This window comes from Mycobacterium szulgai (assembly GCF_002116635.1).
Lineage (GTDB): Bacteria > Actinomycetota > Actinomycetes > Mycobacteriales > Mycobacteriaceae > Mycobacterium > Mycobacterium szulgai.
In genome coordinates this window covers 1-57671 of the sequence record NZ_LQPW01000165.1, presented here as the reverse complement: position 1 = coordinate 57671, position 57671 = coordinate 1, and the positions used below count along the sequence as shown (strand labels likewise).

Annotated in this window: 49 protein-coding genes, 1 pseudogene and 1 riboswitch (1 of these 51 running past the window's edge); of the genes and pseudogenes, 26 read left to right on the top strand and 24 right to left on the bottom strand. The window is 65.7% G+C overall.

The genetic code is table 11. The features are described 5' to 3' along the window. The 3 genes from AWC27_RS25125 to AWC27_RS25115 all read left to right on the top strand — a co-directional run. A protein-coding gene (locus AWC27_RS25125) for a F420-dependent hydroxymycolic acid dehydrogenase (RefSeq protein WP_085672962.1) crosses the window boundary here: on the top strand, positions 1 to 97 show its 3' end. It extends 974 nt beyond the left edge of the window; the window shows 97 of its 1071 coding nt (coding positions 975-1071); its start codon lies off the left edge, out of view; it ends in the stop codon at positions 95 to 97. 107 nt (positions 98 to 204) lie between these two features. Beyond that, entirely contained in the window at positions 205 to 906 is a 702-nt protein-coding gene (locus AWC27_RS25120) for a GAF and ANTAR domain-containing protein (protein WP_085672961.1), read from the top strand. Between the two features lie 82 nt (positions 907 to 988). After that, entirely contained in the window at positions 989 to 2284 is a 1296-nt protein-coding gene (locus tag AWC27_RS25115) for an acyl-CoA dehydrogenase family protein (RefSeq protein ID WP_085672960.1), read from the top strand. An 87-nt stretch (positions 2285 to 2371) separates the two neighbouring features. On the opposite strand, the gene AWC27_RS25110 is transcribed toward AWC27_RS25115, so the two are convergent. Beyond that, entirely contained in the window at positions 2372 to 2827 is a 456-nt protein-coding gene (locus AWC27_RS25110) for a MaoC family dehydratase (protein WP_083113678.1), read from the bottom strand. Positions 2828 to 2982: 155 nt separating this feature from the next. Between AWC27_RS25110 and AWC27_RS25105 the strand changes: the two genes are divergently transcribed. The 5 genes from AWC27_RS25105 to ag85C all read left to right on the top strand — a co-directional run bounded on the left by AWC27_RS25105 (position 2983) and on the right by ag85C (position 6865). Further along, positions 2983 to 3480: a metallophosphoesterase family protein gene (locus AWC27_RS25105; RefSeq protein ID WP_085672959.1), complete on the top strand. Its 498-nt coding sequence runs from the start codon at positions 2983 to 2985 to the stop codon at positions 3478 to 3480. A 58-nt stretch (positions 3481 to 3538) separates the two neighbouring features. After that, complete coding sequence (locus AWC27_RS25100) at positions 3539 to 4000, top strand: MarR family winged helix-turn-helix transcriptional regulator (protein ID WP_085672958.1); 462 nt, start codon at positions 3539 to 3541, stop codon at positions 3998 to 4000. Positions 4001 to 4008: 8 nt separating this feature from the next. Further along, entirely contained in the window at positions 4009 to 4815 is an 807-nt protein-coding gene (locus tag AWC27_RS25095) for an ATP-binding cassette domain-containing protein (RefSeq protein WP_085673185.1), read from the top strand. Further along, entirely contained in the window at positions 4805 to 5632 is an 828-nt protein-coding gene (locus AWC27_RS25090) for an ABC transporter permease (RefSeq protein ID WP_085672957.1), read from the top strand. Before AWC27_RS25095 ends, AWC27_RS25090 begins: the two co-directional genes overlap by 11 nt. A 159-nt stretch (positions 5633 to 5791) precedes the next feature. Continuing rightward, positions 5792 to 6865, top strand: a complete 1074-nt coding sequence (gene ag85C / locus AWC27_RS25085) for a diacylglycerol acyltransferase/mycolyltransferase Ag85C (RefSeq protein ID WP_085672956.1) — start codon at positions 5792 to 5794, stop codon at positions 6863 to 6865. Between the two features lie 68 nt (positions 6866 to 6933). Here the strand turns inward: ag85C and AWC27_RS25080 are convergent, their stop codons facing one another. The 5 genes from AWC27_RS25080 to AWC27_RS25060 all read right to left on the bottom strand — a co-directional run bounded on the left by AWC27_RS25080 (position 6934) and on the right by AWC27_RS25060 (position 12526). Further along, positions 6934 to 7614, bottom strand: a complete 681-nt coding sequence (locus AWC27_RS25080; RefSeq protein WP_085672955.1) for a YoaK family protein — start codon at positions 7612 to 7614, stop codon at positions 6934 to 6936. Between the two features lie 37 nt (positions 7615 to 7651). Beyond that, positions 7652 to 8998, bottom strand: coding sequence for a maltokinase N-terminal cap-like domain-containing protein (locus AWC27_RS25075; RefSeq protein WP_085672954.1), 1347 nt, complete (start codon positions 8996 to 8998; stop codon positions 7652 to 7654). Further along, a complete protein-coding gene (treS, locus tag AWC27_RS25070; RefSeq protein WP_139837208.1) occupies positions 8995 to 10782 on the bottom strand; it encodes a maltose alpha-D-glucosyltransferase in 1788 nt (595 codons plus the stop codon). The genes AWC27_RS25075 and treS overlap by 4 nt, the downstream gene beginning before the upstream one ends. 129 nt (positions 10783 to 10911) lie before the next feature. After that, positions 10912 to 11976: a S1C family serine protease gene (locus tag AWC27_RS25065; RefSeq protein WP_085672953.1), complete on the bottom strand. Its 1065-nt coding sequence runs from the start codon at positions 11974 to 11976 to the stop codon at positions 10912 to 10914. A gap of 94 nt (positions 11977 to 12070) precedes the next feature. After that, on the bottom strand, positions 12071 to 12526 hold the full coding sequence (locus tag AWC27_RS25060; protein ID WP_085672952.1) for a nuclear transport factor 2 family protein: 456 nt from the start codon (positions 12524 to 12526) through the stop codon (positions 12071 to 12073). 17 nt (positions 12527 to 12543) lie between these two features. Here AWC27_RS25060 and AWC27_RS25055 point away from each other — a divergent pair, with 17 nt between their 5' ends. The 3 genes from AWC27_RS25055 to AWC27_RS25045 all read left to right on the top strand — a co-directional run bounded on the left by AWC27_RS25055 (position 12544) and on the right by AWC27_RS25045 (position 15677). After that, on the top strand, positions 12544 to 12960 hold the full coding sequence (locus AWC27_RS25055; protein WP_085672951.1) for a TIGR03668 family PPOX class F420-dependent oxidoreductase: 417 nt from the start codon (positions 12544 to 12546) through the stop codon (positions 12958 to 12960). Between the two features lie 89 nt (positions 12961 to 13049). Then, positions 13050 to 15206: an elongation factor G-like protein EF-G2 gene (locus tag AWC27_RS25050; protein WP_085672950.1), complete on the top strand. Its 2157-nt coding sequence runs from the start codon at positions 13050 to 13052 to the stop codon at positions 15204 to 15206. Positions 15207 to 15212: 6 nt separating this feature from the next. Continuing rightward, on the top strand, positions 15213 to 15677 hold the full coding sequence (locus AWC27_RS25045; protein ID WP_085672949.1) for a DUF2231 domain-containing protein: 465 nt from the start codon (positions 15213 to 15215) through the stop codon (positions 15675 to 15677). Between the two features lie 3 nt (positions 15678 to 15680). On the opposite strand, the gene AWC27_RS25040 is transcribed toward AWC27_RS25045, so the two are convergent. Next, positions 15681 to 17276 carry a FadD7 family fatty acid--CoA ligase gene (locus AWC27_RS25040; protein WP_085672948.1) on the bottom strand — a complete coding sequence of 532 codons (1596 nt, stop codon included), beginning with the start codon at positions 17274 to 17276 and terminating at the stop codon, positions 15681 to 15683. Positions 17277 to 17487: 211 nt separating this feature from the next. On the opposite strand from AWC27_RS25040, the gene oxc reads away from it, so the two are divergent. After that, the gene (gene oxc / locus AWC27_RS25035) at positions 17488 to 19194 is read left to right on the top strand and encodes an oxalyl-CoA decarboxylase (RefSeq protein WP_085672947.1); all 1707 of its coding nucleotides are present in this window, start codon (positions 17488 to 17490) and stop codon (positions 19192 to 19194) included. On the opposite strand, the gene AWC27_RS25030 is transcribed toward oxc, so the two are convergent. Then, the gene (locus AWC27_RS25030) at positions 19191 to 20132 is read right to left on the bottom strand and encodes a LysR family transcriptional regulator (RefSeq protein WP_085672946.1); all 942 of its coding nucleotides are present in this window, start codon (positions 20130 to 20132) and stop codon (positions 19191 to 19193) included. The two genes, oxc and AWC27_RS25030, sit on opposite strands and share 4 nt — an antisense overlap. Before the next feature lie 208 nt (positions 20133 to 20340). Here AWC27_RS25030 and AWC27_RS25025 point away from each other — a divergent pair, with 208 nt between their 5' ends. Continuing rightward, entirely contained in the window at positions 20341 to 21096 is a 756-nt protein-coding gene (locus tag AWC27_RS25025) for a L,D-transpeptidase (protein ID WP_085672945.1), read from the top strand. Positions 21097 to 21204: 108 nt separating this feature from the next. Beyond that, entirely contained in the window at positions 21205 to 24687 is a 3483-nt protein-coding gene (gene car / locus AWC27_RS25020) for a carboxylic acid reductase (RefSeq protein ID WP_085672944.1), read from the top strand. A 4-nt stretch (positions 24688 to 24691) separates the two neighbouring features. On the opposite strand, the gene AWC27_RS32930 is transcribed toward car, so the two are convergent. The 3 genes from AWC27_RS32930 to AWC27_RS25005 all read right to left on the bottom strand — a co-directional run bounded on the left by AWC27_RS32930 (position 24692) and on the right by AWC27_RS25005 (position 27939). Further along, positions 24692 to 25810, bottom strand: coding sequence for a PE family protein (locus AWC27_RS32930; protein WP_085672943.1), 1119 nt, complete (start codon positions 25808 to 25810; stop codon positions 24692 to 24694). A 161-nt stretch (positions 25811 to 25971) separates the two neighbouring features. After that, the gene (locus AWC27_RS25010) at positions 25972 to 27627 is read right to left on the bottom strand and encodes an NRAMP family divalent metal transporter (protein ID WP_085672942.1); all 1656 of its coding nucleotides are present in this window, start codon (positions 27625 to 27627) and stop codon (positions 25972 to 25974) included. A 105-nt stretch (positions 27628 to 27732) separates the two neighbouring features. After that, positions 27733 to 27939: a hypothetical protein gene (locus AWC27_RS25005; RefSeq protein WP_085672941.1), complete on the bottom strand. Its 207-nt coding sequence runs from the start codon at positions 27937 to 27939 to the stop codon at positions 27733 to 27735. Between the two features lie 297 nt (positions 27940 to 28236). Beyond that, positions 28237 to 28409: riboswitch (M-box (ykoK) riboswitch) on the bottom strand. A gap of 61 nt (positions 28410 to 28470) precedes the next feature. Between AWC27_RS25005 and AWC27_RS25000 the strand changes: the two genes are divergently transcribed. Beyond that, a complete protein-coding gene (locus AWC27_RS25000; RefSeq protein WP_085672940.1) occupies positions 28471 to 29139 on the top strand; it encodes an O-methyltransferase in 669 nt (222 codons plus the stop codon). Here the strand turns inward: AWC27_RS25000 and AWC27_RS24995 are convergent, their stop codons facing one another. From AWC27_RS24995 to AWC27_RS24965, 7 genes are all read right to left on the bottom strand, one after another. Next, positions 29140 to 31146, bottom strand: a complete 2007-nt coding sequence (locus AWC27_RS24995) for an acyltransferase family protein (RefSeq protein WP_085673181.1) — start codon at positions 31144 to 31146, stop codon at positions 29140 to 29142. Between the two features lie 420 nt (positions 31147 to 31566). Next, positions 31567 to 32742: a CaiB/BaiF CoA transferase family protein gene (locus AWC27_RS24990; RefSeq protein WP_085672939.1), complete on the bottom strand. Its 1176-nt coding sequence runs from the start codon at positions 32740 to 32742 to the stop codon at positions 31567 to 31569. Then, positions 32735 to 33670, bottom strand: coding sequence for an SDR family NAD(P)-dependent oxidoreductase (locus tag AWC27_RS24985; protein ID WP_085672938.1), 936 nt, complete (start codon positions 33668 to 33670; stop codon positions 32735 to 32737). Before AWC27_RS24985 ends, AWC27_RS24990 begins: the two co-directional genes overlap by 8 nt. Beyond that, entirely contained in the window at positions 33670 to 35526 is a 1857-nt protein-coding gene (locus AWC27_RS24980; RefSeq protein ID WP_085672937.1) for a flavin-containing monooxygenase, read from the bottom strand. The genes AWC27_RS24985 and AWC27_RS24980 overlap by 1 nt, the downstream gene beginning before the upstream one ends. Continuing rightward, a complete protein-coding gene (locus AWC27_RS24975; protein WP_085672936.1) occupies positions 35523 to 36695 on the bottom strand; it encodes an LLM class flavin-dependent oxidoreductase in 1173 nt (390 codons plus the stop codon). The genes AWC27_RS24980 and AWC27_RS24975 overlap by 4 nt, the downstream gene beginning before the upstream one ends. Further along, positions 36692 to 38053 carry an aromatic ring-hydroxylating oxygenase subunit alpha gene (locus AWC27_RS24970; RefSeq protein WP_085672935.1) on the bottom strand — a complete coding sequence of 454 codons (1362 nt, stop codon included), beginning with the start codon at positions 38051 to 38053 and terminating at the stop codon, positions 36692 to 36694. Before AWC27_RS24970 ends, AWC27_RS24975 begins: the two co-directional genes overlap by 4 nt. Positions 38054 to 38056: 3 nt before the next feature. Then, the gene (locus AWC27_RS24965) at positions 38057 to 38914 is read right to left on the bottom strand and encodes an SDR family NAD(P)-dependent oxidoreductase (RefSeq protein WP_085672934.1); all 858 of its coding nucleotides are present in this window, start codon (positions 38912 to 38914) and stop codon (positions 38057 to 38059) included. Positions 38915 to 39056: 142 nt separating this feature from the next. On the opposite strand from AWC27_RS24965, the gene AWC27_RS24960 reads away from it, so the two are divergent. The 4 genes from AWC27_RS24960 to AWC27_RS24945 all read left to right on the top strand — a co-directional run bounded on the left by AWC27_RS24960 (position 39057) and on the right by AWC27_RS24945 (position 43888). Beyond that, positions 39057 to 40631, top strand: coding sequence for an SMP-30/gluconolactonase/LRE family protein (locus AWC27_RS24960; protein ID WP_085672933.1), 1575 nt, complete (start codon positions 39057 to 39059; stop codon positions 40629 to 40631). An 11-nt stretch (positions 40632 to 40642) separates the two neighbouring features. Beyond that, positions 40643 to 41392, top strand: coding sequence for a GntR family transcriptional regulator (locus AWC27_RS24955; RefSeq protein ID WP_085673179.1), 750 nt, complete (start codon positions 40643 to 40645; stop codon positions 41390 to 41392). A 113-nt stretch (positions 41393 to 41505) separates the two neighbouring features. Beyond that, the gene (locus AWC27_RS24950) at positions 41506 to 43101 is read left to right on the top strand and encodes an AMP-binding protein (protein WP_085672932.1); all 1596 of its coding nucleotides are present in this window, start codon (positions 41506 to 41508) and stop codon (positions 43099 to 43101) included. Between the two features lies 1 nt (position 43102). Beyond that, entirely contained in the window at positions 43103 to 43888 is a 786-nt protein-coding gene (locus AWC27_RS24945) for an SDR family NAD(P)-dependent oxidoreductase (RefSeq protein WP_085672931.1), read from the top strand. Here AWC27_RS24945 and AWC27_RS24940 read toward each other — a convergent pair. Both AWC27_RS24940 and AWC27_RS24935 read right to left on the bottom strand, forming a co-directional pair. Then, on the bottom strand, positions 43870 to 44331 hold the full coding sequence (locus AWC27_RS24940; protein ID WP_245847515.1) for an SRPBCC family protein: 462 nt from the start codon (positions 44329 to 44331) through the stop codon (positions 43870 to 43872). The two genes, AWC27_RS24945 and AWC27_RS24940, sit on opposite strands and share 19 nt — an antisense overlap. After that, positions 44328 to 45188, bottom strand: coding sequence for a rhomboid family intramembrane serine protease (locus AWC27_RS24935; protein ID WP_085672929.1), 861 nt, complete (start codon positions 45186 to 45188; stop codon positions 44328 to 44330). Before AWC27_RS24935 ends, AWC27_RS24940 begins: the two co-directional genes overlap by 4 nt. Positions 45189 to 45236: 48 nt before the next feature. On the opposite strand from AWC27_RS24935, the gene AWC27_RS24930 reads away from it, so the two are divergent. Next, on the top strand, positions 45237 to 45599 hold the full coding sequence (locus AWC27_RS24930; RefSeq protein ID WP_425437514.1) for a nuclear transport factor 2 family protein: 363 nt from the start codon (positions 45237 to 45239) through the stop codon (positions 45597 to 45599). Here AWC27_RS24930 and AWC27_RS33385 read toward each other — a convergent pair. Further along, positions 45596 to 46111 (bottom strand): PE family protein, encoded by a 516-nt coding sequence (locus AWC27_RS33385; RefSeq protein WP_085672927.1) that lies wholly within the window; start codon positions 46109 to 46111, stop codon positions 45596 to 45598. The two genes, AWC27_RS24930 and AWC27_RS33385, sit on opposite strands and share 4 nt — an antisense overlap. A 272-nt stretch (positions 46112 to 46383) precedes the next feature. Here AWC27_RS33385 and AWC27_RS24920 point away from each other — a divergent pair, with 272 nt between their 5' ends. Beyond that, the gene (locus AWC27_RS24920; RefSeq protein ID WP_083113642.1) at positions 46384 to 46608 is read left to right on the top strand and encodes a hypothetical protein; all 225 of its coding nucleotides are present in this window, start codon (positions 46384 to 46386) and stop codon (positions 46606 to 46608) included. A 57-nt stretch (positions 46609 to 46665) separates the two neighbouring features. Here the strand turns inward: AWC27_RS24920 and AWC27_RS24915 are convergent, their stop codons facing one another. Further along, complete coding sequence (locus AWC27_RS24915) at positions 46666 to 47400, bottom strand: DUF899 domain-containing protein (RefSeq protein ID WP_085672926.1); 735 nt, start codon at positions 47398 to 47400, stop codon at positions 46666 to 46668. Positions 47401 to 47601: 201 nt separating this feature from the next. Here AWC27_RS24915 and AWC27_RS24910 point away from each other — a divergent pair, with 201 nt between their 5' ends. After that, a complete protein-coding gene (locus AWC27_RS24910; protein ID WP_085672925.1) occupies positions 47602 to 52482 on the top strand; it encodes a cation-translocating P-type ATPase in 4881 nt (1626 codons plus the stop codon). Here AWC27_RS24910 and AWC27_RS24905 read toward each other — a convergent pair. Both AWC27_RS24905 and AWC27_RS24900 read right to left on the bottom strand, forming a co-directional pair. Next, positions 52479 to 54041 (bottom strand): AMP-binding protein, encoded by a 1563-nt coding sequence (locus tag AWC27_RS24905; RefSeq protein ID WP_085672924.1) that lies wholly within the window; start codon positions 54039 to 54041, stop codon positions 52479 to 52481. The two genes, AWC27_RS24910 and AWC27_RS24905, sit on opposite strands and share 4 nt — an antisense overlap. Then, positions 54038 to 54931 carry an SDR family NAD(P)-dependent oxidoreductase gene (locus tag AWC27_RS24900; protein WP_085672923.1) on the bottom strand — a complete coding sequence of 298 codons (894 nt, stop codon included), beginning with the start codon at positions 54929 to 54931 and terminating at the stop codon, positions 54038 to 54040. The genes AWC27_RS24905 and AWC27_RS24900 overlap by 4 nt, the downstream gene beginning before the upstream one ends. A gap of 378 nt (positions 54932 to 55309) precedes the next feature. On the opposite strand from AWC27_RS24900, the gene AWC27_RS24895 reads away from it, so the two are divergent. The 4 genes and pseudogenes from AWC27_RS24895 to AWC27_RS31365 form a co-directional block, all read left to right on the top strand. Continuing rightward, positions 55310 to 55609 carry a hypothetical protein gene (locus AWC27_RS24895; protein WP_085672922.1) on the top strand — a complete coding sequence of 100 codons (300 nt, stop codon included), beginning with the start codon at positions 55310 to 55312 and terminating at the stop codon, positions 55607 to 55609. After that, a complete protein-coding gene (locus AWC27_RS32450) occupies positions 55610 to 56632 on the top strand; it encodes a hypothetical protein (protein ID WP_245847514.1) in 1023 nt (340 codons plus the stop codon). Next, positions 56632 to 56763, top strand: coding sequence for a hypothetical protein (locus AWC27_RS32920; RefSeq protein ID WP_264078837.1), 132 nt, complete (start codon positions 56632 to 56634; stop codon positions 56761 to 56763). The genes AWC27_RS32450 and AWC27_RS32920 overlap by 1 nt, the downstream gene beginning before the upstream one ends. Before the next feature lie 497 nt (positions 56764 to 57260). Next, positions 57261 to 57671 (top strand): annotated as a pseudogene (locus AWC27_RS31365) (DUF4185 domain-containing protein); the annotation flags it as partial.

Here is a 57671-nt window from a genome sequence, read left to right as displayed (position 1 = left end):
GGACGCCGGTGCGGTCCCCTTTATGCACTTCACGCAGGACGACCCGCTTACCGCCATCGAATATTACCGCACTAAGGTCTTACCTAAGCTAGCCTGATATTTCCGAATCTGCTTCTAGCACAACGCCTTTGGCGTGCTACGGTCCTGGATCGCGGAGCGGCCGGACTTGCTTGACCGGGGCGCGCAGGGCAAGACTGGAAAACCATGGACCCATCAGCTCCGGACGGCAGGCATCAGCTGGCGTTACGCATGGCCGAGTTAGCCCGCGCAATGGCCGTACCCCGAAAACTCGAGCAGGTCCTTTCCGATGTGACAGCCGCGGCGGTGGAGCTCATACCGGGCGCCGACGTCGCGGGAGTGCTGTTGGTACGCAAAGGCGGGCAGTTCGAATCGCTGGCAGACACCGACAGTCTGGCCGAGCAACTCGATGCCCTGCAGCACGAATTCGACGAAGGGCCCTGCGCCGAGGCGGCTCTACAGACAACGGTTGTCCGGTCCGACGATCTGCGTAGCGAGCGGCGTTGGCCGCGATATGCACCGGCCGCCATCGAACTCGGCGTCCTGAGCAGCCTCTCGTTCAAGCTGTACACGGCTGACCGCACGGCAGGCGCGCTCAACCTGTTCGGTTTACAGCCCAACGTCTGGGACACCGACGCCGAAACCGTTGGCGCGGTGCTGGCAGCGCATGCCGCCGCGGCGATCATGGCCGGACGCCACGGCGAACAAATGGAGTCGGCGCTGGCGAGTAGGGACCGCATCGGCCAGGCCAAGGGCATCATCATGGAGCGCTACGGCGTCGACGAGGTCCGCGCCTTCGACATGATGCGGGCGCTGTCGCAGGAGAGCCAGAACAAACTCGTCGACGTCGCGCAACGCGTGATCGACACCCGCGGTAACCAGGACTGAATCGCAACTACGATGGTGTGACTCCATCCATAGGGATTCACGATGCCGGTGCAACGGTGCGCCGGGGAACGGTTGCCGAGAAGTGTGGGACTTCGAAACTGATCCGGAATATCAGGCGAAGCTGGACTGGGTCGAGAAATTCATGGTCGACGAACTCGAACCGCTCGATCTGGTCGCCCTTGATCCTTATGACAAGAAGAACGCCGAGATGATGGCGATCCTGCGGCCGTTGCAGCAGCAGGTGAAGGACCAGGGGCTGTGGGCCGCGCATCTGCGCCCCGAACTCGGCGGACAGGGCTTCGGGCAGGTCAAGCTGGCCCTGCTCAACGAGATCCTGGGACGCTCGCGGTGGGCGCCGTCGGTTTTCGGCTGTCAGGCGCCCGACTCTGGCAACGCCGAGATCTTGGCGCTGTTCGGCACCGACGAGCAGAAGACCCGCTATCTGCAGCCGCTACTGGACGGCGAAATTACCTCGTGCTACTCGATGACCGAGCCGCAGGGCGGTTCGGACCCTGGTTTGTTCGTGACGGCCGCGAGCCGCGACGGGGATGACTGGATCATCAACGGGGAGAAGTGGTTTTCCACCAACGCTAAAAACGCGTCGTTCTTCATCGTCATGGCGGTCACCAACCCTGACGTGCACACCTACGAGAAAATGTCACTGTTCATCGTCCCGGCCGAGACACCGGGCATCGAGATCGTGCGCAATGTCGGTGTGGGCGCCGAGTCGTCGAAGCACGCCAGCCACGGCTATGTGCGCTACAACGACGTCCGGGTGCCGGCCGATCATGTGCTCGGCGGTGAGGGCCAGGCCTTCATGATCGCGCAAACGCGGCTCGGCGGTGGGCGGATACACCATGCGATGCGCACGATCGCCTTGGCGCGCAGGGCATTCGACATGATGTGTGAGCGCGCGGTCTCGCGGCAAACCAGGCACGGGCGGTTGTCGGACCTCCAGATGACGCAGGAAAAGGTGGCCGACAGCTGGATCCAGATCGAGCAGTTCCGGCTGCTGGTGCTGCGCACTGCGTGGCTGATCGACAAGCATCACGACTACCAGAAGGTGCGCCGGGACATCGCGGCGGTGAAAGTCGCTATGCCGCAAGTGCTTCACGATGTGGTGCAGCGGGCGATGCACCTGCATGGCGCCCTCGGCGTCTCCGACGAGATGCCGTTCGTCAAGATGATGGTCGCCGCCGAATCACTGGGTATCGCCGACGGCGCCACCGAACTGCACAAGATGACGGTCGCTCGGCGGACATTGCGTGAATACCAGCCTGTGACTACGCCTTTCCCGTCTCAGCACATACCAACCCGACGGGCCGATGCCGAGGCGCGGCTAGCCGAACGCCTAGAGCACGCGATCGCCGAATTCTGATCGCACTGGCGCCGCGACACATAAACCACGCACACGACGCGCCGAAAAGTGTAGTCGTAGTTTATATCTCGAAACGTATGCGACCACTCACGTGATGTAGCGCACGACACTTTCGGCCACACAAGCCGGCTTGGCCGACCCTTCCACCTCGACGGTGGTCGCCACGATGGCCTGCACCGCACCGTTGCCGACGTCTTCGACGCTCACCAACGAACTCTGCGCGCGCACTCGAGATCCCACCGGCACCGGTGCGGGGAACCGAACCTTGTTGAGCCCGTAATTGATTGCCAGCTTGATGCCCTTGACGGTGTACATGTCATGCTGCAGCCGCGGCAACAGCGACAAAGTCATGAAGCCGTGGGCAATGGTAGTGCCGAACGGACCCTTGGCCGCCCGCTCCGGGTCGACGTGGATCCACTGGTGATCGCCCGTCGCATCGGCGAATAGGTTGACGTCCTCCTGAGTGATGGTCACCCAGTCGCTCTGCCCGATGGTCTCGCCCGCGGCGGCTGCGAGGTCGGCAACTGACTCGAAGGTGCGCATAATCCGTCTCCTCCCTGCTCAATCGAGGCGAGCTGCTACGACCCGCTACGCGGCTCTTGCACTCACCTCCGTGCTAGTTCGAGCTGAGCTGCTACGACCCGCTACGCGGCTCGTGCACTCACCTCCGTGCTTGATCGAGGGTATGCATAGAACTTATGCGGCTGCTGCTGATCGCCGATACCCACGTCCCCAAACGCGCTCGCGACCTGCCCGCCCAGGTGTGGGACGAGGTCGTTGAGGCTGACATTGTCATCCACGCCGGCGACTGGGTATCACTCGAGCTGCTCGACGAACTCGAAGCCAAAGCGCACAGGCTGGTGGCGTGCTGGGGAAACAACGACGGCCCGCAGTTGCGCGGCCGACTGCCCGAACGCGCCGATGTGACGCTTAAGAACCTGCGCTTCACCGTGATCCACGAGACGGGTCCAACCAGCGGCCGCGACAAACGCATGTCGCGTCTCTACCCGGACACTGACGTGCTGGTATTCGGCCACAGCCACATCCCCTGGGATACGACCACAGAAACGGGCCTGCGGCTACTCAACCCGGGGTCGCCCACCGATCGTCGCAGGCAGCCGTTCTGCAGTTATATGACCGCGATCGTCGATGACGGCGGACTGACGAAGGTGACCCTGCATCGCCTCGCAAAGTAGCTCGCATATAGCCCGTACATAGCGGGTACACATATTTAGCTCGTATACAGAGGTATATATGGACACAATCAAATCCCGCACCGACGTGGTGACTGAGGTGTTCCGCGTCGTCGGCAGATTCCGTCGGCAACTCCGCCGGTCAGCGGACCGCGGATTCGAGTCCACGCAGCTCAGCGAGTCCCAGGCCGAGCTGTTGTGGCTCGTCGGCCGTGAGCCGGGGATCTCCGTCAGCGCCGCCGCCGCGGAACTCGGGCTGGCGGCCAACACCGCCTCCACCCTGGTTTCCCGGCTGGTATCCGACGGGTTGCTGGTCCGGACCGCCGGCGCGACGGACCGTCGGGTCGGCCGGCTGCGGCTCGCCGAACCCGCCCAGCAGATCGTCGACGCGTCTCGGGCCGCGCGGCGAGCGCTGATGTCAGAGCTGCTAACCGAGCTTGACAGCGATCAAATCGAAGCCCTCACAAGGGGATTGGATGTCCTTGACACGATGACTCGACTATTGCAGGAGCGCCGATCGTGAACGTGCCGATGGCCATCGACTGCCGGAACCTGACCTACCGCTACGGCGAGTTCACGGCCGTCGACGACGTGACGCTGCAGGTGCAGGCCGGCGAGACGATGGGGTTGCTCGGCCCCAACGGCGCCGGCAAGACGACGGTTGTCCGGGTGTTGACCACGTTGACGCCGATCCAGCAGGGAGAATTGCACATCTTCGGGCTCGACGCACGTCGCCAGACCGTCGACATCAGGAGCAACATCGGCTATGTGCCGCAGCAACTTTCGATCGAGACTGCGTTGACCGGCCGGCAGAACGTGGAGTGGTTCGCGCGGTTGTACGGCGTGCCTCGCAGGTGCCGGTCCGAGCGCGTCGATCAGGCACTGGCCGCCATGGAGTTGCTCGAGGTGGCCGATCGGCTGGCAAGGACGTACTCCGGTGGCATGATTCGCCGGCTGGAGGTGGCCCAAGCCCTGGTGAATCGTCCGTCGCTGCTGGTGCTCGACGAGCCGACCGTCGGACTCGATCCCATCGCCCGCGACGGCGTCTGGACCCAAGTGCAGAAGATGCAGGCGGAGTTCGGCATGACCGTGCTGCTCACCACCCACTACATGGAAGAAGCCGACGCGCTGTCCGACCGGGTTGCCCTGATGCATAACGGCGCCTTGCAGGCGGTAGGTAGCCCGGACGAGCTGAAGGCCCGAATCTCCAAGGTGGCGCCGGCCGCCACCCTAGAGGACGTGTTCCGCCACTATGCGGCGTCGGACCTGACCGAAGAAGAGCCGTCCGACATCCGCCAAATCCGTTCCACCAGAAGGGTTGCCCGCAATGCCGGTTGACCGGACCATCAGGCCAGTGGAAGTCAACCTGGTCCGCGCCCCGCGCGGATCGCAGCGCATCAGCACGGCGGTAACTCGCATCGGGGCGTTCGCGATCGTCGAACTGCAGAAGCTGCAACACGACCGGACCGAACTCGTCATGCGGATGGTGCAGCCGGCGCTGTGGCTGTTGATCTTCGGCACCACGTTCAGCCACTTGCACGTCATCGACACCGGATCGGTGTCCTATCTGGCGTTCCTGGCGCCCGGGATCATCGCGCAATCTGCGCTGTTCATCTCGATCTTCTACGGCATCCAGATCATCTGGGATCGCGACGCCGGCATTCTCGCCAAACTCATGGTTACCCCGGCGCCAGCGGCGGCATTGGTCGCGGGTAAGTCGTTTGCGGCCGGAGTGCGTTCGGTGGTCCAGGTCGTTGGCGTGCTGGCTCTGGCCTACTTGATGGGTGCCGGTCTGACCGTCAATCCGTTGCGGATTCTGGCGGCGATGGCCGTCGTCATGCTCGGCGCGGCATTCTTTGCCTGCCTGTCGATGACGCTGGCCGGGCTGGTGCGCAACCGCGACCGGCTGATGGGGATCGGACAAGCCATCACGATGCCGTTGTTCTTCGCCTCCAATGCCCTTTATCCGGTCGAGGTGATGCCCGCTTGGTTGCGCCTGCTCAGCAGGATCAACCCGCTCAGTTATGAAGTCGACATATTGCGGGCGCTTTTCCTCGGTGCTCCATTTCACCCGATTGCGCTGGTGGTGTTAGCGGTAGCGCCAGTGCTCGGAATCGCCACGGCATCAACGGTTTTACGCCGGCTCGTGTCCTAACTGTTATCGGCGTGTGACGAATCCGGCTCGACTCCCAATCGTTAGCTAACCGCGACGTCGGCTTGCGGCCGTGACAAAAGAATTGCCCCCTCGCGCTGTGTTTCACTCGCCCCAGAACGGATTCGACCGTAGTGCGGCAGATGAAGGATGGGTAAAGCTATGTCGTTCTGGAAAGAGATGCGGAGGTTGCGTTGCGCGGCGGCCACGGCGCCGCGCCGGCTGGCTATCGCGGCGGTAGGAGCTGCCTTGTTGACCGGACTGGTCTGCGCCGTCGGCGGCTCGGCTACCGCGGGCGCGTTCTCTCGGCCGGGTCTTCCGGTGGAATACCTTCAGGTGCCGTCTCCGTCGATGGGCCGCAACATCAAGGTGCAATTCCAGGGCGGCGGACCGCACGCGGTCTACCTCCTCGACGGGCTGCGGGCCCAGGACGACTTCAGCGGTTGGGACATCAACACCCCGGCCTTCGAGGAGTTCTACCAATCCGGTCTGTCGGTGATCATGCCCGTGGGCGGTCAGTCCAGTTTCTACAGCGACTGGTACCAGCCCTCGCAGGGCAATGGCCAGGGCTACACCTACAAATGGGAAAGCTTCCTGACCCGGGAAATGCCCGCCTGGTTGCAGGCCAACAAGGGCGTCTCGCCGACCGGAAATGCGACCGTTGGACTTTCGATGTCGGGTGGCTCCGCATTGGTCATGGCCGCTTACTACCCGCAGCAGTTCCCGTACGCGGCGTCGCTGTCCGGCTTCCTCAACCCATCCGAGGGCTGGTGGCCGACGCTGATCGGTCTGGCGATGAACGACTCGGGCGGGTACAACGCCAATAGCATGTGGGGCCCGTCCACCGACCCGGCGTGGAAGCGCAACGACCCGATGGTGCAGATTCCCCGCCTGGTCGCCAACAACACCCGGATCTGGGTCTACTGCGGTAACGGCACCCCGAGCGACCTCGGCGGCGACAACATGCCGGCGAAGTTCCTGGAAGGCCTCACACTGCGCACCAACCAAAGCTTCCAGAACAACTACGCGGCAGCGGGTGGACGCAACGGTGTGTTCAACTTCCCCAACAACGGCACCCACTCGTGGGCCTACTGGAACCAGCAGTTGACCGCCATGAAGCCCGACATGCTGCGGGTGCTCAGCGCGGTCAACCCGCCGGCTCCGGCCGCTCCGGCCGCTCCGGCCGCTCCAGGAGCTTCGCTGGTTCCGGTGGTACCCGGCACTCCCGCAACCTGAGTCACACCCGAAGCCGCATCGGCAGCAGCGCAACGGCCAGCGCTGCTGCCGATGTTCTTTCCTAACCGCTACTTCAACAAACCGCGGCGATCAGCGTGCAGGTAGGTGTAGCCGGTCGTCACCGCGCAGACGATGGCCGCCACCGCCAGCATCTGGGACCCGCTGACCACCAGGCTGATCGCGCCACCGGCTACGGCACCCAGGGTGAAGCTGGCGTAGAGCAGAAAGTAACCCAGCCAGTCCTCGATGCGGCCGCCGGCGATGTGGCGCTCGATGCCCTGGCCCATCTTGACCAGCGTGCCGGTGACATAGCTCAACGGGACCGACACCTCGCCGTCCTTGACGAACGATGTGTTCAGCGAGCCGATACCGAAGACCACGAACAGAATCGGCACGAAGTCGAGCAGGCTCTCTTCCCAGCCGCCGACGACGATGTCCAGCGCGGTGGCAAAGACCAGGCAGAAGGTGGTCAACACGGTCGGTCCGTGCGGATGCGCCACCCAGAAGTGCCGCCGGCACACCGAGGCCACGACCACCCCGGCCAGAAAGCACAGAATGAGCAGCGATGCGGTGATCGACAACCACACGTCGTCGCGGAAAACGCCCAGTACCGCGCGCTGCGCGTTACCGGTCATGAAGGTTACGAAGTATCCGGCGGAGTGGGTGAATGCGGTAGCCCCCAGCACGCCGGCCAGCCCGGCCAGCACCCAGGACAACCTCGCCTCACTGTCGTAGATCTCTTTTTGCACACGAGCATGCTTCCAGAGACCCGCCGCGGTTGCCGAATCAAACGGCGGTCAGGCGGGCGATCGAGCGCAGCGGAATCGGCAACCAGGTGGGCCGGTGCCGGGACTCATAACCCGTCTCGTACACCGCCTTGTCCAGCTCGTATGCGGCCAGCAGCGACATAGAATCGCGCGGATCGGTTCCGGAGGCGGCCGCATAGCCGTCGCAGAACGCGGTGCGATTGCGCTCCACCCATTCCCGGGCGCGCGCGGCGCGTTGCTTGTCGGCCACGTGGTCGACCAGCGGCCCGTAGGCGGCGTACTCGAAGGAGCGCAATACTCCGGCAACGTCGCGCAACGGCGAATCGAGCGCCCGCCGCTCGTCCAGAGGTTGGCCCGGCTCACCTTCGAAATCGATCAGTAGCCAGCTCTCCGGTGTGCGCAAAACCTGTCCCAGATGCAGATCCCCGTGTACCCGCTGCACGGTGATCGTTTCATGGGCGAGCTTGGCGAACCGTTCCTCGATCGTGGCGGCGTACTGCTCCAGATCGGGCACCACGGCAACCGCCGACGACAGCCGCGCCAGCACATGGTCGACCGGAAACTCCGCCTGCTCGGTGCCCAGCGTCTCGGCCAGTGTGGCGTGTACCGAGGCCACGGCTTCGCCCAGCCGGTAGGACTCGCCGGCGAAGTCACCACCAACCTCGTGGGCGTACAGATCGCCTTCGGCGAACAAGTCACGAACACTGGTTGTGGCCATGGCCCAGCCTTCGGCCGCGTTGGCGGCATACGCGGTGGCCATCCCGAGCGGCCACGCCGCATCCGAGCCCAGGTCGATCTCGTAGGTACCCAGCAGCCGGGCCACGTGCGGGTTACCGGCGCGACCGAGCACCCGGTTCAGCTCGATATCGGGATTGATACCCGGGCTGACGCGGCGGAACACTTTGAAGATCGCCGCCGGCGGACGGTCGAAGATGACGCTGGTGTTGCTCTGCTCGGCGTCCATGACCCGCGGATATGCGTCCAGCGGTAGTTCGACGTCGGGCTCCTTGATGAAGGTGACTGCTGTGCCGGAGGAGCCGCGCGTGGCCGACGAATCGATCAGTGACAGCAGAAACTGCGGGGCCGCCGACCCGTATAGCGCGTCGAAGGCAGTGTGGTCGTCAGCAGCGCCGATGGTGGCCATCGCGCTGTATTCGGAGACGGGCTCGGAATCCCACCCGACGATCACCTGGTAGCGCTCCGAGAAGCCATCGGAGTAGCCGACGTCGACCAACACCAGCTCCAGATCGTCGCGCAGCGCCACGACCACGGCTGGCTCGGCGCTCGACAGTTCGCGGTTGCGTCCGGCATACCAACGTTGCTGCGGAAGCCAATCCGACCAGGGCAGCTTGGCTGAGAGGCTCATGCGATTTCCTCCGATGCGGACAACTGGAACCAGTAGAACCCGTGTCCTGGAAGTGTCAGTAGATAAGGCAGGTGCCCAATGCGCGGAAACTCGACCTGCCCGGTCAGCTCGACGGGCGTGTAGCTGTTCCACTGCTGCAAGTTCAGCTCGATGGGTTGCGGGAAGCGCGACAAATTGTTCACGCACAACACCACGTCATCGTCCTGCCCGTCTTCGCCACGGGCTTCGCGCACGTAGGCCAGGACCGACGGGTTCGACCCGCCCAGCTCCTGGAATGTCCCGACGGCGAACGCGTCGTGGCGACGGCGCACCGCAAGCATGGTGCGCGTCCAGTTGAGCAGCGAGTTCGAGGTGTCCCGTTGCGCCTCGACATTGACAGCCTGGTAGCCGTAGACGGGATCCTGGCTGGCCGGCAGGTACAGCCGGCCTGGATTGGCCGCAGAGAATCCGGCGTTGCGGTCCGGTGTCCATTGCATCGGAGTCCGCACACCGTCGCGATCCCCTAGCCAGATCACATCGCCCATGCCGATTTCGTCGCCGTAATAGAGCACCGGCGAGCCGGGCAGCGACAGCAACAGCGCATTGAACAACCGGATCTGGTTGAAGTCGTTTTCCAGCAGCGGCGCCAATCTGCGGCGGATGCCGACATTGGCCTTCATCCGCGGGTCCTTGGCGTACTCGGAATACATGTAGTCACGTTCTTCGTCGGTGACCATTTCCAGCGTCAACTCGTCGTGGTTGCGCAGGAAGATGCCCCACTGAGCCATATCGGGGATCGGCGGCGTCTGCGCCAGGATCTCCGAGATCGGGAACCGCGACTCGCGCCGCACAGCCATGAAGATGCGCGGCATCAGGGGGAAGTGGAAGGCCATGTGGCATTCGTCGCCGCCGGTACTGGCGTCGCCGAAGTACTCGACCACGTCGGCAGGCCACTGATTGGCCTCAGCCAGCAGCACCCGGCCCGGGTACTCGTCGTCGACTACCTTGCGGACCCGCTTGAGGAAGGCGTGCGTCTCGGGCAGGTTCTCGCAGTTGGTGCCTTCCCGCTCGAACAGGTAGGGCACCGCGTCCAGGCGGAACCCGTCGATGCCGAGGTCCAGCCAGAAGCGCAGGACGTCGATCATCGCCTCTTGCACCAGCGGGTTGTCGTAGTTCAGGTCGGGCTGGTGGGAGAAGAACCGGTGCCAGTAGAACTGGCGCCGGACCGGGTCGAACGTCCAATTGGACTCTTCGGTGTCGACGAAGATGATCCGGGCATCGGTGTACTTCTGGCTGGTGTCGCTCCACACGTAGTAGTCCCCGTAGGGGCCGTCGGGGTCGTGGCGCGACTCCTGGAACCACGGGTGGGACTCGGAGGTGTGATTCATCACCAGGTCGGTGATGACCCGGATGCCGCGCCGGTGCGCCGCGTCGACCAGTGCGACGAAGTCGTCGACGGTACCGAACTCGGGCAGCACCTTGTAGAAGTCACGAATGTCGTAGCCGCCGTCACGCAGTGGCGAGTCGTAGAACGGTGGCAGCCAGATGCAGTCGATACCGAGCCATTGCAGGTAATCCAGGCGCTCGATCAGTCCGCGCAGATCCCCCGAACCGTCGGCGCTGGCGTCGAAGAACGCTCGGACCAGCACCTCGTAGAAAACTGCGTGTTTGAACCAGGTCGGATCCGCGGGCAGGATGGCCGCATTGCCAAAGTCTTTGGCTGTCGGATGCTCGACAACACCGCCTTCGACGTGACTGCCCGCTGCGGGATGGTGGGCTGGATCTTGCCTTGCGGCGTCTCCCATGTCGCTCATCAATTCCACGCTGCCATGGGTACCCGACGCATGTCTTCAGGAATCACTTCCGCAAACAAAGTGCGAATCATGGCTGACACCAAGGAATTTGGCTGGCCAAATCGCATTGACCGCGCCGGGTCAGGCCGGCGGCCCCTCTGCCAACGTGACATTTTCGGTACGCGCGGCACCCGACTTGGATTGCCAGGTCACCGAAATGGTGTCCCCTGGATGATGCGGGTTGAGGGCGTCAGACATCGCCGTGGCCGAGTTGATCGCGGCGCCGTCGATTGCCGTGATGATGTCGCCGTTGGAGATCCCGACCGAGGCGGCCGGAGCGTTTCCGACCACACGTGCGACCTTCGCGCCGTTGCCACCGTTGTCGACGACGCCCAGGCCCAGGAAGGCCGTCGGGCCGATGTGCACGGTGGGTGACCCACCGCCGGACCGGATCTGGTTGGCGATGTTGATCGCCTGACCGATCGGAATGGCGAAACCGGTCCCGCCCTGTGACATCTGGAAGTTGTCGGAAGCGGCCGTGTTGATACCGACCACCTGTCCGGCGTTGTTGACGACGGGACCGCCCGAGTCGCCCGGCGCGATCGCGGCGTCTACCTGGATCAGGCCGCTCAGTGACTCCTCGGCGCCGGTCAGCGCATCGGATGCCTGCACGGTTTGGCCGAGCGCGACCACCTTGCCGGCCACCGCACGCGGCGTTCCGCCTTGTCCGCCGGTGTTGCCCAGCGCCACGATCGGCTCGCCGACATTGACCCCGCCGCCGATTGCGGCCGTCGGGAGACCACCCGCGCCGCGCAGCTGCAGCACCGCGATGTCCTGCGTGCGGTCGTAGCCCACCACGTCCACGCCGTAGGTTCGGCCGTCGCCGACGCTGAATGCGGTGATGTCGGTGGCGCCGGAGATGACGTGGTTATTGGTCAGTACGACGCCGTTGGGGTCGATGACGATGCCGGTGCCGGCGCCTACCGCATTGTTGTAGCCGAGTTTGGTGTTGATGTTGACCACTTGCGGGCCGACCTGGGCCACTGCGGCTACCGGGTCGAGCGGGACCATGGGGAAGTCTTTGAGCGGTGCGGCCTGAGCGGGCACCGGCGGCGCGGCGAGGTCAAATCCGCAGCCCAACCCGAGCACCGCTATGACGGCGATTAACCATGACCACCTGGGTGAGCGGGGGCGCGATTTGCTCATCCGTAACCTCCTGCATCGGGGTAAGCGTCGGAATTGTCCCAGCCCTGGGGTCCGGGCGGCATAACTTGTATCTACCTCACCGTAGTCCAGATAGCTATGGGCGTGCCCAGGACGGCGCAATGGGATGAGTGAGATGGTGACTGACGTCACCGACCATGTCGATCAGGGTGAGGTCGCGGTACGCATAGCGCCATCGCCCGTCCACCAGCTCGAATCGGTCGTGGTAGCGGCCGGTGACGATCGTTTGCAGCGGAAACCCGTCGGTTTGCTGCAGCACGGTGTAATAGCTGCGGCACTCCGCGGTGCCGGTGCCGGTGTCGATTTCAATGATCGGATTTGTGACCACGTGCTTGGTGCGGGGGGTTCCGTCCGCATAGCGCACGATCAGCGACTGCCAGATGCCCAACAGCGCGGATGCGTCGATGGTGTCGCCGGCACCGATCTTGATGCGGGCATGTTCGAACAGCCCGGCGGCACCCTGCAGGTCGCCATTGTCGATACATTCGGCATAGCGATAGAGAAGATTGGCGATCTGCGTCTGCGCCGACATGAGGTAAAGGTAGCGCCGTGACCGAATTCGACCCAACGGTCAGGTTCGCGCAGGCACCGGTGGCACGGCTGGCCACCAGCACACCTGACGGCATCCCGCACCTGGTGCCGGTGGTGTTCGCCGTCGACCAAGACGATCAGCACCTGATCTACACCGCGGTCGACGCCAAGCCCAAGACCACGCAGCGGCTGCGCCGGCTGGCCAACATCGAAAGCAATCCCAACGTCAGCATGCTCGTTGATCACTACGCCGATGACTGGACGCAGTTGTGGTGGGTTCGGGTCGACGGCCTGGCGACGATTCATCGCGGGGGCGCCCCGATGCACACCGGATACCGGCTGTTGCGCGCCAAATATGTCCAGTATCAATCGGTTTCGTTGGACGGTCCGGTAATCGTCATCGCGGCTCAGCGCTGGTCGGGCTGGCACGGCTGATCAGCCGGCCCTTGTGCTGGACGGCGGTTGGGGGAAAAGTTGCACCAGGGGAGCCCGCCGCATGATTGCCGGAGAACTGGAGGAACGTCATGGCCGACAGAGCAGGTACTTCCCAGGGTGTCGGAGCCGCTCCCACCGCCGACGGGCCAGAGGCCATCCGCAACGTGGTTCTGGTGGGACCCTCCGGCGGCGGCAAGACCACCCTCGTCGAGGCCCTGCTCGTCGCCGCCGGGGTTTTGACCAGACCAGGTTCGGTGGTGGACGGCACCACCGTCTGCGATTTCGACGAAGCCGAGATTCGCCAACAGCGCTCGGTGGGGGTTGCGGTGGCATCCCTGTCGCACGACGGGATCAAGGTCAATCTCGTCGACACCCCGGGCTACGCCGACTTCGTGGGCGAGCTGCGCGCCGGCCTGCGTGCCGCCGACTGCGCGCTGTTCGTGATCGCGGCGAACGAGGGTGTCGACGAGCCGACCAAGTCGCTGTGGCAGGAGTGCAGCCAGGTGGGCATGCCCCGAGCCGTGGTGATCACCAAGCTCGACCACGCCCGCGCGAACTACCCCGAGGCATTGGCTGCCGCCCAGGAAGCCTTCGGCGACAAGGTTTTACCGCTCTACCTGCCCACCGGTGACGGGCTGATCGGACTGCTGTCACAAACCCGCTACACCTACGCCGGCGGCGAGCGGACCGAAGGGGCCCCGGACTCCTCGGACGCCGATCGCATCGAAGAAGCCCGCGGCAGCCTGATCGAAGGGATCATCGAAGAGTCCGAAGACGAGTCGTTGATGGAGCGCTACCTCGGCGGCGAGGCAATCGACGAATCGGTACTGATCGACGACCTGGAGAAGGCCGTCGCCCGCGCCTCGTTCTTCCCGGTGATTCCGGTATGCAGCAGCACCGGCGTCGGAACGCTGGAACTGCTGGAGGTCGCGACCCGAGGGTTTCCCTCACCGATGGAACATCCACTACCCGAAGTCTTTACGCCGCAAGGCGCAACGCATGAGGAGCTGGCCTGCGACGTCGGCGCACCCTTGCTTGCCGAGGTGGTCAAGACGACCTCGGACCCCTACGTCGGCCGGGTCAGCCTGGTCCGGGTTTTCTCCGGAACCATCAAGCCCGACGCGACGGTCCATGTTTCCGGTCACTTCTCGTCCTTTTTCGGCGACGGCAGCACCAACGGCGGCGCCACCCACTCCCACCCCGACCACGACGAAGACGAACGCATCGGAGTCCTGTCGTTCCCGCTCGGCAAGCAGCAACGCCCGGCCGGGACCGTGGTAGCCGGCGACATCTGCGCGATCGGCAAGCTCAGCCGCGCCGAGACCGGTGACACGTTGTCCGACAAGTCCGAGCCGCTGGTGCTCAAGCCCTGGACCATGCCCGAGCCGCTGCTGCCGGTCGCGATCCAAGCACACGCCAAGACCGACGAGGACAAGCTATCGGTTGGCTTGGGCCGGTTGGCCGCCGAAGATCCGACGCTGCGGATCGAGCAGAACCAAGAGACCCACCAGATCGTGCTGTGGTGCATGGGCGAGGCCCATGCCGGCGTGGTGCTCGACGCACTGGCCAACCGGTACGGCGTCACGGTGGACACCGTGGAGTTGCGGGTTCCCCTACGGGAAACATTGCGCGGCAAGGCAAAAGGGCACGGCCGGCACGTCAAGCAATCGGGTGGGCACGGCCAATACGCGGTGTGCGACATCGAAGTGGAGCCGCTGCCGGAGGGCACCGGGTTCGAGTTCCTCGACAAGGTTGTCGGCGGAGCCGTTCCGCGGCAGTTCATTCCGAGCGTGGAGAAGGGGGTCCGCGCGCAGATGGAGAAGGGTGTGCACGCCGGTTACCCGGTGGTCGACATCAGGGTCACGCTGCTCGACGGGAAAGCGCACAGCGTCGACTCGTCGGACTTCGCGTTTCAGATGGCCGGTTCACTGGCATTGCGGGAGGCCGCGGCAGCGACGAAAGTCGTACTGCTCGAACCGATCGACGAGATTTCGGTGCTGGTGCCCGACGACTTCGTCGGCGCGGTCATGGGCGATCTATCCGGTCGCCGCGGCCGGGTGCTGGGCACCGATACCGCAGGCAACGAACGCACGGTGGTCAAGGCCGAGGTACCACAGGTCGAATTGACCAGGTACGCAATCGATTTGCGCTCGCTGGCGCACGGGGCCGCATCGTTCACGCGTTCGTTCGCGCGCTATGAACCGATGCCGGAGTCCGCGGCGGCCAAGGTGCAGACCACCGCCTGAGCAACCATGTCGACAGTCGACGGCCTTCCGGCCCACATCCTGTTCAACCATTTCGTCGTTGTGCTGGGACCTTTGACGGCGATCCTGGCGATCCTGTGCGCGCTGTGGCCCGCGGCGCGAAGCCGGCTCATCTGGCTGGTTCTGGCACTGAGCGCCATCACGCTCATCGTGACCCCGCTGACAACAAGCTCGGGTGAGTGGCTGGCCGGGAAAGTCGGCAACTCGCCGGCCATCCGCACCCATGCCGAACTCGGCGACACCGTGGTCTACTGCGTGGCGGCGCTGGTGGCGACCGTGACCGCACTGACCGCCGTGCATCTGCGGCAGGTGCGCGGGCGTGCCGTGAAATCCGCTGTGCACCTCGTGGTCGTCGCCCTCGTCATCGCGGGTGCGGCCGCCACACTGGTGCAGACGTACCGCGTCGGGGAAACGGGGGCCCGGGCCGCCTGGGGCTCGGGCACCTCGCAGTAACCGCTATTGGCCACCGAACTGCTGGGCCACCGCGCGGCGGTCGAGTGAGCCCTTCGGGGTGTGCGGCAATTCAGCCGTGATCTCGAAGCTGTCCGGAATCTCGTAGGGCGCCAACCGTTCCCGGCAGAACTCAGTGAGCTCCTCCGGGCCCGGCGCTGCGCCGCGGGGCACCAGGGCGGCGGCGACGGCTTCACCGTAGATCCGGTGCGCGACCCCGAAAACGGCTGCCTCCATGACGTTTGGATGGGTAGCCAGGATCCCCTCGACGCGCTCGGGTGAGATCTTCTCGCCGCCACGGTTGATGAGTTCCTTGATCCGGCCGCGGATGCTCAGGTCGCCGGCGGGCGACAGGGTCCCCAAATCACCGGTACGCAGCCAACCGTCGGTGAAGTTCGCGGCGGTGATCTTCGGGTCACCGAGGTAGCCACGGACCACGGTGGCACCGCGCAGCCAAACCTCGCCGACCTCGCCGGCCGGCAACGGCGCACCGTCGGGTCCGGCGATCCGGATCTCCGGCCCCGTCGACCGGCCGACCAGACCCGTCGTCTCGGCGGGATTGTCGTCGTGATCGAGGCCGGTGCTGCAAACCTGATGAGTGGACTCGGTCATGCCGAACGCACACAGCGCCGGTGCCGAGAATTCGTCCTGCAGCGCCTGCGCGGTTTCCGGGGTGAGCGGTGCGCTGCAGCTGCGGATGAAACGCAGTGCGGCCTTCTTGCCACCGGAGGACTCGGTACCGGCACGCTCCAGCAGGATTTGGTGGATCGTCGGGACCGCCGTATACCACGTGGCGCCGACGGCCTCGATGTCGTCCCAGAAGGTGTGCGCCGAAAACCGCCCGCGGGCGGGCAGCAGCACAGTGCCGCCCGATGCCAGGCTGGATAGCAGCGCGGCGACCAGCCCGTGCCCGTGGTAGAGCGGCATCACGGCCACCGTGGCGTCCTGCGGGCCCAGCCGGTAACCGGCGATGATGGCGCGCACCGAGGTGGCGAGGTTGCCATGAGTCCACGGAACCATCTTGGGCAGGCCGGTGGTGCCGCCGGTGAACATGATCATGGCGTCGTCGGGGTGCAGGCCCTCGGGCGCGGTCACCTCCGCCTTCAGTCCAGCGCCGGCGTCCAGGCTGACCGACGGGGTACCGCCGTCGCTGTCCACGCTGACCGCGATAGGCCACCAATGGACCGAAGGTTCGGCGCTGTCACCGGCGCCCACGCTGTCGGTGAGCACCACCCGGGCTCCCACCGCCTCGCTGCGGGCGCGCTGGTCGCTGATCGGCAATGCCGGGTCCAACGGGACCGCGACCAAATCCGCGCGCGACGCGGCCAGCAGGCCCACGACGAATTCGGCGGTGCTGGCCGTGCGCAGCCCCACGCGGTCACCCGGCATCAAGCCGGCCCGCGTCAGCTGTCCGGCCAGGTCATCGACCAAACCGAGCAACTGCTGGTAGGTGATGGTGATCCGGTCGGCGGTGACGATGAGCGCGGGGGCCTGCGGCAGGCGGGTCGCGGCCACGGTCACCAGATCGGCGATGCGCGGACTCGACGAGGTCGGGGTCCGTTCGGCGACGGCAGCACCGGTGGTGATCGAGTCAGATGTCATAGGTAGCACGATGCCGTCAACCGGCCCGGCTCGTCCAATACTGATCCGCTACCGCTCGATAGCTAACGCCTATCGAGCTGAGCGCAGGCCTGCTGAGCACGGTCGATAGACACCGTGAATCGTGGCATAGCGACCCGGTCTTGGACACCGAAACGGCACCGGATAACAGTGGTGAACAAGAAGCACGGACCAGCACGTGAGGAGTCGCCACATGACCACGTCGTCGGGACTGACGGACGGCTTCCACCTAGTGGTGGACGCGCTCAAGGCCAACGATGTCGAGACCATCTACGGGCTCGTCGGTATCCCGATCACTGATCTGGCGCGCACCGCACAGGCCGAGGGGATTCGCTACATCGGTTTCCGCCATGAGACCTCGGCGGGCAATGCCGCCGCGGCGGCCGGTTTTCTCACCGGACGGCCCGGAGTGTGCCTGACCACGTCGGGTCCGGGATTTCTCAACGGCCTGCCCGCACTGGCCAATGCCACCGCCAACTGCTTTCCGATGATCCAGATATCCGGCTCGAGCCAGCGCCCGATCGTGGACCTGCAGCGCGGCGACTATCAGGACCTGGACCAGCTCAACGCGGCGCGGCCGTTCGTGAAGGCGGCCTATCGGATCAGCCGGGTGGAAGACATCGGGCGCGGTATCGCCCGGGCGATTCGCACCGCGGTCTCGGGCCGCCCGGGCGGGGTCTATCTCGACATCCCCGGCGAGGTGCTGGGCCAGGCGATGGAAACCAAGGCGGCCGCGGACAGCATCTGGCGCCTCGTCGACCCGGCTCCCCGCCAGCTACCGGCGCCGGATGCGGTGGACCGCGCTCTGGATGTCCTCGCCCACGCCCAGCGACCGCTGATCGTCCTCGGCAAGGGCGCCGCATATGCACAGGCGGACAACGCGATTCGGGAATTCGTCGAAACCACCGGCATTCCGTTCCTGCCGATGTCCATGGCCAAAGGGCTGCTCCCGGACTCGCATTTGCAATCGGCGGCCGCCGCCCGGTCGCTGGCGATCGCCCGGGCCGATGCGGTCCTACTGGTCGGTGCCCGGCTCAATTGGCTTCTGGGCCACGGCGATTCGCCGCAGTGGTCGTCTGAGGCGAAGTTCATTCAGATCGATATCGCGGCGTCGGAATTCGACAGCAACCAACCGATCACGGCCCCACTGACCGGCGACATCGGTTCGGTGCTGTCGGCGCTTCTGGACGGCCTGGCCACCCATCAGATCGCCACACCCACCGCGTGGACGCGCGAACTCACCGATCGCAGGGCCCGCAATGACGCCAAGATGCGCGAGCGCCTGGCCGAGGACCCGCACCCGATGCGGTTCTACAACGCCCTCCGGGCGATTAACACCGTGCTGCAGCGTAATCCGGACGTGTATGTCGTCAACGAAGGCGCTAACGCGCTGGATCTGGCCCGCAACGTCATCGACATGCAACTGCCGCGCCACCGGCTCGACACCGGAACGTGGGGCGTGATGGGCATCGGGATGGGCTACTCCATCGCAGCGGCCGTGGAAACCGGACGACCGGTTGTCGCGATCGAGGGCGATAGCGCATTCGGCTTCAGCGGCATGGAAATCGAAACCATCTGCCGCTACCGGCTGCCCGTCACGGTTCTTGTCCTCAACAACGGTGGCGTGTACCGGGGAGACGAGATCCCGGCCGGTGCCGGCACCTCAGGGAAGGACCCGGCGCCCACCGTGCTCAATGCTCAAGCGCGGCATGAACTTCTCGCAGAAGCCTTCGGCGGCAAGGGATATCACGTTAGCACCCCGGCCGAGCTTGAGTCGGCGCTCACCGAGGCGCTGGCGTCCAATGGTCCGGCGATCATCGACTGTGAACTCGACCCGGCCGCCGGCGTGGAAAGCGGACACCTGGCGAGCCTCAACCCCACCAGCGCAGCCAAGAGTTAACGCCGCTGGGTGATGCTTTGCAGCTGAGCGTCGAAGAAGTCGCCCAACTTCAGCAGTTGCGCGGATGCGCTGAGCGCGCGAGCTACCGGAGATCCTGGCCCGGCAGCGTTTGTGGCAAGGGCTATTTGGGCTTTGAGGGCCGGCTCGACCAGTTCGACGGCACGTACCTCCCGGCCGACCGGCCCCGTCATCGGCATCGTCCACAGCCAGGTGTGCGGAACGATGCACGCCGAGTTGCCGGTGGCGACCTGAGCGAATAGCGAAGCAACGGAATCTGTTTCGACCTGTGGACGCACCGTGATGTCGTGATCGGCGAAGGCCGCGTCAATTACCTGGCGATCCTGCATGTCCGGCGTGAGCAACGCCAGCGGCAGCTGCGCGGCATCCGTCCATCCCAGCGACGATGCACCCGGCGGCAACATGTCCGCCGGCGACAGCAGCACATAATGCTCGTCGTAGAGCGGCACCAGCACCACGTCGTTGTAGACGGGCGTGGCATGCACGATCACGGCATCGAGCTCGAACTCGCGCAGCCGCCGGTACAGTTCGGTGCTGGCCAGCCGGGAAGTGATCTGCACCTTCGCCAGTGGGTGCGCCGAGCAAAAGCCGGACAGCACCAGTGATGCCGTCGTGGACGCCGTTGGCACGGCGCCCAACCGAAGCGTCCCGGTGATGCCGGATTGCACCGCGTGCACCTCTGCCTTGAACGCGTCGTGCTCGGCAAGAATCCGCTTGGCCCACACCACCAACCGCTCCCCTTCGGGAGTCAGGCCCTCGAAGCTGTGTCCACGGTTGATCAACGTGACGTTGAGTTCCCGTTCGAGTTTGGCGATCGCCGACGACAGGGCGGGTTGCGACACGTAGCACTTCTCGGCAGCCCGGGCGAAGTGGCGCTCCTGTGCAACGGCCACGAAGTACTCCAGCTGGCGGAACAGCATCCCCGCGCCTCCTGGTCGTTCTCGTCGGGCAACGATCTCGCTGAGGCTAACGCGTCGGCACCGGACCGGCAACGACTTGGATTGCCGGCACTTCGGGCCGCCGAGCTAAGCGGAATCGCTAGCCAGAATTGTTTGCTACAGCCCGCAATGGGTAGACAGCCACTAAGATGTGGTTGTGTCGATCACGCCATCTCGAGGGGTAAACGCCATGCGTCGAGCGGTTCGTTATCTATTCGTTATGGTTGCGATCACGGTAATGGCCGTAGCGGTCTCGGGTAATCCCGCTACCGGCGCGGTTCCGGTCCCAACCCCCACCCCTGGCGTTGCCTCGATTTTGCCGGCCGACGGTGCGGTGGTGGGCGTGGCACACCCGGTGGTCGTGACGTTCACTGCGCCGGTGACCAATCGCCGTGCCGTGGAACGGACCATCCGGGTCATCTCACCAGCAGACATGACCGGACGCTTCGAGTGGGTCAACAGCAGCGTCGTGCAATGGGTTCCAGATCACTACTGGCCCGCACACAGCCATGTTTCGGTAGGCGTTCAGGAACTCACGGAGGGCTTCGACACCGGTGACGAACTGCTCGGTGTCGCCAGCATCTCCGCACACACCTTCACGGTCAGCCGCAACGGAGAGGTGTTGCGTACCATGCCCGCTTCGATGGGCAAGCCCAGTCGTCCCACGCCGATCGGCAACTTCACCGCGCTGTCGAAAGAGCGCACGGTCGTGATGGACTCGCGGACCATCGGCATCCCGCTGAACTCCTCCGACGGCTACCTGATCACCGCCTCCTACGCGGTTCGGGTCACCTGGAGCGGTGTCTACGTGCACTCGGCACCGTGGTCGGTGAACTCGCAGGGGTACGCCAATGTCAGTCACGGGTGCATCAATCTGAGCCCGGACAACGCGGCGTGGTACTTCAACACCGTCAACGTCGGCGATCCGATCGAGGTCGTCGGCTAACGTTCGCCCGCCCTGTCGGCGCTGTGGCGACGGTCACACATCCGATGCGGAAGAGGTGTGGCATCAGGCTGGTTTGCGCTAGAGACTGACGCGAACGAAAGGCTCACCATGACCGCGCATCAGGACGAGCGACTCGCCAAGCCAGATGCCGCGATCCGCGCGGCGATTCGCGAACCGGGCCTTCGGCTGAACCAGATCATCGAGACGTTGGTAAAGGGTTACGCAGACCGACCCGCACTCGGCTGGCGCGCGCGCACACTGACGCCGGATCCCGCGACCGGCCGCACCATCGCGCAGTTGTTACCCAGGTTCGACACCATCAGCTACCGCGATCTATGGGCCAACGTGCGAGCGATCGCGAGCGCCTGGCGTAGCGACCCGGTCAATCCGGCCAACCCCGGCGATTTCCTGGCCACGGTCGGGTTTGCCAGTGCCGACTATCTCACCCTCGACCTGGTTTGCGGATATCTCGGATTGGTGGCAGTGCCGTTGCAGCACAACACCACCGCGGCGCGGTTGCAGCCCATCGTCGCTGAGGTCGAGCCGCAGATCCTTGCCACGGGTGCGGGATATCTCGATATCGCCGTGGAAGCGGCTCTGGGCAGTGCGGCATTGCGCCGCCTCGTCGTCTTCGACTATCGGCCCGAAGTCGACGATCATCGGGAGGGCCTACAGCGCGCCGAGGCGACCCTGGCCGCCGCGGGTATGGCGGTGACCATCGAAACACTCGGCGAAGTTATCGAGCGTGGTCGCGCGCTGCCGCCGGAGCCCATCTACACCGGCGAAACCGATCAGCGACTGGCGATGATTCTCTACACCTCCGGCAGCACCGGATTGCCCAAGGGCGCAATGTATTCCGAACAGATGGTGGCCAAGATCTGGACCACCCAGTTCATGGCGGACGAAGACGTGCCCGTCATCAACGTCAACTTCATGCCGCTCAATCATCTCGGCGGGCGTATCCCGCTGTCATCGGCGTTCCAGGCCGGCGGAACCAGTTATTTTGTGCCGGAAAGCGATCTTTCCACATTGTTCGAGGACTGGAACCTGGTGCGGCCCACTGAGCTGGGACTGGTTCCGCGGGTGGCCGAAATGCTTTACCAGCGTTACCAAAGCGCTGTCGACCGGCGCGTCGCCCAAGGCGCCGAAGTTGCCGTCGCCGAATCGGAGGCACGAGCGGAGCTGCGCGACCGGGTGCTCGGGGGGCGCGTGCTGACCAGCTTCTGCGGGACAGCACCGTTGGCCGCCGAGATGAAGAGCTTCATCGAGTCGTGTCTGGACGTGCACGTGATGGACGGCTACGGCCTGACCGAGGTGGGCGCGGTGACCAAGGACGGCGTGGTGAGCCGGCCCCCGGTGGTCGACTACAAGTTGATCGATGTCCCCGAGCTCGGTTATTTCCATACCGACAAGCCTCATCCGCGCGGTGAGCTGCTGGTGAAGTCGCTGACGTCGATGGCCGGCTACTACAAGCGTCCTGACGTCACCGCTCAGGCATTCGACGCCGACGGCTACTACCGCACCGGGGACGTGATGGCCGAGATCGGGCCGGATCAGCTGATCTACGTCGACCGGCGAAACAATGTGTTGAAGTTGGCCCAGGGCGAGTTCGTCGCCGTCGCGCAACTGGAAGCGGTTTTCTCCAGCGCGGCTTCGGTCCGGCAGATCTTCGTATACGGCAACAGCGAACGCCCCTACCTGCTGGCGGTCGTGGTGCCGACTGCTGAGGCGCTGAACCGGTTCTCTGAGGATCCAGCCGGCCTCAAGGCCGCGTTGAGTGAATCCCTGCGTCAGACAGCACAATTCGCGCAGTTGCAGTCCTATGAGCTGCCGGTCGATTTCCTGATCGAAACCGAACCTTTCAGTTCCGACAACGGGCTGCTGTCCGGGGTTGGCAAACTGCTGCGGCCAAAGTTGAAGGAACACTACGGCGAACGACTCGAGCGACTGTATGCCGACCTTGCCGATACCCGGGTGGCCGAACTCCGCGCGCTGCGGGAGGGCGTCGCGGATCGCCCGGTCGTCGAGACGTTGACTCGGGCCGCAGAGGCGCTGCTGGGTTTGGCCGGTGGCCCGCCGGAACCCGACATGCAATTCATCGAACTCGGCGGTGACTCGCTTTCGGCGTTGACCTTCTCCAATTTGTTGCAGGACCTCTTCGATGTGGAAGTCCCCGTGGGGCTGATCATCGGTCCGACCAGCGACCTGCAGCAGCTGGCGGAATACGTTGATTCCGAACGTCATTCCGGTGGCCAGCGGCCGACCTTCTCGACGGTGCACGGCCGGGGCGCTTCCGAGGTGCACGCCACAGACCTGAGTTTGGACAAGTTCATCGACAACAAGACACTCACCGAAGCCCCGGCGCTGCCGCGGGCAACCGGTAGTCCGCAGACGGTACTGCTGACCGGAGCCAACGGTTATCTCGGGCGCTTTCTGTGTCTGGAATGGCTGGCGCGGCTGGCAGAAGCTGGTGGCCGGCTTATCTGCCTGGTTCGCGGCACCGACGCCGAGGCGGCCTGGCAGCGATTGGAAGGTGTCTTCCGCAGCGGGGATGCCGAGCTATTGAGACGTTTCCAGCAGTTGGCCGCCGATCATCTGGAGGTCATTGCCGGTGACATCGGTGAGCCCAATCTCGGCCTGGCCCCACAGGATTGGGACAGGCTGGCCGAAGTCGTCGATTTGATCGTGCACCCGGCAGCACTGGTCAATCATGTCTTGCCCTACGACCAGTTGTTCGGTCCGAACGTGGTGGGTACCGCCGAACTGATCCGTCTCGCGATTACCACCCGCATCAAGCCGGTCACCTATTTGTCGACCGTGGCGGTCGCGATGTCGATCAATCCGGACAGGTTCGAAGAGGACGGCGACATCCGGGAGATCAGCGCGATCCGGCATGTAGACGACGGCTACGCAAACGGTTACGCGAACAGCAAGTGGGCCGGTGAGGTGCTGCTGCGCGAGGCACATGACCTCTGCGGACTCCCGGTGGCCGTGTTTCGTTCGGACATGATCCTGGCGCACAGCCGCTACGCGGGACAGCTCAACGTGCCAGATATGTTCACCCGGTTGATGATCAGCATATTGGTGACGGGTATCGCGCCCTGGTCGTTCTATGAGGCCGACCCGCAAGGCAACCGAGCGCGGGCCCACTACGACGGCCTGCCCGCCGATTTCGTGGCCGAGGCGGTCACCACGCTGGGTGCGCAAACGGCTGCTGGGCCGCGGCCGAGTTTCCGGTCTTTCGACGTGATGAACCCCCACGATGACGGGGTGTCCCTGGATGTATTCGTGGACTGGCTGATTGACTCCGGCCACGACATCCGCCGCATCGAGGATCATGACGATTGGCTCGGCCGCTTCGAAACCGCTCTTCGCGCGTTGCCGGACCGCCAGCGTCAGCATTCGGTGCTGCCGCTACTCGAGGCCTACCGCAAGCCAGAGCAGCCGTTGCGCGGCGCGCCTGCACCCACCGAGGTGTTCCGCGCTGCCGTGCAGAACGCCAAAATCGGTGCTGCCAAGGACATTCCACACCTTACCGCGGCGCTGATCGACAAGTATGTCGCGGATCTGCGGTTGCTCGGCCTGATTTGAGCGCCTACTGGCCGGTGATGAGGCCAGCCAAATCGGCGCCGGCAGCCAGGCTTTGATCGAAGGCACCAACCACGCCGCCGATCTCACCGCCGTTGAAGGATTGAGCCGAACTGCCCGTCAGGAGGCTGGCGGTGAAGCTGGCGGGGGCCGCGGCTCCCACGATCGTATTGACGGCTTGCTCCCCGGTGCCGATCAACAGGTTACCAACGTTGTAGCTGCGGTTGATCACGCCGTTGAGGGCACTGTCGGTACCGAAAACGCTTTGCTCCGAAGCTACTTCGTGGGTGAGCAGGTTGTGGTTGAAGTTCAGCTCATCGTTGACGAGTTGTGTGTTGAACCCAATCTGCGCTGTTTCGAGCTGCTGGAAGAAGCCGCTCGGCGAAGTTGCCGCTGCGGCATTGGTAATAGCGGCCGCCGCCGGCGACGTATTGCCCAGGAAGAGACCGGCCAGGTCGGTCGGGACCATCAGGCTCTGGTCGAAGGCTCCGACCAGGCCGCCGATCTGGCCACCGTTGAAGACCTGGGCCGAACTGCCCAGCAGCAGGCCAGCGGTGAAATTGGCGGGGACTTGTACTCCCACGATCGTGTTGAGGGCTTGTTCGCCGGTGCCGATCAGCAGGTTGCCGGCGTTGAAAGTGCGGTTGAGGGCCCCGTTGAGGGCGCTGTCGGTGCCGAAGATGCTTCGCTCGAACGCCACCTCATTGGTCACCAGGGCCGAATTCAAGGCGAGCTCGTTCTTCACCAGGGCGGTGTTGAACCCGATGTGCATCTGCTCGAGTTGCTTCAGCGGTCCGGCGGGCGCCGCGGCCGCCGCATTCAGCGCGGCCTGCATCGGCGTGGCATTGGCCGCTTCGGCGCCGGCGTAGGCGTTCGCGCCGGCCGTCAGCGTCTGCACGATTTGGTCGTGAAACGCCGCGGCCTGGGCGCTCAGCGCCTGATATACCCGGCCGTGCGCGCCGAACAATGCCGCGATGGCCGAGGACACTTCGTCGGCGCCGGCAGGCAGCACCTGCGTTGTCATCGCAGCTATCGACATGTTGGCAGCGCTGATGTTCGACCCGACCCCCGCCAGATCCGTCGCCGCCGCCGCCACCATTTCCGGAGCCGCTATCAAGTACGACATCTGTCACCTCCAGCAGCCACACGACCGGCTCCGCCTGAGCGCTGTTTGCCTAGCCGGATCGGGCAGCTGTCCCGGTTTCAGAGCCTATCGTTGCGCATCGGCAAATATGACCGTTTCGCAAAGAATTGCTGGGCAGATGCCTAGCGGCATGGCCACGAGGTTCAGGCCATACCCGCCTCGACGAGTTTGACGACGACCAAGACGACGGCCAGCGCGAGATAGCCGCGCAGGGTGAACAGCCCCGCCCGCCGCACCGGCGACATCACCGGACGCTCCAGAGCGGTCAGGTTCGGGGTGTGCCAATGCACCCGGTGCTGTTCGCGATCGGCGCGCGTTAAAGGCGGGGTACTGTCGCCGTACCGCCGACCGGCGACCACCACTGCCGCACCGCCGACCGCGCCCAGCGCCGCACCGGCCGCCAGCCCGATTTCAATGGCGACAGTCGACAGGTTCGGGAAGAAGGTCGTGGCTGTCAGCGCCAGTGAGAGCAGCACCAGCGACCACACGATGGTCCACGCAACGACATTCTGCCGCAACGTGTTAGACCACGGCCCCATCACCGCGCGGTCGTTGCACAGCAGGACCAGGAAGACGGTCGCCGACGGCAGCAGCACGCCGGCAAGCGCCTGGACGCCTTGGGTCACCAAACCCAGGATGTGGTCGGGGCTGAACGCGACTGCGGCCGAAATGGCCAGCAGTGCAGCGTAACCGCCGTAGAACAGCGGCGCCTCGCTGATCTTCCAATGCAGCGAATGGCGCCTGCCCAGGGCGTCGCCGACGGCGTAGGTGGTGGCCAGCCCGATGGCGTTCGCGCCTATCAACGATGCGTCCAGCAGCAGGATCGCGAACAGGTCTCCGACCGCGCTGCCGAGGTGATTGGTCAATCCCGTCGCCACCGCGGCTGCGTCGGTGAAGTTGCCGGCGTCGGTGGTGCCGGCCAATCCGAATGCGGTGACGGCCATCAGGGCCGTCGCCCCGACCATGACGACCACTATGCCGATCACCAAATCGGCTCGTGCATAGGGGATCCAGCGGGTGGTGATGCGCTTGTCCACCACATTGGACTGCTGAAAGAACAGCTGCCACGGCGCAACGGTGGTGCCCACGATCGCCACGATCAGCAGCAGCACGGTCGAGTTCAGCCCGCCCGGGAACTGCGGCATGAGCCCGCCGATGGTCGCCTTCCACGTCGGATGGACCAATAGCGTCATCGGGACGATCACTACGTTCACCGCTATGAGCAGGAACATCAGTCCCTCCCAGCGGCGAAACGAACCGCCGGCCACCACGGCGAACAAAAGCACCGCCGCCGCCGGGATCGCGATCACCTTGGGGCAGCCCAGAAATCCGAGTGCCATTGAGACGCCGATGAATTCGGTCACTATCGTCAGGGCGTTGAGCAGCAGCAGATCACCGACGCTGAACGCGCCCCAGAACTTCCCGAATCGCTCGAAGATCAGGCGCGCGTGGCCAACCCGCGTGACCGCACCCAACCGCAACACCATTTCCTGGTTCACATACAGCACCGGGATGAGCAACGTCAGTGTCCACAGCAGGGTCATCCCGTAGTTCTGCCCAGCCTGCGCGTAGGTCGCGACACCGCCTGCATCGTTGTCGCCGACCATCACGATCAGGCCCGGACCGATGATTACCAGCAATGTCCGCAGGCGACGCCAGCGACCGCCGGTCGCACCGGTGTCGTCGCGCCGAATGCGTCCGAAAGCACCGACGATGTCGCCGGCGTGCGCCGAGTCCAGCACCGGCTGCAGGCCTGTCGCGTGGGGGGCATCGCGAAGTTCGGTGGAGATCAATGTCATCGGATTCTCGCTCTCTCGAACAAGTTTGGGCACAGCGGTGGGCGCGGGGCCGCGCCCACCGCTGAATGTTGTCGGCGAATGCATCGCCGGTCGTTGCCGCCGGTATCAGGCGGCGAGCACCGCGGTCGGCATCAGCGCTACGTACTTGTCGGCCCGGTCCTGGGGGCCCGCGTTGAGCGACGCACGCAGCGCGTCACTCAGGCGCCGGCCGAGTCGCACCAGCGTGCGGCCCCCGCCGTTCGGCGTACCGGTTAAGCCGTTTGCACCGGTTGCACACTGTGGCGCAACAAAATTCATGCTCATTGTGGTCATGGTCTGCTCCTGTCAGAAGCCCGACCGGTTAACGCAATTCAGAACGCGACTACAGCGCCCTCGGGCAGTTGCCGCGAGGCAGGCAGGACATATGCATGCGCGCAACGACAAACGCTCGAGAAGGCTCAGGCAGCAAACGGAATGCCGGAACCGGATCGGGGCAAGTTGGATTTCGGATAGGGACTATCGCCTGGGATGTCGTTCAACTCGCCCTCACCTCCTTCCGGCCGGGACACACGCGGGTGTCATCACAGTCACCTGCACGAAAGGGGGGATGAACGTACGGCGGTCAACCGCCGAACACCCCTCTCGTCGGAGCTTTGGCACTGCACGGCGTATCCGGGATTCGTCCGGAAGCCACTTGGGCTCAACCCTTAGGCCGGGAAGAGCTGTCCTGACCCGGGGCGTCTCTCGACGTTCGGGGTCAGTGGCCTGTGTCCGTGCAGACGCCTCACCTACCGAGGTGTTTGCGGATTCCATGTTTACACCGGCATATGGCGCTCGTCAAACGCGTTACGTCACACTCTTGGTATGGCCACTACCTTGCAGGAACCTAAAGTCGCGACGGCACTGAGCCGGATGTATGCGGAGACCAAGAGCCAGATGTCGCAGCTGCGCGACCGGCACGCCGAGCTGCAACAGGTGCTGACGTCGGCAAACTCGCAGGAGCGCGCCGACGCGATGAGCGAGTTCTACATCCCGGTGACGCCCGAAGCCGGCCAATTGCTGTACGCACTCGTGCGGGCCACCCGCCCGCCTACGGTCGTAGAGTTCGGGATGTCGTTCGGCATTTCGGCGTTACACCTGGCTGCGGCCGTGCGCGACAACGGCGTGGGCCGAGTGGTGACCACCGAACTGAGCGCGACGAAGATCGCCGCCGCCCGGCAGACGTTCAGTGAAACCGGTCTGGACGACGTAGTCACCATCCTGGAAGGAGATGCGCTGAACACGTTGGCGAACCTGGAAGGACCCATCGGTTTCGCCCTGCTCGACGGCTGGAAGGAACTGTATTTACCGGTTATCAAGCTGCTGCAACCGCGATTGTCCCCCGGTGCATTGGTGGTTGCCGACAACGCCGAGTCCGCCGACGCGCAGCCTTACCTCGACTACGTACGCCACCCCGACAACGGCTATGTGAGCTACAACTTTCCCGCCCGGCGCAGCGACAGTATGGAATTGAGCTGCTGGACCGGTAATTGACTACCTGACCGACTCTTCCAGCCATGGCAACAGCCACTTGACCCCTTCGGGGGTGAGGTGGACGCCGTCGCTGCGCACCTTGATGCCGTCGACCTTGGCGGTGTAAACGCCGTCCGGGCATAGCTTTTTGTTCAGGTCGACGATCCCGACGTTGGGGTGCTCACCAATAGCGTTGCGCAGCATCGTATTCCACTGGTTCACCCGATCGGGCTGGTCCTCGGGATACAGGCGACCGTCCGGCTTCTCGCCGCCGCGGCTGTACGGCACCGTGGCCACCAGCACCCGAACGCCGGTGGAGCCAACGATATTCAGCGCCCGGTGCAGCTCGAAGTTGAGGTATGCGTCGAAGGTCGGGTCGCCGATGTGGGTCCACTTGCCCTCGTTGACCCGGTCCACCGTCTCCCAGCGGCCGATGACCAGCAGCGCGACATCCGGCCGGTCCTGTCCGATCTGGGTTGACCAGCGGCCCGGCCAGGTGTCGCACTCCGCCCGCTGCTCCAGGGTTTCGCCGATGTAGCGATAGGGGGTGCCGCGCACCAGGCTGCAGCCGATGACGGTGTGGTCGATGAACCTGAATCCGGGTGTCGGTGGGAGGTAGTGCATCATCGTCCACCCGATCGAATCACCGAAGACCGAAACGGTGAACGGCTGGTTGGGATCGCGCGGCCCCGGTGCGGGCCCTTGCGGTCCCGGCGGTGACGGCGACACCGCGGCCACCGCCGATACGCCGGGCGGCAGGCCGATCTCACGCAACTCTGGTCCGGTTGCTACCGGGACGACCAGCATCGTCGCGGCCGCGGCGGTCGCCACGGTCGCCGCCGACAGCGGCAACAGCGGCACCCGTTCTGGTCGCCAGCGGCGGATGGGTTGTTCGATCAGCCACCACGACACGAACGCCACCACCACCGTGGCTGCGCACCGGGCACCGAACAGCGCCGGCCCCGACCATCCGGTGCGTTCGCCATTGAGCGCCAAAAATATCGGCCAGTGCCAAAGATAGACGCCGTAGGAGATGGTGCCCAGCCACACCAGCGGGCGCCAGGACAAGACTCGGGCCACCACTCCGCGCTGCTCCAGTGCGACCGGCGCGACGACGAGGACCGCCGCAATGGCCACCGCGATCAACAGTCCATGGCGGAATTCGGTTGAGCTGCCCGTCGCGAAGTGAGTGATCGCCGCCAGCGCGGCCAGACCCACGACTGGCAGCAGGCGCGCGATCCGCCGTCCCCAGCGAGTCCGGATCAGACACCAGCCGCGATTCAGCGATGGCCAATCCCGTACCAGCAAAGCCGATGCCGCGGCGCCCACCAGCAAAGCCTGTGCCCGGGTGTCGGTGCCGAAATAGATTCGGTCGCGGGTTGTATCGGAGGTGAACACGATGGCGGCGGCCGCCGATGCCATCGCGCCCAGCGTGGCGATGATGAACGCGGCGAACCGGACATGTCCGACGGTGATCTTGCCGAAATAGCGCTTGGCCCGCGCCGCCAACACCAGGGTCACTGCGATCAGCAGCAGTGGCCAGACGAAGTAGTACTGCTCCTCGACCCCCAGCGACCAGGTGTGCTGCAGCGGCGAAGGTGGGGCGCCCTGAGTGAAGTAATCGGTCTTCTGAGCCACGAACCGCCAATTGGCCAGCCACACAAAGGCGGCGATGGCGTCGCTTCGCAAACCGGTAAGCGATTGGTAGGGAAGCAGTTCGCGCGCCGCGGCCACCGTGAGCACCATCAGCATCAGGGCCGGCAGCAACCGGCGAGCGCGGCGAATCCAGAACCCGGTCAGGTCGATTCGGCCGCTGCGTCCCAGCTCGTCGAGCAACAGCGAGGTGATGAGGAATCCGCTGAGCACGAAGAAGACGTCGACGCCGATGAAGCCCCCGCTCACGCCGGGGATCCCGCCGTGGCCGACGAGGACCAGCGCGACGGCTATCGCACGAAGGCCGTCCAGCGCGGGGATGCCGTTGCGCCGCTCGGGCTTGTCCCAGATCGCGAGCCTGCCGACGCGGCGCACCGGGGCCACCCATCGGCGCCGAGCAGAACGCGCCGGTGCGGAGTCCTTCCCGCCCGGCTCAGTGCTCGCTGTTAGCGCGCCCCGACCATCTTGTCGCCCGGCGCCGTAGTTGCTGCCGATACGTCGCTGCCCCTCCTCGTGATCCCAGCAAGCTTAGGGGCGAGGACGCGCGATCCCGCGCAGACACGCTAAGGCTCGCAACAAGTTTGCCGGGTTCGGCCACAACCAAGGCGGTGACGCCTCAGTCGCGTCAGTGGCCGGCGGGTTGGGCGACCGCGGTGAGATTGACCTCAAGTTATTGGACGGTGATCCAATAGCCCTATCTCACTCCGGAGTAAGATAGGGCTGCCACTGTTAGCTAGATCACATCGCGGGTAGTGCCGCTAGCTTCGACCTCGCCATTTGCCGCTCGCCACGTTCTTACGTGGCCTTCGGGCAGGCCGTGTTAAGTCCGAGTTCTTCCAGGACTTCTGCGGTGTGGGCGCCCAGCTCCGGGGCGGGGCCCCGGACTCGGCCCGGTGTTCGGGAGAACCAGGTCGGCACGCCGGGGAAGCGCACCGGCCCATTGCGGGTGTCCACGGTCTCGAAGAAACCGACCTCGTTGAGGTGCTGATCGTCGAATAGCGCTGCGGGACTGGACAACGCGGAGGCGGGGATCTGCAGTTCACGAAACAGGGCGAGCCATTCCGCAGTGCTGCGTTGCGCCAGCGTCTCGGAGAGCAACGCGTATACCGCGTCGATCTGGCGCGCCCGGTCCTCGAGCTTGGCGTACAGATCGCTGGCCCACGGCGGTTTCACAGCGCCGATGAACGCCGCCCAATGCCTGTCGTTGTAGATCAGCGCGGCGATGTAGCCGTCGCTGGTGCGATAAGGGCGCCGGTTAGGCGCCACCGTGCGGGGATAGACCGCCGGACCAAGGGGTGGATCGAACATGGCGCCGTTGGCGTGTTCGACCAGCATGAACGACGCCACCGCTTCGAACATGCCGACTTCCACCTCCTGGCCTTCACCGGTGCGTTCGCGGTGGTACAGCGCCATCATGGTGGCGTACAGCGCGGTCAGGCCGGCCACTTTGTCGGCCACTATCGTCCCGACGTAACTGGCCTCGCCGGTCAGCTGCTCTTGCACCGCGGGCAAGCCGCAGGCCGCCTGAATCGTGTCGTCATAGGCGGGCAGGTCGCGGTTGGGTCCGCGCCGCCCGTACCCGTAACAGTTGGTGTAAACGATGGCCGGGTTGATGGTGGCGACCTCGTCGTAGCTCAGCTGCAGCCGGGCAATCGCCTTGGCCCGCATCGAGTGGATGAACACATCGGCCTGCTCGATCAGTGCGCGCAGGGCGCTGCGGCCGGCATCGGACTTCAAATCCAGTGTTACGCCGCGCTTTCCGCGGTTGACGTTGACAAACACGCCACTCATGCCGGGGGCCGGGCCGACCGAGACGTAGCGCGTGTCATCGCCTTGCGGGGGTTCGACTTTGATCACGTCGGCACCCATGTCGGCCATGATCTGGGTGCAGTAGGGCCCCATCACCATCGCCGTCAGATCGACGACGCGGACCCCCGCCAGCGGTCCGGTGGCAGACCCGCGCCTAGACATGGTGCGCGCTTTCCCGGCTTGCCCAGGCCGCCGACTCGAAGCTGTAGCGAATGTGGTCGGCGTGTCCGTTCGGGACGACGGGGAACACGAGTGGCGCGGCGAGGTCGCGAATGGCGTAGAGCTGCTCGGCGACATCCTCGATCGACCAGGAAAGTCGCTGCACCCCTGGTGTTTCGGCGATCACGGCGCGCGCGACCCGGCCGGCGATGGCGATCAGCAGCTCGCCGTTGACCGGGCAGGATTCGTGCGCCAGCAGTCCCACCACCGGTGCCACCAAGTCGGTACCCATCGGCGGATACGCCGAAATGTCCAGGCCGTCGGCCATTCTCGTGACGGCCGAGGGAACGATGACGTTGCACAGCACGCCTTCGGCGGCCCCTTCCAGGGCGGCGACGTTGGCCAGGCCTACCAGGCCCGCCTTGGCCGCCGCATAATTCGCCACACCATGGTTGCCGTACAAGCCTCCGATGGACGAGGTCAACACAATGCGGCCGTATCCCGCCTCGCACATGAGCGGAAAGGTGGGGCGCACTACGTGAAAGGCGCCGCGCAGATGCACATCGATGACGGCATCGAAGTCCTGGTAACTCATCTGCTTCAGCGAAGCGCGGCGCACGTTGCCCGCATTGTGGATGAGGATGTCTATGCGCCCGAAGCGCTCCAGCGCCGCGTCGATGATCGCCTGACCGCCGGCCGCGGTGGCCACCGATTCGACCGAGGCGATCGCGTCCCCGCCGGCCGCCGCGATTTCGGACACCACCTCGTGCGCCGGTGTGGCGTCCGCACCAGCACCGGTCAGGCTGCCCCCAGTGTCGTTGACCACGACCTTGGCGCCCCGCGCGGCCAGCATCAGGGCATACGCGCGACCCAGTCCGCGTCCGGCACCGGTCACCACGGCGACACGGTTGTCGAATCTGAGCTCAGCCATCACGATCCCAGCACGAGCCCGTCGAGGTCGCCCTTGTCGCGCCACTCGGACAACAGGTCACCGAAGGCGTAGAACCCGGGTCCGTACGGTTCGCCGAGGTGGGACCGGATGCCTTCGCCCGCGGCCGCCCCTTGGCCGCCGCCCTCGTTGTTGTAATAGCCCGGGGTGCACTCCAAATCGAACTGGCTGTTGTCAATCGCGGTCTCCCGGATGGTTGTGCACCACTGGTCCTGTGCCTGCTGGCTCGGCTCCACGGTTGTGGCGCCGCGCGCCAGTGCTGTTGCGATTATGTACGCGATGTGTTCGCCCTGCAGCTCGTAGTTGGCGGCGATGTTCGCCGAGATGCCCACCTGGGTGAAGCCGGTGAAAAACTGGTTGGGGAATCCGCGGCTGGTCATCCCGTGCAGCGTCTGGTATCCGTTGTGCCAGTGGTCGAACAGTGACAGCCCGCCGCGGCCTTCGATCGCCTCGATGGAATACCTGCGGCGCAGTTCTGTGGTTATTTCGAAGCCGCTGGCATAGATGATGCAGTCGACCTCGTACTCAATTCCGTTGGCCACCAGGCCTTTTTCGGTCGCGCATTGCACGCCCTTAGTCGCGGAAACGTCCACCAGCGTCACGTTGGGCCGGTTGAAGGTCTGCAGGTACTCGTCGTTGGTGCAGGGTCTCTTGCACAGGAATCGATAGTAGGGCTTCAGTGCTTCGGCGGTACCGGGGTCGTCGACGATGTCCCCGATGCGGCGCCGCAACCGCTCCATGACCTTGTAGTCTTCCTCCTCACGGATGTCCATGAACTGCTGCGGCGTCATCGCAGCCGGGTCCTCCAGACCGAGCACCCTGGCCGCGGTGTTGCGGCCGAGCTCGGTCCAGAAGTCGCACACGTAGTCGGGTTGCCCCAGCACCATTCCCTCGAACGTCCAGGCGTGGAAGTTGCGTTGGCGCTCCTTCTGCCAGCCGGGCTTAAGCGACTTCACCCAGTCCGGATCGGTAGGAGTGTTGTTGCGCGGGCCCACCGACGACGGTGTGCGCTGAAAGACGTACAGCTGCTTGGCATGCCGGCCTAAGAACGGGACGATCTGAACGGCGGTCGCCCCGGTGCCCACTACGGCGACACGTTTGTCGGCGAGCCTGTCCAGCCCGCCGCTGCTATCTCCTCCGGTGTAGTCGTAATCCCAGCGCGACGAGTGGAAGCTGTGACCCTTGAAGTTCTGGATCCCGGGAATGCCGGGCAGCTTCGGCCGGTGAAAGGGACCCGACGCCATGACCACGAACCGGGCCCGGATGTCGTCATCGCGATTGGTGCCGATCCGCCACCGGTTGATCTCCTCGTCCCAGTGCAACGCCCGCACCTGGGTGGAGAAGATCGCGGAATCGTAGAGACCGAAATGCTTTCCGATGCGCCGGCAGTGCTCGTAGATCTCGGTGCCGTCGGCGAACTTCTTGCTCGGCATGAAATTCAGCTCTTCGAGAAACGGTATGTAACAATAGGATTCGTTGTCGCACTGCAGGCCGGGATAACGGTTCCAATACCAGACGCCGCCGAAGTCACCGCCGAGCTCGATGATGCGGACGTCATCGACGCCGGCCTTCTTGAGATACGCACCGCACAGCAGACCACCGAAGCCCCCGCCCAACACGACGACGTCGACGTCTTCGGAGATCGGGTCGCGGACCAGCGGCGGCGAATGCGGGTCGGTTTCGTAGTAGCCCGCGAAGTCGTCGACGAGTTCGATGTACTGTTTGGAACCTTCTGACCGAAGCCGCTTTTCGCGCTCCTGCCGGTACTTCTCGCGAAGCGCTTCGAGGTCGATATCGTCCGGCGTCTGGGTGGGCGGACAGTCAGAGCTACCGGTCATGCCAGCGCGTTCTCCGGCAGCGCCGCGGGGTGCAAAGGTGCCGCCATTTTCTGGACGGCGGGCAGCACCTCCTCGGCGAACAGCCGTGTGCTCGCCATGGCCTCCTCGTACGGCATGGTGCCGAACTGTGGGACGATCGTCAGCTCGCAGAACGAGCACGCTTCCTGAGCGGCGGTGATCCGGTTGAAGATCTCCTCCGGCGTTCCGATCAGCAGGTTGGACGCGTGATAGCCGGGCGTCTTTGACGGTCCTTTGGTGTCGCCAGTGACCGATGAGGCCAACACCGCCGTAGCGGTAGCCTCGCGGGCCGCATAGGCCTCATAACCCTTGACGCCCTTGAAGTTCGACGCATCGGCGAATCCATAGTGCACCGTCACATCCCGGTTGGCGGTCCATATCCACTCCTCGGACCTGCCGGGGTCGCCGGTGGTGCAGTACATGAACATGACGTTCTTCGGTTGACAGGGCGGCAGGCCTTCTTCCTTGCGGAAGGTGTTCACCTTCTGCACTTCTCGCCCGGCGTCCTCGATCGGCTTGTTGCCCACAAAGAGTGGCACCATGCCGCGGCGCGCCAAGATCTCCAGCGATTCGGCGGTCGACGAGGAGCTGTAGATGCGCGAAACCAGGTCCGTGCTCCGGGGTTCGGGGCGAAGCGACATCTCGGGAACCGTGAAGATCTCGCCCTCATAGGCGAACCTTTCTCCAGACAACGCCAGCTGCAGGATGTCCAGTGTTTCGTTGAACCGCTGCCGGCTTTCCTCGCGCGGCACGCCGACGGCGTCGAATTCTCCCTTCGATACGCCGCGGCCGATCCCTATCGTCGTGTAGCGGCCGTTCGACAGGATGTCGAGGTAGGCGATCTGGTGTGCCAGCCGGACGGGATGCCACCAGGGCGCGACCACCACGAAGGTACCCAGGCTGACGCGCTCGGTCCGGCCGGCGAAATAGCTCAGCGCCTGAATCGGATTGGGTGTCATGCCATATGGGGTGCCGCAGTGCTCGGGCATCCAGATGCCGTCGAAGCCGAGCGGTTCGGCCAGATCGGCGATCGCGAGCGTCGCCTGCACGCACTCCCAGTCGGAGGTGGCGGGGGGCTGGCTGAAATCCCCGGCCAGCACGCGGTCCCAGTCGTGGGAATTGTGTGCTCCGAACCCAAGGTTGACCTTCATCGTTCCAACTCCGTTGCTAGTCGGCGGGGCGCCCCGGTCCCCATGTACTCGGCGAGGTTGCGGTGCAGGTTGGCGGTGCTGCGTTCCATGTAGGGGTTGGGTTTGGGCCCTCGGAAGCCGAGTGACTTCATGCCTTGCTGCACCGCGGCCATGTTGGAGAAATCCTGCGGCAGCACGCTGCGCCAGTTCGGGTCGTCGGGCAGCGCATACTCCCATTCGGTCTGTGGCTCTTCGCCCGTCGGGTACAGCTCGTAGCAGGCGGCTTCGAAGATGCACCGGTCGGGGTCGTAGCCGTGCGGCCGGGCGCTGTAGCACAGCGCGGTGGTCAGGCCCTGGCCGATCTGGAAGTTCGGAAAGATCTGCCAGGCGGTGCCGCTGTTGGCCAGGTGTTCGGGATCGATGGTTGGCCACACGACGCCGCGGGCGGCGTCGTCACGGCGCGCCGACGTCAGCCAGTGTTCCAGCACCTTGTCCGGGGCGGCGTCTTCGGGAAGTTCATCGACCAGCCGGCGCGCCGCCTCCACCAGCGTCCTGGTGGTGGTGGCGTTGGTCTCCTCCAGGGTGTACAGCTGCATTTCGGCAGTCGATACGCGGGGGTCGGCGCCGGTGCCCAACCGGATCTTGGACTTGGTCTCCTCCAGGTCCTTGGGCGCGTCGTAGCCGATGTTGCTGTGCTTTCCGTGCGCGTGTGCCCACCCCCGGAAATTTCCGAACTGGTTGAACTGCGGATGTGTGGTCGCGACGTGGTAGGTCTCGTTGAAGGCCTCCATCGCGACCTTCCAATTGCATTGGAAATGCAGCCACTTTCGCCATTTGCACCGCATGTCCTGCAGCCGGAAGGGGTCCAGCATGGTGGCGGCTGGCTCAAGGTAGTCGCGCAACGGCTCGGCTGCGGGATCCATGTTGATCCATATCCAGCCGCCCCAGGTGTCCACGTGCACCGGGGCCAGATGGGTGTTCTCCGGCGTCAGCGCACCTTGCCAGTCGGGCTGCTCGGGTATGTGGATGCAGGCGCCGTGCTGGTCATAGGTCCAGCCGTGAAAACCGCACACGAACGACTTCTTGTGTCCGCAAGCACTTTTGGCGCCGTCCGGGACATCGACCAGCCGGCGGCCGCGGTGCATGCAGACATTGTGGTGGGCCGTGAACGCGTCATCGGCGGTGCGCACCACCACGATCGAGTCGTCCAGAATGTCGTAGGTGAAGTAGCTGCCCACTTTGGGCAGGTCTTCGACGCGCCCCACCTGCTGCCATACCTTGCGCCACAGCTTGTCTCGCTCGGCGCGGGCGTAATCCTCGGAGAGGTAGGCCTCGACGCCGATGGTGACCGGGGCGGTCAGCTCGTCAGCCGCATCCATATCTCATCCTCCTTCCCACTGCTTGATCACCGCACGGAAGTCCTGGTCCTTGAGGAACAACGAGGTGTTGTCGGCACCCAGATGCCCCCACTTGAGGTTCAGGCCGCCGTCGACCAACAGCGTCTGCCCGGTGATATAGCTCGACAGGTCCGAGAGCAGGAACAGGATGGCACCGGCCACTTCTTCGGGACGGCCGCGCCGTCCCATCGCGATCGCACGCCGGTCGCGTTCGGGGTCTTCGTCGGTGTAGGTGCGCGACGCCGGTGTTTCGATCACACCGGGCGCAACCGCGTTGACACGAATATCGGCTTGCGCCAGTTCAACTGCCATAGTGCGGGTCATGGCGACGATCGCGGCCTTGGCCGTGCCATAGGCGATGTGGAAGGGCGCGGTGTTCATCCCGCTGATCGAGGAGACCGAGACAATCGAGCCGGGCCTGTTGCGGCGTCTCAGTTCGGCGGCCACGGCCTGGCTCATGAAGAAGACGCTTTCCAGATTTCGCGTGAACAGATCGCGCCAGTCGTCGCGCGCCACCCGGGTCGACGGCATCCACGTGGACGGGTCGGCACCGCCGGCGACGTTGACCAGACCATGCAATTCGCCGCCGGCAGAGCGGACGGCGTCCAGGGTGGTGCGTACGCCGTCATCGGTGGACACATCGGCCGCGACGGGCAGTACCGGCAGGCCGTCGGCTATCAGCGGGCCGAGATGCTCGTCGAGATTGTCCTTGCCGCGGCTTACCCCCACCACGGTGGCCCCGGCCTGGGCAAGCATCCGCGCCACAGTGGTGCCGATGCCGCCGCCGGCCGCGCCGGCGACTACCACGATGCGCCCATCGAGGGCCAGCAGATCGGCAGTCACTCTATATTGTCCGGACAAGGTAATGGCGTGCACTCATTAGAGAGCATGATTCTCCTACGGTGGTCAGCCCGTCAAGACCAGGGCCGATTCGGCGGCTGAGTATTGTCTGGACCAGCAGGTGATTGCTATCGTCCGAGCGGTGATGGCCCGTTACTCGCCGGCGCGGCCGCCGAACGTCGCCGAAGGCTGGCGCCTGACGCGACTGGCTGGACCCAGCCGGTTGTTCGGCGCGAACGGTTTGCGCACCGGACCCGACGGCCGGATCTACATCGCCCAAGTCACGGGCAGCCAGATCAGCGCGCTCGACGTCGAGTCTTGCCGGCTGGAGACGATCAGCGCCAAGGGCGGCGAGATCATCGCTCCCGACGACGTCGCCTTCGACCCGGACGGGAATCTGTACGCGACTGAAGTCATGGACGGCCGGGTGAGCATGCGCGACAGCGCGGGTGTCACCCGGGTGATTCGCGACGACGTCCCGTCCGCCAACGGCATCACGGTCCACCAAGGCAGGTTGTTCATCGGTGAATGCCGGGAGGCCGGGCGCCTGCTGGAGCTCGACCGCAGCGGCGGTGCGCCGCGGGTGCTGCTGGAAAATGTTCCATCGCCCAACGCCATGGAGGTCGGCCCGGACGGCTTGTTGTACTTCCCGGTGATGGGAGCCAACGAGATCTGGCGCATCGATCCCGATGGTGGCCTCCCGGAATGCGTCGCGGGTGACCTGGGCGTCCCCGATGCGGTGAAGTTCGACTCCGCGGGTTTCATCGTCTCGACGCAGGTGCACAGCGGCCAAGTGCTGCGCATCGATCCGCGCACTGGCGAGCGCACCGTCCTGGCCAGCCTGAATCCGGGTCTGGACAACCTGACGTTTGTCGGCGACCGGCTGTTCGTCTCGAATTTCACCGGCGAGATCACCGAAATCCTCAGCGGCGGGCAATCTCGCACTGTGCTTGCGGGCGGATTGAACTGGCCGCTGGACTTGGCGGTGGGCAGCGACGGAAACCTGTATATCGCCGACGGAACGTACTTCTACAGCCTGGGGCCCGACAACCAGCTGCGGACGGCCGGAATGTTGTTCTCGCCAGGGTATCCGGGGTTCTTGCGCGGGGTCGCGGCAACCGGAGACGGTGAGTTCGTGGTGACCACAGCCAATGGGCAGGTGGCGCGCTACCGGCCGGAACTTCACGAAAGTGATGTGGTTGCCGAAGGTTTCGACCAGCTCTACGGAGTTGCGATGGCACCGGACGGCACCATAGTGGCGGCCGAACTCGGCACCGGGCGGGTGCTGTCCATCCGCGACGGCCACACCGAGGTTCTGGCTTCGGGCCTCGACGATCCCGTCGGCGTAGCACTGACCGATGACGGAACCTGCCTGGCCTCCGAAGCCGGGCGAGTCCGCAGGCTGGACGGGACCGGCCCGTTGATCGACGACTTGCACCGGCCCCAAGGCATTCTCGTGCTCGACGGCACCGTCTACGTCGTCGACGCCGGCGCCAAGGAACTCCTCGCGATCGATTTGCAGACCGGTGTCCGGCGCACCATCGCCGCCGACCTGCCGGTGGGCGCACCGCCTGGCGTTGTCCCCAAGCCGCTGCGCGGCATGCCGCCGTTCTCCGGGCCGCAGGGACCGTTCGCCGGCATCGCCGCCGGGCCCGACGGCACGTTGTACGTCTCGGCGGACGGCGACGGCAGCGTGCTGGCATTGCGTAGGGAAAGCTGATGGGCCCCAACATGTCCGAACAGAAGGTAATCGACCACCGCTATCTGCAGGTCGCACGCACGCTGCGCAAGGAGATCGTGGACGGCGTATATCCGGTGGGATCGCAACTGCCCACCGAACACGAGCTGTGCGAACGGTTTGCGGTCAGCCGCTACACAATTCGGGAGGCGCTGCGACGGCTTCGCGACGACAACCTGGTGTCGTCCAAACCTCGAACCGGAACCCTGGTGGTACCCCGCACCTCGTCGGACTCCTACGTCCAGCACGTGATGTCGATCAACGATCTGCTGGCGTTTGCCACCGGCACCCGATTCGCGATCGACTCCGTCGCCATGCTCGCCATCGACGATGCGGCAGCCGCCCGGACCGGCCTGGCCATCGGTGAACAGTGGCTGACCGTGCGCGGGTTTCGGCAAGCCGACGACACCGAACCTGGCGGGCCCGCGCTGTGCCGTACGGAGTACTACATCAACCGCGCCTTCGCGGCCGTCGGCCGGCTGCTGCAGCGCCACGACGGGCCCATCTTTCCGCTGATCGAAGACCTTTTCGGGCTGAGTATCGTTGAGGTGCAACAGGAAATCACCGCGGTACTCATTTCACCGGAACTGGCGGAGGGCCTCGATGCCGAGACAGGAACTCCCGCACTGCAGGTGCGACGCACCTACACCACGTCTGACGGGCAGGTCGCCCAAGTCACGATCAATACCCACCCGGCGTCCCGGTTCCGGCATTCGATGACGATGCGACGGGTACGTGGCTGAGGTGTCGCCCGCCTTGCCGAACACCGAGCCTGCGGTTTCGCAGGTCCTTACTCGAACTTTCGCTGCAAAACTGCAGGCTCGGCGATCGTTCGAAGGCCAGTAGCGGGCGCGCAATGAGCTTGAGTACCAAGTCGATCAACGGACGTCGCGTTCGCTGGGACGACGAACGCGCCGCCGAGGCCTATGCACACGGCTGGTGGGTCGGTGACACGCTGGCCGATTCGCTGCGCGAGGCCGCGCGGCACACACCGCAGCGGATCGCACTGATCGACGCGCAACACCGACTGGACTGCCAGACGCTCTACCAGCAGGCGACCACGCTGGCGCAGGCCCTGCATACCCGCATCCCGCCGACCAGCGTGGTGTCGTTCATGCTGCCCAATTGGCATGAAGCCGCGGTGATCTATCTGGCCACGACGCTGGCCGGCATGGTGGCCAACCCGATCCTGCCCTCCCTGCGCGACCGCGAGCTGCGCTTCATTCTCGAAGACTCCGACTGCCGGACGATCTTCATCCCGGGACTCTTCGGGCAGCATGACTACCCCGCGATGCTGGATCGGGTTACCGCTGCGCTGGAGTCTCCGCCGGAAGTCGTTGTGGTGCGCGGAGATGTCACTGGCGACCAGATTCCGTTCCAGTCACTACTGGTGCACCCCGGTAACGCCCAACTTCCCACCCTCAACGCCGACGCGGTGCGCATGATCCTCTACACCTCGGGCACCACCGGGCGTCCTAAAGGAGTGCTGCACACCCACAATTCGATGCATGCGCTGATCGGCCAAATCGGCGAGCACTGGCGCGTCGAACAGGGCGACGCATTCCTGGTCGCCTCACCGATCGCGCACATCGGCGGTTCCATCTACGCATTCGAGTGCCCGTTGCTGCTCGGCACGGCCGCGGTATTGATGGAGCGGTGGAACGCCCTAGACGCGGTGCGGCTGATGCGCGCCGAACGGTGCACACACATCGCGGGCGCGACGCCGTTTCTGGAGCAGCTGCTTGCCGCCGCGCAGCACAACGGGGTCCGGCTGCCCGAGCTGAAGTTGTTCGTATGCGGCGGGGCATCGGTGCCGCCGGACTTGATCCGCAGGGCCGCAACATATTTCGATCCCGCTGCGGTCACCCGGGTATACGGTTCGACCGAAGTGCCGGTGACCACCGTCGGCTCGCCCGAATCCCGTACCCACGCGGCCGAAACTGATGGCCGCCCCGGCATCGCCGAGGTCAAACTCGTCGCCGGCGAAATCCGCGTGCGCGGACCGCAGATGCTGGTCGGCTATCAACACCCCGACGACGAGGCCGACAGCTTCGATGCCGACGGATACTTCCGCACCGGAGATCTCGGCCGCTGGGTCGACGACGACTACCTCGTCGTCACCGGCCGCGCCAAGGACATCATCATCCGCAACGGCGAGAACATCTCGCCGAAGGAGGTCGAGGACCTGCTGGCCGGTCACCCCGAGATCGCCGAGATCGCCGTCGTCGGACTGCCCGACGATCGCACCGGGGAACGGGCATGTGCCGTCATCGTCCCCACCGGCGCCCCCGGACCGGACCTGGCCAGCCTGCGCGGCTTCCTCGAAGCCGCGGGCGTTGCGCGCTTCAAAGTGCCCGAGCAGGTGGTTATCTGGGATGTACTCCCGAAGAACGACGCGGGCAAGGTCCTCAAGCACCAGATCAAGGCGGCGCTGACGAAGGCGGAGCAATGACATGCAGGTAGCGATCGTCACCGGAGCCACCGGCGGCATCGGCTTCGGTTGCGCCACAAAACTTGCCGAGATGGGTATGGCGGTATTGGCCACGGGACGCGACGAGGGCAAGCTGGCCGCGCTCGCGCATGCGATCAACGGCTCCGATCGGGTGGCCACCCATGCGGTCGACCTCACTGACGATGACGCGCCCGGACAACTCGTGGCTGCCGCGGTGGACCGCTGGGGTCATATCGACTATCTGGTCAACGTCGCCGGTGTGGGCAGTCCCAAGCCATTACACGAAACCGACGACCAATCCCTGGATTACTTTCTGAATCTGATGCTGCGCGCGCCGTTTCGGCTGGCGCGCGAAGTGCTGCCGCACATGCCGCCGGGCTCTGCAATCATCAACATCACCTCGACGTTCGCCGTAGTGGGCGGCCTGCGCGGTGGCGCCTATTCAGCGGCCAAAGGCGGGCTCACGGCGCTGACCACCCACATCGCCTGCCAATACGGGTCACGCGGAATACGCTGCAACGCAGTGGCTCCCGGCGTCGTTCAGACGCCGATGACCGAGCATCGCTTGCAGGACGAGCGGTTTCGCCGAATGAACGTGGAGATGACACCGCACCAACGGTTGGGCACCGTCGACGATGTCGCCAATACCGTGGCGTTCTTGTGTTCTCCCGGCGGCGAATTCATCAATGGTCAGACCATCGTCGTGGACGGCGGCTGGAGTTCGACCAAGTACCTGTCCGAATCCGCGCTCAGCGCGCACTGGACCGCTCAGCCCGATTCGAAGTGACGCCGGATACCGGCCAGCATGGCGCTGTGCGCCTTGACCGCCTCGCGGACGGTGAACGCCGCCAGCGGCCGGGGCGCGGCGATGCGGATTTGTTCGGTGACGCGGGTGCCGCTGTCGATCGGCGCGAAGGTGACGGTTCCGCGAAGACGCACCCCGGGCGATTGATCGGCCTCGGTTCGCACGTCACCGGTCGGCCGAAGGTGGATTCGCGCCCGATAGCTTGCCTTGATAGTGAACGGTCCCAATGGGATTCGGTCGACCACCCGGTAGCTCTGCAGACAGCCGGTCGCGGTCTCGGTGCGCGACAGCACTTCCACGGACACGATCAGCGGGTGCACCAGTTTGATGTTGTCCAGGTCGACGTAGAAATCACGGACGGCGTCCGGCGGTGCGGGCACCTCTTCGCTGAGGGTCCGCTCGGCGTGGGCTATCCACCAGCTCACCTGACGACGCCGAACATCTCGAGCAGATCGGTTGTGCGCCATGAAATCAGTACGACAAAGGCCGTCAGCACCACGACCGTCACCGCGGCCTGGATCGCGTTGCGGCGCTCTCGGGGCGCGTAGACATAGCCCGCGGTTACCAGCGCGCCTGTGATCAGCCCACCGACGTGTGCCTGCCAGCTGATCGATTGGGGACTGAGCGCCGGTGCGACGAAGGTGAAGGCCAAGTTGACCACAATGACCGCGACAACCCAGCGGACGTCGAGATTGAGCCGCTTGGCCACCACGAAGGTGGCGGCGAACAGTCCGAAGACCGCCCCGGATGCCCCCGCTGTCGCCGTGTTGAGTGGCGAGACCAGATACACCAGCACCGAGCCGCCTAACGCACTGAGCGCGTACAGCGCACCGAACCGTAAGTGCCCCAACAACGTTTCCAACGGCGGGCCCACCACATACAGCGCCCACATGTTGAACAGCAGATGCATCGCCCCGTAGTGCAGGAACGCCGCGGTCACCAGCCGGTACATCTGGCCCTCGGCGACGGCCGGTGGCCACAACGCGAATTGGCGTTCCAGATCGCCCGCGGTCAGCTGCAGCGCGAACATCGCCACGTTCGCCGCGATCAGCACGTAGGTGACCACCGGGTTGCCGGAGCGCTGCGGTGCACCGAATTGTGAGCGGGGCTGCCGAACGGTTTGGGCGCCGGCGCGCACGCACTCAGGGCACTGGTGGCCGACGGGACTGACCCGCATGCACTCCCCGCAGATGTACCTATCGCATCGGGTGCAGCGGACATAGGTCCGGCGCCCGGAATGGCGGTAACAGGCGGGCGACTCCGGCGTGCTCGACCCAGTCATCGCACCATTGTTGCCTGTGACCGCCGGCGTTGACCTACTGTGCTTGGTGTGAGCCAGGGCACGGCCGGCGTCGTTGAGCGGTATCTGACCTGCCTGGCCGCTCATGATTGGGACGGCCTGGCCGACACGATCGCCGACGAGGGCCTGACCCGCGAGGGCCCGTTCTGCGACCTGATCGAGGGCAAGGACCACTACCTCGCCTACCTGCGCAAAGTTCTGACGAACCTGGCGGGCCACCGGTTGGAGGTCACCCGCATCTCGCACGTCGATGACCGCGTCTCATACGTGGAGTTGACCGAGGCCTTCGACATCGACGGTGTGCGCAAGACCTGGCCCGAATGCCTGCTCTTCGAGCAGCGCGACGACGGGCTGATCTCGCGCGTAAGCGTGTTCTTCAAGCAGCGCGGCTAGCTCGCGGCAGCGGGGCGCCCGGCCGGTGCCGGCGCCGCGGGCCGCGCGGGCGCCGCGGGCCGTGCCGGTGCCGGAACAGCGCCCGGGCGGGCCGGTGCCGGTGACAGTGCAGGCCGGGCAGCCGCCGGTGTCGGCGCCGTCGGCGTCAGCGCCGGCATCCGTCCGGGCGAAGCTGCGGTGGCGGCCAGCAGGTCAGGCCGGGCGGCCTGGACAACCTGTAGCGGAGACGCATTGGTGGCCTCCGCGGCGGCATAGGAATTGGCCCCCGCGTGCAGCGTTTGAACGATCTCGTCGTGAAAGGCCACCGCCTGCGCGCTGAGCGTCTGATAAGCCTGGGCATGCATGCCGAGCAGCGCTGCGATGCCCGCCGAGACCGCATCCGCCCCCGGCGCCAGCACCCCGGTGGTCGGGATGGCAGCTGCCGAATTGGCCGAGGCGATGGTGGAACGGATGACCGCGAGATCGGCTGCGGCGGCCGCCACCAGCTCCGGGTGTGCGTTCACGAACGTCATTTGGACACCTTTCGCCAGGCCCGACGACCAATCGGATTCTCACGGTCGCTATTGGAAAAGATCGGCAGAAATAAATCGTAACTAGGCCGCGGACATGGTCCGTGCACTAATTTTCCCCGCCCCGCTAATGCTTCATTTCCCGGTTGGCCGTACCGAAACCAGCAGCGTCACAAGCGGTTACAGCCGACTGCCGGCCGCCCACGGCAATGTGAAACGTTTTGTAACAGCCCGGGGTGTTCCCAGGTCCGCGGAATTGCCTTACTGTGAATCGCGTGGAGTCACACGGAACGCCCGAATTGGTGCCCGTCGAAACATTGCACTCAGGCGACCCGATCACAGATGGCGGTCAGCGCTACATAGTTCTCGAATCGAAGGCCGTCGGCGACAGCTGCGTGGTCCTCGAACTCGAGTCCAGAGTTGACCACCAACTGCAGGTCATCGAGAAGTCGTTCCCGACCGGGTACCACGTCGGTAAGGCAAACCACCGAATTCTGTAGAGCGATTCATAGCCCCTACATCGCGGCAGGCAACCCGTCACCCGGGCTGCCGCTGATTCACGGACGCGGCGGACGCGGATCGTTGGGATTGTCCGGGTCGGGCTCACCAAACCAGCGCGCCGGTTCGTGCCGGCCATATTCGTCGTGCCAGTCCCACCACTCGTACGGGGCGGTCTGCGGGTAACCCGGCGGGGAGTCTTCCCACAGCTCCTGGCGACCGAGCGCAGTCATGTCCAAGAAGCTCCAGGTGGTGCCCAGCGCCTCGTCGCCGCGGTCGTTGATGAAGTAGGTGCGGAATACCCGGTCGCCATCACGGATGAATGCGTTGGTCCCGTGCCACTCGTCCACGCCGAAGTCGGCGTCCCAGGAATCGGTGATCGTGTACCAGGGCATCTGCCAGCCCATCCGCTGCTTCAGGCGTTCGATGTCCGGCTGGGGCGCGCGGGAGGCGAACACCAGGGTGGTGTCGCGGGCGTGTAGATGGGCCAGGTGACCGACGTTGTCGGCGACCATGGAGCAACCGCGGCACGCGTGATCGGGCCAGCCGTGCACCTCGGGTGCGAAGAAGGCGCGGTACACGATCAGCTGGCGCCGGCCGTCGAACAGACCCGCCAGATCTACCGGGCCGTTCGGCCCAATGAACTCGTATGCCTTGTCCACGGCCAGCCACGGCATCCGCCGGCGCGCGGCCGCCAGCGCATCGCGGGCCCGGGTCAGCTCTTTCTCCTTCACCAGCAGCTCCTGGTGTGCAGCTGCCCATACGGGTGCCGACACGATCGGGGGTATATCCATGGGCAGGTCACCTTCTGAGGTCGAGTAGCTTGACGTCCGCACCAATACAGACACGGCGCGCCATCGAAATTCGTCGCCGCCAAACAAATTTGTTCACCCCGTAATGGCAAGCTGTTAGCCCGGTTCTATGAGGTCCATGTGGACAGGTCTCTCCGACGCCAGGAGTATTGGGCGCTGGGGACGCATTCGAGAGGTGACGGAATGAAGATTCCGGGTGTCGGCGATCTCGTCGGTGGTATCACCGGCGGCGCCGCGCTCGCGTTGCGAGCCAGCGTGCAGACTGCGGCTGGCGCTGCGGGCGCGGTCCAGACGCTGGCCAGCCCGGTGGTGGAACTGGTAGGCCCGGTCGTCCAGTCAGCGGCCCAGTCGACCGGGCGGATGCTGGGAACGGGTAATTCGTCGAACGGCTCCGCCGAGCGCGTCGAGCCGCCAGTGCGTTGGCAAAGCGGACGCCGGGTGCATTTCGACCTCGACCCGCTGCTGCCATTCCCCCGCTGGCACGAGCACGCCGCGGTGGTCGAGGAACCCGTGCGCCGGATTTCCGGGGTGGCCAAGGCCCACGTCGAGGGCTCGCTGGGCCGGCTGGTCGTCGAACTCGACGCCGACGCCGACAGTGACGCCGTCCTGGACGAGGTACGGGAGACGGTCGCCTGCGTGGCCGCCGACATATCCCTGACCGATTCGACGTCGGCGCCCAGTGCCGCACCATTCGCCGATCCGGGCAACCCGCTGGCAATTCTGGTGCCGTTGACCGCCGCGGCCATGGACGTGGTGGCAGTCGGTGCTGCCGTCACCGGCTGGTTCACCCGGCTGCCGGTGGCCCCGCGCAGCGCGCGAGCCGCGGCCGCGCTGCTGAACTACCAGCCGCGTGTGGTGTCGGTGCTCGAGTCGAGGCTGGGCCGGGTAGGCACGGACATCGCGCTCAGCGGTTCGACCGCCCTGGCGTATGGGCTGAGCCAGTCGGTGGGCACCCCGCTGCTGGATCTCACGCAACGCACTCTGCAGCTGTCTGAGGCAGCGGCCCATCGACAGCGGTGGCGGTCCCGGGAGCCCGACCTCGCTTCGCCCAACCGACCGCAGGCCCCGGTGGTGCCGGTCCTCTCGTCGGCCGGGGCTGAAACGCAGGCGCCGCGGCACAACTGGGCCGCCGCGGCGGCGGGGGAGGCTTCCCACGTCGTCGTCGACGGCGCGATAGATGCCGCGATCGACACCGCCAAGGGCTCCATGGCCGGGCCGGTGGAGGAATACGTGGGTCAAGCCGCCAGCGGCTCGGTGATCGCCGCGGCCGGGGCACTGTTCGCCGGCGGCGGTGCCGCCGACGCCGCCGAGGCGATCCTGGCCGGCGTCCCGAAAGCCGCGCACCTCGGCCGGCAGGCGTTCGCCGCCACGCTGGGCCGCGGCCTGGCGAACGCCGGGCTGCTGGTCCTCGACCCGGGTGCGCTGCGTCGTCTGGATCGAGTCAAGGTGGTCGTCATCGACGGCGCTGCGTTGCGCGGCGATCACCGCGCCGTCCTGCATGCGCTGGGCGACGAACCCGGCTGGGACGACGACCGCGTCTATGAGGTGGCCGACGCATTGCTGCACGGCGAAGAGGCGCCCGAGCCCGATCCCGACGAATTGCCGGCCACCGGCGCACGGTTGCGCTGGGTTCGGTCGCCGGGCCCGTCCGCGGCGCCCGCACAGGGTCTCGAACATGCCAACCTGGTTTGCGACGGCCAAGTCGTGGGCAGCGTCGACGTCGGTTGGGAGGTCGACCCGTACGCGATCCCGTTGCTGCAGACCGCTAACCGAACCGGCGCCCGGGTGGTGTTGCGCCACGTGGCCGGCACCGAGGACCTGTCGGCCAGCGTGGGCTCGACCCATCCGCCCGGGACCCCGCTGCTCAAACTGGTCCGCGAGCTGCGCGTGGACCGCGGACCGGTGTTGCTGATCACCGCGATGCACCGGGATTTCGCATCGACCGACACCCTGGCCGCGCTGGCCATCGCCGACGTCGGTGTGGCCCTCGACGATCCCCGCGCGGCCACCCCGTGGACCGCCGACATCATCACCGGCACCGACCTCGCGGCGGCGGTGCGGATCCTATCGGCGATTCCCGCGGCCCGCTCGACCAGCGAATCGGCCGTGCACCTGGCCCAGGGCGGCACGACGCTGGCCGGGCTGCTGCTGGTTACCGGCGAACAGGACCGATCGACGAACCCGGCCAGCTTCCGCCGCTGGCTCAATCCCGTCAACGCGGCCGCGGCAACGGCGTTGCTGTCGGGGACGTGGTCGGCCAGCAAGGTGCTGCGGCTACCCGATCCCACGCCGCAACCGCTGACCGCCTGGCATGCGCTGGATCCCGAGATCGTGTACTCGCGGCTCGCCGGCGGGTCGCGGCCATTAGCCGTGGAGTCCGGAACCCCGACCTGGCGGCGCCGGCTCAGCGACCTGTCCTACGAACCGGTTGCGGCGCCGCTGCGCGGTCCGGCGCAAGTGCTGGGGCGGTTGGCGGTGGCCACCCGCCATGAGCTGTCCGATCCGCTGACCCCCATCCTGGCAGTAGGGGCGGCTGCGTCGGCGATCGTCGGCAGCAATGTGGACGCGCTGCTGGTCGCGGGCGTGATGGCCGTCAATGCTGTTACCGGCGGGGTGCAGCGGCTGCGGGCCGAGGCGGCGGCCGCCGAACTGTTCGCCGAGCAGGACCAGCTGGTGCGCCGGGTGGTGGTCCCAGCCGTCGCCACTACGCGACGCCGGCTGGAGGCCGCCCAGCACGCCACCCGCACCGCCACGGTGTCGGCGAAGAAGCTACGGCCCGGCGATGTCATCGACCTTGCGGCCCCGGAGGTGGTTCCGGCGGACGCCAGGCTGCTGGTGGCCGAGGATCTCGAGGTCGACGAATCCTTCCTCACCGGTGAGTCGCTGCCGGTGGACAAGCAGGTGGACCCCGTCGCCGTCGCCGACCCGGACCGGGCCAGCATGCTGTTCGAAGGCAGCACGATCGTCGCGGGACGGGCCCGCGCGATCGTGGTGGCCACCGGCGCCGGAACCGCAGCGCACCGCGCCATCTCGGCGGTCGCCGACGTCGAAACCTCGGCCGGCGTGCAGGCCCGGTTGCGCGAGCTGACCAGCAAGGTCCTGCCGCTGACGCTGGCCGGCGGCGCGGCGGTGACCGGTTTGGCACTGTTGCGGCGGGCGCCATTGCGCCAGGCGGTGGCCGACGGCGTCGCGATCGCGGTGGCCGCAGTGCCCGAGGGCTTGCCATTGGTGGCCACCTTGTCTCAGCTCGCCGCCGCGCAGCGGCTGACGGCGCACGGCGTGCTGGTTCGCTCGCCACGCACCATCGAGGCGCTCGGCCGCGTCGACACCGTCTGCTTCGACAAGACCGGCACGCTGACCGAGAACAAGCTGCGCGTCGTATGCGCTGTGCCGAGCACGGGCGTGCCGCAGGATTCGCTGCCGAAGATCACCGACCCCGGCTCCATCGAGGTGTTGCGGGCCGCGGCCCGCGCCTCCACCCAACCCCACAACGGGGAAGGACACGCGCACGCCACCGACGAGGCAATCCTCAACGCGGCAAGTTCCCTTGACAGCCAAGGCAATTCGGCATGGACGATTCTGGCCGAGGTGCCGTTCGAGTCGAGTCGCGGCTACGCCGCCTCGATCGGCATAGCGGCCCAGGACGCCGGTCCGATGCTGATGCTCAAAGGTGCCCCGGAGACGTTGTTACCGCGCTGTCGTTTCGCCGACCCCGAAGCCGATCAGGAGCATGCCGAGTCCCTGGTGCACGACCTGGCCGCGCAGGGCCTGCGGGTGCTTGCGGTGGCACAGTGTCCCTGGCAGAACGGGACCGCCGACGACGAGGAGACCGACGCCGACGCCGTCGACGCCGCCGCTCACGACCTGGAATTGCTCGGCTATGTCGGCTTGGCTGACACCGCGCGAGCGTCGTCGCGCCCGCTGATCGAAGAGCTGGTGGACGCCGAGCGTCACGTCGTGCTGATCACCGGCGACCACCCCGTCACCGCGCGGGCGATCGCCCGCCAACTTGGGCTGCAATCCGACGTGCGGGTGGTGACCGGTGCCGAACTCGCTGGTCTCGACGAAGACGCCTGCGCCAAGATCGCCGCCGACGTGCAGGTCTTCGCCCGGGTCAGCCCGGAACAGAAGGTGCAGATCGTGGCGGCGCTGCAGCGCTGCGGGCGGGTCACCGCGATGGTCGGTGACGGCGCCAACGACGCCGCGGCCATCCGGATGGCCGACGTTGGCATCGGCGTCAGCGGCCGCGGTTCCTCGGCCGCACGCGGGGCCGCCGACATTGTGCTGACCGACGATGACCTCAGCGTGCTGCTCGACGCGCTGGTCGAGGGCCGCAGCATGTGGGCCGGTGTTCGGGACGCGGTGACGATCCTGGTCGGCGGCAACGTCGGCGAAGTGCTGTTCACCATCATCGGAACCGCGTTCGGCGCCGGCCGGGCACCGGTCGGAACCCGCCAGCTGCTGCTGGTGAACCTGCTCACCGACATGTTCCCCGCCCTTGCCGTCGCCGTCACGTCGCAATACGACGACCCGGAGGAGGACGTGGACCTGAGCGACGAGGAGGTGGCCGAGGCCCGGCGGATCCGCCTGCGCGAAGTGCTGACCGCGCCCAAGCCTTCCCTCGACGAGCCGCTGATGCGCCAGATCGTCAACCGCGGCGTGGTCACCGCCGCGGGCGCAACCGCGGCCTGGGCCATCGGGCGCTGGACGCCGGGCACCGAAAGGCGAACGTCGACAATGGGATTGACGGCTCTGGTGACCACCCAGCTGGCACAGACGCTGTTGACACGCAGCCACAGCCCGCTGGTGGTGGCGACGGCGCTGGGCAGTGCGGGTGTGTTGGTCGGGATCATCCAAACCCCGGTGCTGAGCCAGTTTTTCGGCTGCACGCCGCTGGGGCCGGTGGCGTGGACGGGCGTGGTCAGTGCCACCGCGGGTGCCACCGCCGTGTCGGTGCTGGCGCCCAAGTGGCTGGCCAAGACCGTCGAGGCCGTCACCCCCGACCCCGAAACACCCGATTCCGAGGCAACCGATTCCGAGGCAACCGAGCAGGAGCCCAGTTAGCTCGACAGCTCCCTGCGGACGACCTTGCCGGCCGGATTGCGCGGTATGCTCTCGACGATGTTGATGTCGCGGGGTTGTTCGAAGCGAGAAACCTTGCCCTTCAAGTACTCTCGCAGCGTTGGCTCATCGACGTCGTCGCCGGCGCGCGGCACGACGTAGGCGGCCAGCCTGTGTCCGAACTGTTCGTCGGGAACGCCGACCACCGCATTCTCGGCGATACCGGGATGGCGGGAGAGGGCGTTTTCCAGCGCGCGCGGATACACGTTCTCGCCACCGGAAACGATCATGTCGTCTTCTCGCCCAACGATGTACAGCCGCCCGGCTTCGTCGAGATAACCCATGTCCCCGGTGCTGGTCATGCGATCGATGACGGTCTTGCCGCCGCCCCCGGTGTAGCCGTCCGAGGTCAGTTCGCCGCCGACGAAGATGCGGCCGGTGACGCGCGGCCCGACGGGCCGGCCGTTCTTGTTGTAGATCCGCACCGGACAGCCCGCGACGGGTTTGCCCACTGTCTCCGGGAAACGCCGCAATTCGAACGGCGTCGCCAGCGCGCCGATACCGACTTCGGTTGAACCGTAGAGGTTGTAGAGCACATCCCCATAGGCGTCCATGAACCGGCGCGCCAGGCTGGGATCGAGCCGGTCGCCGCTGGAGATCACTACCCGCAACGACGGCAACGGGTTTCGAGCTCGTACCCGGTGCGGCAGGTCCAGAATACGGGCCAGCATGATGGGCACCGCGCTCAGCGCGTCGGCGCGATGCAACGACGCCTGAGCGAGGGTGGCCTCGGCGTCGAACCGCCGGCGGGTCAACACCGTGCCGCCCAGACCGATCGCCAGCATCAGTATGCCGAAGCCCAGGCCATGAAACATCGGTACCGCCAAGGCGACTCGTGATCCAACCCGAAGCCGGGTGCGGTCCAGAATCGTCACACTGACGCCGAGACCCGAACTTACCCGCGGCGTGCGGGGTACACCCTTGGGTATCCCGGTGGTGCCGGAGGTGAGCAGCACGATGCGGCCCGCCGCTGCCACCCTGGGCCGCGATTCGACTTGCTTGGACTGCACCGTCTGTGGGTCGATGACCGTGATGTTCTCACCGGTTTCGCGTATCTGTTCGGCGAATTCGTTGTCGCAGAACATGATCCGTATTCGATGCGCACCCAGCGCACCGGCCAGCGCGTCGGTGCGAAATTCCGTGTTCACCATGACGACGTCGGCGCCGACCATGCTGGTGGCGAACACCGCGGCGACGAAGTTGCGCCCGTTTCGGCACATGACGCCTACCGCGTGGCCGGTCCCCATGCCCGAGCCGACGAGTTCGTCGGCCAGCGATTCGGTCATCGACCGCAGTTCGGCGTAGCTGAGCGCACCGTCGTCGTCGATGATCGCAGTCCGGTCCGGCCAGCGCGCCGCCGCGATGGCCAGCAGGGTGTAAAGGTTCGTCCCGCCCCTCGAGATCTCGCGGACGAGCCGCAGCGCCGCGACCGGCCCCGGCGGACCCAGCAGTCCCGAGGACAGCACCGCGCGGGCCGCGGTGGCTATCAAGCTGTTCGTCATCGAGGATCCCTTTGCGCATTCTCGGACTCGGCGAAGAACCGGCGGTGCCACAGCCTTGCCGCGCGATCGGCCGGTCCGGCCAGCAGCACTGAGGCTAGCTCAGCGGGCCACATCCAGGGCGGCTCGATGGTCCGGGGCCGCTCGATGATCGCCTTGGCGATGGTGCCGGCGGCCTCATCGGGGTGCAGGCCCGGCAACCTGCCCAGCATGGGCGTGGGGGCGATCATCCGGGTGCGGACCAGGGCGAAGTAAACCGTCGTCACCGCCACGCCGTCGCCGTGCAGCTCCGGCGCCACGCTGCGCAGCCACCGATCGAAGGCCCCCTTGGAGGCCTGGTAGGCGCCCCACTGCGGCCCGGGAACAACTCGCACTCCCACACTTGACACGTTCACGATGTGCCCGTGCCCGGTCTCGCGCATCGCTGGAAGCAATCCCAACAGCAGCCAGATCGGCCCCAGGTAGTTGATGTCGATGGTGCGCTGAAAGTCATGCGGCCGGTCGTACTGCTGATGCAGCGACCGTCGCAACGACTTGCCCGCATTGCTCACCACGACGTCCAGTGCCCCATGATTCTCGGTGATCTGTTTGGTCAGCACGCTGACGCCGGCTTCGTCGGTCAGATCGGCCGGGTAGGCGACCGCGTGGCCACCCCCGGCGTTGATCGATGCGGCCAGATCGTCGAGGCGTTCCGCCGATCGCGCCACGACCAGCACCGTCGCCCCGGCCGCGGCCAGGTTGCGCGCCGTCGCCTCACCGATTCCGTACGAAGCGCCGGTTACCAGCACCGTCTTGCCGGAAACGGTGCGGCGCAACCTGTCGGGATCTGATAACCGCGCCGGGTTCGCCAATCTGTCAGTGAGCTGATTGAACGCCTCTACTGCCAGATTCATTGAATTACGTCCCTCGATTGGCTATCGACCCGATGCGGCTTCACTGCCCACTCTTGCAGTCGAGGGCTGGTGCGTCAGTAGTTGGCACTAGTTTGGCCCGGAACGGATGCGTACGGCGGGTAAGGCATAGAGAACTCTCGTTGACCGCGCGGATGTCGCTGGCGCCGTTGCGCGCGGTCTCGACTGGCCCCCTGCTCCACCTCACCCCGGTGACGACAGCTATCTCGCTTGCGACGCTGGCATCTTGTTGGCATACCCCGTGGCAGCTGTGGCCACCCCAGCAGCCGTAGCCTGCGTTCGGGTTGCGTCGACACCACCTACCGCCGCCGTAGTGGGGCTAAGTGGCCCTCGACGTCGTGTCTATTTAGACTCGCGCGGGTGGTAGTGGATGAATTGCAGGTCGTGCTTGGTCAGCTGGGGGCTACGGCCAGTCAATGGCAGGGCCTTGGCGCTCAACTTGCGGCCGGAGCAACGCCACCACCGTCCGGCCAGCCATTCCAAGCCACCACGGTGGCGGCAAGTGGTATCGACGCAGCGATCGGCTGTACGGCGGTGGCCTTTGTCACCCGAATGCAGGCTACGGCTGCTGGGGTGGCCGCAGCTGCCGCGGGTTATGCCAGCCAAGAGGCGACCGCAGCGGGCGAGATGGCCGCCGTGACGCAGGTGTGGGTGGTGTAGATGCCGGCCACTCTGTCGCAAATCCTGGCATGGAGTACCGAGCACCTCATCGATGCGGCCGGGTACTGGACCAAGACCGCCGATCAGTGGGAAGACGCGTTCTTCCAGATGCGAAACCAGTCCTATGCCGTGGACTGGAGCGGCGCTGGCGGGGACGCGCTAGGGGAACGGACCAGCGCCGACCTGCTGATTGTCAGCGCAAAAGCCGACATGCTGCGTGAGGCAGCCGGGATCGCGCGCAATGGTTCCGGCGACATCAGCGCAGCCCAAAGACGAGTTCTCTATGGTGTCGAGGACGCCCACAACGCGGGATCCACTGTCGGAGAAGACTTGTCGGTCACCGACACCCACACAAGCAGCACGCCCGCCGAGCAGGCCGCTCGACAAGCGCAGGCGCAAGCATTCGCCGGTGACATCCGGCTGCGCGCCCAACAGCTCGACGAGGCGGACGCCAAGGTAGCGGGTCAACTCACCGCCGCCACCGCCGATCTAGGTAGCGTCGACTTTGCGCAAAGCCCGATCCCCAACCCTGTTGCGCAAGCTCCGGCCACCCACCGCAAGGGGGTCCAGTTGGTCGATTTCAAACAAGACGGCGGCATCAGCCCCCCGCCCCCATTCGCACCGTTGGACACTCCTGATGGAACACCGCCGCCACCTCAGCCCCCATTCATTCCGCAGTATGAGCAGGCCCTCACGGCGCCGCGAGCGCCGGCTACGCCGGGCCCGCCGATGCCTAGCTATGTGGGCCATCCGCCGGGAATGACGCGACTGCCACCGGGGCCGCCGTTTGACCCTGCGCAGTCCGTCGGATCAGCCGAAAAGAATCCTGAGATGGGACCGCTGATTGCCGGTGCGGCCGGCGGCTGCGCCGGCGGGGCCGGGATCGCGGCAGCGATCGTCTCCCCGTTCCCGCCGGCCGAGGTCGTTGCACCCGAAACCGGGTGCATCGCCGGCGCCGCCACCGCCGCCAGCACCTACCTGGGCGGTATTTGGCTCGAAAATCTCCTGAATGGAAACGGATGATGAGCGCGATAACCGAAGGACTGGTGTACGGCCTGCTGGCAACCACGGTGTTCGGGGTGATCGCGATCCGACGACTTCACCACCGGGTCAACGTGCTCGAGGCCGACCGCAAGGGCGAGGAGCAGCGGTGACGTACAGGTAAGGGTGGGGGTTTTGGCGGTCCAAGAACCCGCCTGGGTTGAGCGCGACCATATTCCCGGTGTGTCCCCGCCAGGCCATCTCGATCGAGAGCACTATCCGCGCGCCCATCCGCCCGCCAACCTTGTCGACGAGGTCCACATTCTGCTAGGCGCTGAATTCCGCCATCGCGCCTTGGTCAGCGACACGATCGACACGTCGCCCAACACCCTGTGTCCATGACAGACAACTGCTCGAATACTGAGAATCCTTCCGGGGCAAGGCCAAAACCGCCGAGCAAACGCTCAGATACCCAATGTCCCGGCCTGCCATGCGGCCTTCGGCAACCAGTTCCGCCGGCCGCCCGGCGCGGAACGGATGCGTTGCGACACGGTCACGGACGCATACCTATCGAAGAATCACTGATCACAAAAGTCTCAGTGATCACTATCGTCACATCAGCCAGCACCGGACGTCAAATGAGGCGCCCTGGCCCCCGGAGAGGTGTGACATGTCGGCGATTCCTCGGATCGTGTCGGTATCGCTGGCGTCGGCGGCCGCACTCGGACTTCTCATCCCGATAAGCCTTGCGCCACCGGCGAACGCCGTGCCGTGCAGTGGAGATGCGGCCAACGCGCCGCCGCCGGCCGGGGCGATCGTGACCAACCCGGGTGGCACCACGCTGCGACCGCTGAACCGGGGACCTCGCCCGCGGGGCGCGAACGATGGCGCTCCCCTGCCCCGACTGGGCCCGCTGCAGCGACTCGCTCCGGGCCAGCGCTATTCCGCGCCGCTACAGCAACAAGCCGCAATACCGGGGGCCAATCCCGGGCCGCCTACCCCTCCCAACCCCGGCAACCCGGTTCCGAACGCAGCTCCGTTGGCCCCCAACGCGGCCCAGCCGCCGGCCCCGGCGCCGGCC

Bases quoted from the DNA above. Each gene is read 5' to 3' on its own strand.
- AWC27_RS25120 (WP_085672961.1), top strand. From the start codon at position 205: ATGGACCCATCAGCTCCGGACGGCAGGCATCAGCTGGCGTTACGCATG.
- AWC27_RS25110 (WP_083113678.1), bottom strand. From the start codon at position 2,827: ATGCGCACCTTCGAGTCAGTTGCCGACCTCGCAGCCGCCGCGGGCGAG.
- AWC27_RS25105 (WP_085672959.1), top strand. From the start codon at position 2,983: ATGCGGCTGCTGCTGATCGCCGATACCCACGTCCCCAAACGCGCTCGC.
- AWC27_RS25100 (WP_085672958.1), top strand. From the start codon at position 3,539: ATGGACACAATCAAATCCCGCACCGACGTGGTGACTGAGGTGTTCCGC.
- AWC27_RS25095 (WP_085673185.1), top strand. From the start codon at position 4,009: ATGGCCATCGACTGCCGGAACCTGACCTACCGCTACGGCGAGTTCACG.
- AWC27_RS25090 (WP_085672957.1), top strand. From the start codon at position 4,805: ATGCCGGTTGACCGGACCATCAGGCCAGTGGAAGTCAACCTGGTCCGC.
- ag85C (WP_085672956.1), top strand. From the start codon at position 5,792: ATGTCGTTCTGGAAAGAGATGCGGAGGTTGCGTTGCGCGGCGGCCACG.
- AWC27_RS25075 (WP_085672954.1), bottom strand. From the start codon at position 8,998: ATGAGCCTCTCAGCCAAGCTGCCCTGGTCGGATTGGCTTCCGCAGCAA.
- treS (WP_139837208.1), bottom strand. From the start codon at position 10,782: ATGGGAGACGCCGCAAGGCAAGATCCAGCCCACCATCCCGCAGCGGGC.
- AWC27_RS25065 (WP_085672953.1), bottom strand. From the start codon at position 11,976: ATGAGCAAATCGCGCCCCCGCTCACCCAGGTGGTCATGGTTAATCGCC.
- AWC27_RS25060 (WP_085672952.1), bottom strand. From the start codon at position 12,526: ATGTCGGCGCAGACGCAGATCGCCAATCTTCTCTATCGCTATGCCGAA.
- AWC27_RS25050 (WP_085672950.1), top strand. From the start codon at position 13,050: ATGGCCGACAGAGCAGGTACTTCCCAGGGTGTCGGAGCCGCTCCCACC.
- AWC27_RS25045 (WP_085672949.1), top strand. From the start codon at position 15,213: ATGTCGACAGTCGACGGCCTTCCGGCCCACATCCTGTTCAACCATTTC.
- AWC27_RS25040 (WP_085672948.1), bottom strand. From the start codon at position 17,276: ATGACATCTGACTCGATCACCACCGGTGCTGCCGTCGCCGAACGGACC.
- oxc (WP_085672947.1), top strand. From the start codon at position 17,488: ATGACCACGTCGTCGGGACTGACGGACGGCTTCCACCTAGTGGTGGAC.
- AWC27_RS25030 (WP_085672946.1), bottom strand. From the start codon at position 20,132: ATGCTGTTCCGCCAGCTGGAGTACTTCGTGGCCGTTGCACAGGAGCGC.
- AWC27_RS25025 (WP_085672945.1), top strand. From the start codon at position 20,341: ATGCGTCGAGCGGTTCGTTATCTATTCGTTATGGTTGCGATCACGGTA.
- car (WP_085672944.1), top strand. From the start codon at position 21,205: ATGACCGCGCATCAGGACGAGCGACTCGCCAAGCCAGATGCCGCGATC.
- AWC27_RS32930 (WP_085672943.1), bottom strand. From the start codon at position 25,810: ATGTCGTACTTGATAGCGGCTCCGGAAATGGTGGCGGCGGCGGCGACG.
- AWC27_RS25010 (WP_085672942.1), bottom strand. From the start codon at position 27,627: ATGACATTGATCTCCACCGAACTTCGCGATGCCCCCCACGCGACAGGC.
- AWC27_RS25005 (WP_085672941.1), bottom strand. From the start codon at position 27,939: ATGACCACAATGAGCATGAATTTTGTTGCGCCACAGTGTGCAACCGGT.
- AWC27_RS25000 (WP_085672940.1), top strand. From the start codon at position 28,471: ATGGCCACTACCTTGCAGGAACCTAAAGTCGCGACGGCACTGAGCCGG.
- AWC27_RS24990 (WP_085672939.1), bottom strand. From the start codon at position 32,742: ATGTCTAGGCGCGGGTCTGCCACCGGACCGCTGGCGGGGGTCCGCGTC.
- AWC27_RS24985 (WP_085672938.1), bottom strand. From the start codon at position 33,670: ATGGCTGAGCTCAGATTCGACAACCGTGTCGCCGTGGTGACCGGTGCC.
- AWC27_RS24980 (WP_085672937.1), bottom strand. From the start codon at position 35,526: ATGACCGGTAGCTCTGACTGTCCGCCCACCCAGACGCCGGACGATATC.
- AWC27_RS24975 (WP_085672936.1), bottom strand. From the start codon at position 36,695: ATGAAGGTCAACCTTGGGTTCGGAGCACACAATTCCCACGACTGGGAC.
- AWC27_RS24970 (WP_085672935.1), bottom strand. From the start codon at position 38,053: ATGGATGCGGCTGACGAGCTGACCGCCCCGGTCACCATCGGCGTCGAG.
- AWC27_RS24960 (WP_085672933.1), top strand. From the start codon at position 39,057: ATGGCCCGTTACTCGCCGGCGCGGCCGCCGAACGTCGCCGAAGGCTGG.
- AWC27_RS24955 (WP_085673179.1), top strand. From the start codon at position 40,643: ATGTCCGAACAGAAGGTAATCGACCACCGCTATCTGCAGGTCGCACGC.
- AWC27_RS24950 (WP_085672932.1), top strand. From the start codon at position 41,506: ATGAGCTTGAGTACCAAGTCGATCAACGGACGTCGCGTTCGCTGGGAC.
- AWC27_RS24945 (WP_085672931.1), top strand. From the start codon at position 43,103: ATGCAGGTAGCGATCGTCACCGGAGCCACCGGCGGCATCGGCTTCGGT.
- AWC27_RS24935 (WP_085672929.1), bottom strand. From the start codon at position 45,188: ATGACTGGGTCGAGCACGCCGGAGTCGCCCGCCTGTTACCGCCATTCC.
- AWC27_RS33385 (WP_085672927.1), bottom strand. From the start codon at position 46,111: ATGACGTTCGTGAACGCACACCCGGAGCTGGTGGCGGCCGCCGCAGCC.
- AWC27_RS24915 (WP_085672926.1), bottom strand. From the start codon at position 47,400: ATGGATATACCCCCGATCGTGTCGGCACCCGTATGGGCAGCTGCACAC.
- AWC27_RS24910 (WP_085672925.1), top strand. From the start codon at position 47,602: ATGAAGATTCCGGGTGTCGGCGATCTCGTCGGTGGTATCACCGGCGGC.
- AWC27_RS24905 (WP_085672924.1), bottom strand. From the start codon at position 54,041: ATGACGAACAGCTTGATAGCCACCGCGGCCCGCGCGGTGCTGTCCTCG.
- AWC27_RS24900 (WP_085672923.1), bottom strand. From the start codon at position 54,931: ATGAATCTGGCAGTAGAGGCGTTCAATCAGCTCACTGACAGATTGGCG.
- AWC27_RS32450 (WP_245847514.1), top strand. From the start codon at position 55,610: ATGCCGGCCACTCTGTCGCAAATCCTGGCATGGAGTACCGAGCACCTC.
- AWC27_RS32920 (WP_264078837.1), top strand. From the start codon at position 56,632: ATGAGCGCGATAACCGAAGGACTGGTGTACGGCCTGCTGGCAACCACG.